52 protein-coding genes, 2 tRNA genes and 1 other RNA gene (2 of these 55 running past the window's edge) are annotated in these 57671 nt (G+C 44.1%); 9 read left to right on the top strand and 46 right to left on the bottom strand.

Going from position 1 to position 57671, the window contains the following annotated elements; all coding sequences use genetic code 11:
• The 4 genes from carA to secA form a co-directional block, all read right to left on the bottom strand.
• Positions 1–203, bottom strand: the beginning of a protein-coding gene (carA, locus tag L4C38_RS05670; protein WP_428796568.1) for a glutamine-hydrolyzing carbamoyl-phosphate synthase small subunit. 937 nt of this gene lie to the left of the window's left edge; the window shows 203 of its 1140 coding nt (coding positions 1–203); its start codon is at positions 201–203; its stop codon lies beyond the left edge, outside the window.
• 526 nt (positions 204–729) lie between these two features.
• Positions 730–1539, bottom strand: coding sequence for a 4-hydroxy-tetrahydrodipicolinate reductase (dapB, locus tag L4C38_RS05675; protein WP_428796569.1), 810 nt, complete (start codon positions 1537–1539; stop codon positions 730–732).
• Positions 1540–1654: 115 nt separating this feature from the next.
• On the bottom strand, positions 1655–2053 hold the full coding sequence (mutT, locus tag L4C38_RS05680) for an 8-oxo-dGTP diphosphatase MutT (protein WP_428796570.1): 399 nt from the start codon (positions 2051–2053) through the stop codon (positions 1655–1657).
• 75 nt (positions 2054–2128) lie between these two features.
• Positions 2129–4867, bottom strand: a complete 2739-nt coding sequence (gene secA, locus L4C38_RS05685; RefSeq protein ID WP_428796571.1) for a preprotein translocase subunit SecA — start codon at positions 4865–4867, stop codon at positions 2129–2131.
• Positions 4868–5186: 319 nt separating this feature from the next.
• On the opposite strand from secA, the gene L4C38_RS05690 reads away from it, so the two are divergent.
• A complete protein-coding gene (locus tag L4C38_RS05690; protein WP_428796572.1) occupies positions 5187–5645 on the top strand; it encodes a DUF721 domain-containing protein in 459 nt (152 codons plus the stop codon).
• Positions 5646–5689: 44 nt separating this feature from the next.
• Here L4C38_RS05690 and lpxC read toward each other — a convergent pair whose 3' ends face one another.
• From lpxC to rsmI, 16 genes are all read right to left on the bottom strand, one after another.
• Complete coding sequence (gene lpxC, locus L4C38_RS05695) at positions 5690–6607, bottom strand: UDP-3-O-acyl-N-acetylglucosamine deacetylase (protein WP_428796573.1); 918 nt, start codon at positions 6605–6607, stop codon at positions 5690–5692.
• 95 nt (positions 6608–6702) lie between these two features.
• Positions 6703–7929 (bottom strand): cell division protein FtsZ, encoded by a 1227-nt coding sequence (ftsZ, locus tag L4C38_RS05700; protein ID WP_428796574.1) that lies wholly within the window; start codon positions 7927–7929, stop codon positions 6703–6705.
• A gap of 30 nt (positions 7930–7959) precedes the next feature.
• Complete coding sequence (gene ftsA, locus L4C38_RS05705; RefSeq protein WP_428796575.1) at positions 7960–9222, bottom strand: cell division protein FtsA; 1263 nt, start codon at positions 9220–9222, stop codon at positions 7960–7962.
• Positions 9206–9997: a cell division protein FtsQ/DivIB gene (locus L4C38_RS05710; protein ID WP_428796576.1), complete on the bottom strand. Its 792-nt coding sequence runs from the start codon at positions 9995–9997 to the stop codon at positions 9206–9208. The genes ftsA and L4C38_RS05710 overlap by 17 nt, the downstream gene beginning before the upstream one ends.
• A gap of 174 nt (positions 9998–10171) precedes the next feature.
• Positions 10172–11629: a UDP-N-acetylmuramate--L-alanine ligase gene (gene murC / locus L4C38_RS05715; RefSeq protein WP_428796577.1), complete on the bottom strand. Its 1458-nt coding sequence runs from the start codon at positions 11627–11629 to the stop codon at positions 10172–10174.
• Positions 11630–11640: 11 nt separating this feature from the next.
• Positions 11641–12702, bottom strand: coding sequence for an undecaprenyldiphospho-muramoylpentapeptide beta-N-acetylglucosaminyltransferase (gene murG, locus L4C38_RS05720; RefSeq protein WP_428796578.1), 1062 nt, complete (start codon positions 12700–12702; stop codon positions 11641–11643).
• On the bottom strand, positions 12695–13882 hold the full coding sequence (ftsW, locus tag L4C38_RS05725; protein ID WP_428796579.1) for a cell division protein FtsW: 1188 nt from the start codon (positions 13880–13882) through the stop codon (positions 12695–12697). The genes murG and ftsW overlap by 8 nt, the downstream gene beginning before the upstream one ends.
• Positions 13883–13919: 37 nt before the next feature.
• On the bottom strand, positions 13920–15236 hold the full coding sequence (murD, locus tag L4C38_RS05730; RefSeq protein ID WP_428796782.1) for a UDP-N-acetylmuramoyl-L-alanine--D-glutamate ligase: 1317 nt from the start codon (positions 15234–15236) through the stop codon (positions 13920–13922).
• Between the two features lie 19 nt (positions 15237–15255).
• Positions 15256–16338, bottom strand: a complete 1083-nt coding sequence (gene mraY / locus L4C38_RS05735) for a phospho-N-acetylmuramoyl-pentapeptide-transferase (RefSeq protein WP_428796580.1) — start codon at positions 16336–16338, stop codon at positions 15256–15258.
• Positions 16335–17693 carry a UDP-N-acetylmuramoyl-tripeptide--D-alanyl-D-alanine ligase gene (murF, locus tag L4C38_RS05740; protein ID WP_428796581.1) on the bottom strand — a complete coding sequence of 453 codons (1359 nt, stop codon included), beginning with the start codon at positions 17691–17693 and terminating at the stop codon, positions 16335–16337. Before murF ends, mraY begins: the two co-directional genes overlap by 4 nt.
• Entirely contained in the window at positions 17690–19171 is a 1482-nt protein-coding gene (gene murE, locus L4C38_RS05745) for a UDP-N-acetylmuramoyl-L-alanyl-D-glutamate--2,6-diaminopimelate ligase (protein ID WP_428796582.1), read from the bottom strand. The genes murF and murE overlap by 4 nt, the downstream gene beginning before the upstream one ends.
• Before the next feature lie 21 nt (positions 19172–19192).
• On the bottom strand, positions 19193–20917 hold the full coding sequence (locus L4C38_RS05750) for a penicillin-binding transpeptidase domain-containing protein (protein ID WP_428796583.1): 1725 nt from the start codon (positions 20915–20917) through the stop codon (positions 19193–19195).
• Entirely contained in the window at positions 20914–21231 is a 318-nt protein-coding gene (gene ftsL / locus L4C38_RS05755) for a cell division protein FtsL (protein WP_428796584.1), read from the bottom strand. The genes L4C38_RS05750 and ftsL overlap by 4 nt, the downstream gene beginning before the upstream one ends.
• Positions 21232–21237: 6 nt before the next feature.
• Positions 21238–22188, bottom strand: coding sequence for a 16S rRNA (cytosine(1402)-N(4))-methyltransferase RsmH (rsmH, locus tag L4C38_RS05760; RefSeq protein WP_428796585.1), 951 nt, complete (start codon positions 22186–22188; stop codon positions 21238–21240).
• A 553-nt stretch (positions 22189–22741) separates the two neighbouring features.
• Positions 22742–23124: RNase P RNA component class A (gene rnpB, locus L4C38_RS05765), an RNA gene on the bottom strand.
• 96 nt (positions 23125–23220) lie between these two features.
• Complete coding sequence (rsmI, locus tag L4C38_RS05770; protein ID WP_428796586.1) at positions 23221–24084, bottom strand: 16S rRNA (cytidine(1402)-2'-O)-methyltransferase; 864 nt, start codon at positions 24082–24084, stop codon at positions 23221–23223.
• A 63-nt stretch (positions 24085–24147) separates the two neighbouring features.
• Between rsmI and L4C38_RS05775 the strand changes: the two genes are divergently transcribed.
• From L4C38_RS05775 to L4C38_RS05790, 4 genes are read left to right on the top strand one after another with little or no spacing between them, the layout of a single operon-like run.
• A complete protein-coding gene (locus tag L4C38_RS05775; protein ID WP_428796587.1) occupies positions 24148–25971 on the top strand; it encodes a penicillin-binding protein activator in 1824 nt (607 codons plus the stop codon).
• Positions 25946–26314 (top strand): YraN family protein, encoded by a 369-nt coding sequence (locus tag L4C38_RS05780; RefSeq protein ID WP_428796588.1) that lies wholly within the window; start codon positions 25946–25948, stop codon positions 26312–26314. Before L4C38_RS05775 ends, L4C38_RS05780 begins: the two co-directional genes overlap by 26 nt.
• Before the next feature lie 3 nt (positions 26315–26317).
• Entirely contained in the window at positions 26318–26908 is a 591-nt protein-coding gene (locus L4C38_RS05785) for a phosphoheptose isomerase (protein ID WP_428796589.1), read from the top strand.
• 4 nt (positions 26909–26912) lie between these two features.
• Positions 26913–27482: a BON domain-containing protein gene (locus tag L4C38_RS05790; protein WP_428796590.1), complete on the top strand. Its 570-nt coding sequence runs from the start codon at positions 26913–26915 to the stop codon at positions 27480–27482.
• 47 nt (positions 27483–27529) lie between these two features.
• Here L4C38_RS05790 and sspB read toward each other — a convergent pair whose 3' ends face one another.
• The 8 genes from sspB to zapE form a co-directional block, all read right to left on the bottom strand.
• On the bottom strand, positions 27530–28015 hold the full coding sequence (sspB, locus tag L4C38_RS05795) for a ClpXP protease specificity-enhancing factor (protein WP_428796591.1): 486 nt from the start codon (positions 28013–28015) through the stop codon (positions 27530–27532).
• A complete protein-coding gene (gene sspA / locus L4C38_RS05800) occupies positions 28015–28650 on the bottom strand; it encodes a stringent starvation protein SspA (protein ID WP_428796592.1) in 636 nt (211 codons plus the stop codon). Before sspA ends, sspB begins: the two co-directional genes overlap by 1 nt.
• A 98-nt stretch (positions 28651–28748) precedes the next feature.
• Positions 28749–29486, bottom strand: coding sequence for a cytochrome c1 (locus L4C38_RS05805; RefSeq protein WP_428796593.1), 738 nt, complete (start codon positions 29484–29486; stop codon positions 28749–28751).
• A complete protein-coding gene (locus tag L4C38_RS05810; RefSeq protein ID WP_428796783.1) occupies positions 29483–30748 on the bottom strand; it encodes a cytochrome b in 1266 nt (421 codons plus the stop codon). Before L4C38_RS05810 ends, L4C38_RS05805 begins: the two co-directional genes overlap by 4 nt.
• Positions 30748–31341 (bottom strand): ubiquinol-cytochrome c reductase iron-sulfur subunit, encoded by a 594-nt coding sequence (gene petA, locus L4C38_RS05815; protein WP_428796594.1) that lies wholly within the window; start codon positions 31339–31341, stop codon positions 30748–30750. Before petA ends, L4C38_RS05810 begins: the two co-directional genes overlap by 1 nt.
• A gap of 326 nt (positions 31342–31667) precedes the next feature.
• Positions 31668–32060, bottom strand: coding sequence for a 30S ribosomal protein S9 (gene rpsI / locus L4C38_RS05820; RefSeq protein ID WP_428796595.1), 393 nt, complete (start codon positions 32058–32060; stop codon positions 31668–31670).
• Between the two features lie 15 nt (positions 32061–32075).
• Positions 32076–32504, bottom strand: coding sequence for a 50S ribosomal protein L13 (gene rplM, locus L4C38_RS05825; RefSeq protein ID WP_428796596.1), 429 nt, complete (start codon positions 32502–32504; stop codon positions 32076–32078).
• Positions 32505–32745: 241 nt separating this feature from the next.
• Entirely contained in the window at positions 32746–33852 is a 1107-nt protein-coding gene (zapE, locus tag L4C38_RS05830; protein ID WP_428796597.1) for a cell division protein ZapE, read from the bottom strand.
• 191 nt (positions 33853–34043) lie between these two features.
• Here zapE and zapG point away from each other — a divergent pair, with 191 nt between their 5' ends.
• The 3 genes from zapG to degS all read left to right on the top strand — a co-directional run bounded on the left by zapG (position 34044) and on the right by degS (position 37200).
• Complete coding sequence (gene zapG / locus L4C38_RS05835) at positions 34044–34487, top strand: Z-ring associated protein ZapG (RefSeq protein WP_428796598.1); 444 nt, start codon at positions 34044–34046, stop codon at positions 34485–34487.
• 169 nt (positions 34488–34656) lie between these two features.
• Complete coding sequence (locus L4C38_RS05840; RefSeq protein WP_428796599.1) at positions 34657–36024, top strand: DegQ family serine endoprotease; 1368 nt, start codon at positions 34657–34659, stop codon at positions 36022–36024.
• Between the two features lie 111 nt (positions 36025–36135).
• Positions 36136–37200: an outer membrane-stress sensor serine endopeptidase DegS gene (gene degS / locus L4C38_RS05845; RefSeq protein ID WP_428796600.1), complete on the top strand. Its 1065-nt coding sequence runs from the start codon at positions 36136–36138 to the stop codon at positions 37198–37200.
• Positions 37201–37275: 75 nt separating this feature from the next.
• Here degS and parC read toward each other — a convergent pair whose 3' ends face one another.
• From parC to nudF, 6 genes are all read right to left on the bottom strand, one after another.
• On the bottom strand, positions 37276–39552 hold the full coding sequence (gene parC, locus L4C38_RS05850; protein ID WP_428796601.1) for a DNA topoisomerase IV subunit A: 2277 nt from the start codon (positions 39550–39552) through the stop codon (positions 37276–37278).
• Positions 39553–39555: 3 nt separating this feature from the next.
• Positions 39556–41436, bottom strand: coding sequence for a DNA topoisomerase IV subunit B (parE, locus tag L4C38_RS05855; RefSeq protein WP_428796602.1), 1881 nt, complete (start codon positions 41434–41436; stop codon positions 39556–39558).
• A gap of 258 nt (positions 41437–41694) precedes the next feature.
• Positions 41695–42276 (bottom strand): esterase YqiA, encoded by a 582-nt coding sequence (gene yqiA / locus L4C38_RS05860; protein WP_428796603.1) that lies wholly within the window; start codon positions 42274–42276, stop codon positions 41695–41697.
• Between the two features lie 66 nt (positions 42277–42342).
• Positions 42343–43164: a 3',5'-cyclic-AMP phosphodiesterase gene (cpdA, locus tag L4C38_RS05865; RefSeq protein WP_428796604.1), complete on the bottom strand. Its 822-nt coding sequence runs from the start codon at positions 43162–43164 to the stop codon at positions 42343–42345.
• 9 nt (positions 43165–43173) lie between these two features.
• Complete coding sequence (locus L4C38_RS05870; protein WP_428796605.1) at positions 43174–43614, bottom strand: DUF1249 family protein; 441 nt, start codon at positions 43612–43614, stop codon at positions 43174–43176.
• Positions 43602–44231, bottom strand: a complete 630-nt coding sequence (nudF, locus tag L4C38_RS05875; protein ID WP_428796606.1) for an ADP-ribose diphosphatase — start codon at positions 44229–44231, stop codon at positions 43602–43604. The genes L4C38_RS05870 and nudF overlap by 13 nt, the downstream gene beginning before the upstream one ends.
• 233 nt (positions 44232–44464) lie before the next feature.
• On the opposite strand from nudF, the gene tolC reads away from it, so the two are divergent.
• Positions 44465–45772 (top strand): outer membrane channel protein TolC, encoded by a 1308-nt coding sequence (gene tolC / locus L4C38_RS05880; RefSeq protein ID WP_428796607.1) that lies wholly within the window; start codon positions 44465–44467, stop codon positions 45770–45772.
• A gap of 64 nt (positions 45773–45836) precedes the next feature.
• On the opposite strand, the gene truB is transcribed toward tolC, so the two are convergent.
• From truB to rlmE, 12 genes are all read right to left on the bottom strand, one after another.
• Positions 45837–46796, bottom strand: a complete 960-nt coding sequence (gene truB / locus L4C38_RS05885) for a tRNA pseudouridine(55) synthase TruB (RefSeq protein ID WP_428796608.1) — start codon at positions 46794–46796, stop codon at positions 45837–45839.
• Positions 46796–47191: a 30S ribosome-binding factor RbfA gene (gene rbfA / locus L4C38_RS05890; protein WP_428796609.1), complete on the bottom strand. Its 396-nt coding sequence runs from the start codon at positions 47189–47191 to the stop codon at positions 46796–46798. Before rbfA ends, truB begins: the two co-directional genes overlap by 1 nt.
• 109 nt (positions 47192–47300) lie before the next feature.
• Positions 47301–49994: a translation initiation factor IF-2 gene (gene infB / locus L4C38_RS05895; RefSeq protein ID WP_428796610.1), complete on the bottom strand. Its 2694-nt coding sequence runs from the start codon at positions 49992–49994 to the stop codon at positions 47301–47303.
• Positions 49995–50014: 20 nt separating this feature from the next.
• Positions 50015–51502 (bottom strand): transcription termination factor NusA, encoded by a 1488-nt coding sequence (gene nusA / locus L4C38_RS05900; protein WP_428796611.1) that lies wholly within the window; start codon positions 51500–51502, stop codon positions 50015–50017.
• A 33-nt stretch (positions 51503–51535) separates the two neighbouring features.
• Positions 51536–51991: a ribosome maturation factor RimP gene (gene rimP / locus L4C38_RS05905; RefSeq protein ID WP_428796612.1), complete on the bottom strand. Its 456-nt coding sequence runs from the start codon at positions 51989–51991 to the stop codon at positions 51536–51538.
• A gap of 209 nt (positions 51992–52200) precedes the next feature.
• A tRNA-Met gene (locus tag L4C38_RS05910) sits at positions 52201–52277 on the bottom strand.
• Between the two features lie 56 nt (positions 52278–52333).
• Positions 52334–52417 (bottom strand) — tRNA-Leu (locus L4C38_RS05915).
• Between the two features lie 10 nt (positions 52418–52427).
• A complete protein-coding gene (gene secG / locus L4C38_RS05920) occupies positions 52428–52766 on the bottom strand; it encodes a preprotein translocase subunit SecG (protein ID WP_428796613.1) in 339 nt (112 codons plus the stop codon).
• 216 nt (positions 52767–52982) lie between these two features.
• Complete coding sequence (glmM, locus tag L4C38_RS05925; RefSeq protein WP_428796614.1) at positions 52983–54323, bottom strand: phosphoglucosamine mutase; 1341 nt, start codon at positions 54321–54323, stop codon at positions 52983–52985.
• A gap of 18 nt (positions 54324–54341) precedes the next feature.
• Positions 54342–55172 (bottom strand): dihydropteroate synthase, encoded by an 831-nt coding sequence (gene folP / locus L4C38_RS05930; RefSeq protein WP_428796784.1) that lies wholly within the window; start codon positions 55170–55172, stop codon positions 54342–54344.
• Positions 55173–55224: 52 nt separating this feature from the next.
• Positions 55225–57204 carry an ATP-dependent zinc metalloprotease FtsH gene (gene ftsH / locus L4C38_RS05935; RefSeq protein WP_428796615.1) on the bottom strand — a complete coding sequence of 660 codons (1980 nt, stop codon included), beginning with the start codon at positions 57202–57204 and terminating at the stop codon, positions 55225–55227.
• Positions 57205–57311: 107 nt separating this feature from the next.
• A protein-coding gene (gene rlmE, locus L4C38_RS05940) for a 23S rRNA (uridine(2552)-2'-O)-methyltransferase RlmE (protein ID WP_428796616.1) crosses the window boundary here: on the bottom strand, positions 57312–57671 show its 3' portion. It continues 270 nt past the right edge of the window; the window shows 360 of its 630 coding nt (coding positions 271–630); its start codon lies beyond the right edge, outside the window; it ends in the stop codon at positions 57312–57314.

Genomic DNA, 57671 nt, shown 5'->3' on the forward strand with positions numbered 1-57671 from the left:
TCGGAATTGGTTCCGGTATTGCCTATATGAGGATAAGTAAGTGTAACTATTTGTTGTGAATAGGAAGGATCAGTAAGGATTTCTTGGTACCCCGTCATCGAGGTATTAAAAACGACTTCACCAACGGAAACTCCATCTGAACCAATGGACACTCCGCGGAACACTGTCCCATCTTCTAGGACTAACAGTGCTAATTTACTCAAGACAACCTCCAGAATAAAAATGCATAAATAATAAATTAATTTGCAACTTTGCCTTCCAAGCCGCAATAAAAATGCGCTTTTTGGTCTTACAGACAAATTGGCATAATTCTAAAGTCGCTTGCGAGAAGTGTCAATATTGATAATAAAATAAAATGCATTTTTTGAAAGATTCACAAGAAAAACAAGCAAAACGCCTAAAATCACAACTTTAAGCCATACTGTAACTGTGATTGAGATGATATATTTTCAAAGGATGAAAAAACACATTGAGAAATGAAGCAAAAAACCAAACAAACTTTAGCAAACGTTACACAGGGGAGATAACTTGATCTTTTAGCACCTACAGGACATAAAACACACCAACCCCGTAAAATAAACAGACAAAATGCGTACTATTTACTAAAAGTGTCCATGCAATCTAATGCTAAATAAACGCCAGATAAAGAAAACGCCAGCCTTGGCTGACGCATAAATATCTAAATTGACTTATTGAGATCGTTAATAAGCTTTATGTGCACTTTGATGATTAAAGTTCGTTCAAACCAAGTACATCTGTCATAGAGTAAAAACCGGGTTGCTTGTTATTTAACCACACAGCAGCTTTAATCGCTCCATTTGCAAAGGTCATACGATCAGTCGCCTTATGGGTTATTTCTACACGCTCACCAATATCGGCAAACATCGCAGTATGCTCACCCACAATATCGCCAGCTCGGATAGTAGCGAAACCAATTTCATCTTTCGTTCGTTCACCTGTAATGCCTTCTCGTGCATATACAGCGACATCACTCAGATTGTTACCCATTGCACCAGCTATTGCTTCTCCCATCCCAATAGCTGTACCTGACGGCGCATCTACTTTATGGCGATGGTGTGCCTCTACAATTTCTATGTCGCTGTAATCACCCATAACTTTCGCAGCTTTCTCTAGCAACTTAAAGACTAAGTTAACACCAACGGAATAGTTCGGAGCCATAACAACAGGAATCTCTTTCGAGATTTCATCAATCAATTCTCGCTCTTGCTCAGTAAAACCAGTCGTACCAATGACGATGCTCTTACCATGTACTCTACACAATTCCAAATTGGTTAGAGTGCTAGCTGGTGCCGTGAAATCAATGATGACATCGAAGCTATCAACTACTTTCGCTAGGTTATCAGTTAGGACAATCTCTAATTTACCTTCACCACACAGCTCACCAATGTCGACACCGACTAAAGATGATTCAGGGCGCTCAGAACCCGCTCCCATTTTAGAGTCAGGGTTAAGCTGAGTTGCCTTAACTAAATTACGGCCCATACGACCGGCTGCTCCTGCGACTGCAATTCTAACCATTGCGAGATTTCTCCATTGTTATGTAGCGAGGTAGGAAGATCCTACTTCGCAAAAACGATCTTCGTAGCTAAACTACCAATAAACGGTTGGACTGGCTAGTGTTTTGAGACATTGGTCATAAAAACTCTTTGATCACACGCTGTAAAATCGACACGTTTGCTTCAGGAAAGGTATAGCTTTGCAGCTGATCAATTGGCACCCACATCCCTTGCTGACCTTCGCGACCATAAGGTTGACCATTAAAGCTTGTCACTAAAATAAAATCGAATTTGAGCGATTTATCTGGATAGTCATATTCTAAGTGCTCAAATGGCATTTGCTCTATTACTTGGATGCCTATTTCCTCATCAAGTTCACGCACCATTGCTTGAGCAATGCTCTCCCCTAACTCAACTTTACCACCAGGAAACTCCCAAAAACCCCCTTTGTGTTTATCATCTGGGCGCTTAGTAATGAAAATCTGTGACTTATCCTGATTAAAAATCACTGCCGCAACAATATGAATTCTTTTCAATCTGCATCCCCGTAAATTTTACTTAAAAAAAGAGCCGCCTAAGCGACTCATTTTGTTTCAAATACCATAGTCGAATTAGTTAATCTGACCGTGGCATTGCTTATATTTCTTACCGCTACCACATGGACATGGCTCATTACGCCCCACTTTACGCTCATCACGTACTACAGGCTGTTGAGTTGCATCGGCTGTATTTGTATTCTCTTCGTCATCAGCTAACTGATTTTCTGCTGTTGCATGTTGCGCTCTAGCATGACGAGCCGCTTCTTCAGCTTGAGCAATGCGCTTAGCTTCCATACGTTCAACTTCTTCTTGTTGCTGAACACGTACACGAGATAGCACGGTAACTACATCCGTTTTTAACGACTCAAGTAAACCTTCGAACAATTCAAACGACTCACGCTTGTACTCTTGTTTCGGGTTCTTTTGAGCATAACCACGTAAGTGAATACCCTGACGAAGGTGATCCATTGCCGCTAGGTGCTCTTTCCAAAGCGTATCCAATGTTTGTAGCATTACCGATTTTTCGAAGTTACGTAGCACTTGCTCGCCAACCACTTCTTCTTTCGCTCTATACACTTCTAGTGCTTGAGTGATAATTTTCTCACGTAATGCTTCTTCGTACAGCTTGTCGTCGGCTTCAAGCCATTCTTTAACTGGCGTATCTAGATCAAAGTCATTCTTCAAGCGATCTTGCAAACCTGCAACATCCCACATTTCTTCGAGCGATTGTGGCGGGATATATTCATCAATAATGGCATTCAATACATCATCACGGTTTTGTTCAATCATCTCACTGATATCTTCAACGCTCATCAGCTCATCGCGCAGTTCGTAGACCACTTTACGTTGATCGTTCGCTACATCATCGTATTCAAGTAGTTGTTTACGAATATCGAAGTTTCGACCTTCCACTTTACGTTGTGCTTTTTCAATTGAGCGCGATAGCATCTTAGATTCAATTGCTTCACCTTCATCCATACCACTTTGAATAAGGCTAGCCATACGATCTGACGTAAATATACGCAGCAGAGCATCTTCCATCGATAAGTAGAAACGAGATGAACCAGCATCACCCTGACGACCAGAACGACCACGTAGCTGATTGTCGATACGACGAGATTCATGACGCTCAGTACCAATAATGTGCAAACCACCTGACTCTAGAACTTGGTCATGAATGATTTTCCATTCAGCTTTGATCTGATCGATTTGTTCTTTAGAAGGGTTGTCCATTTGCTCAACCTTCACTTGCCAGCTACCACCCAATACAATATCGGTACCACGACCAGCCATATTGGTTGCGATAGTCACAGCAGCAGGCATACCAGCCTCAGCAACAATTTCCGCTTCTCTCTCGTGGAATTTCGCGTTCAATACGTTGTGTTTGATATTTGCTTGTTGCAATGCATTAGAAAGCAGTTCAGATTTTTCAATCGACACAGTACCAACTAGAGTTGGCTGACCTTTCGCAACACGCTCTTTGATATCTTCAATAATTGCCGCAAATTTTTCAGGCTCTGTTCGATAAACCATGTCTGGCATATCATCACGAATCATTGGTTTGTTGGTTGGAACTACCACTGTTTCCAAACCGTAAATTGATTGGAATTCGAATGCTTCGGTATCTGCAGTACCAGTCATACCTGACAGTTTTTCATACAATCGGAAGTAATTCTGGAAAGTGATCGATGCCAGAGTTTGGTTCTCGTTCTGGATCTTAACGCCTTCTTTAGCTTCTACTGCTTGATGCAGACCTTCAGACCAACGACGACCCGGCATCGTACGACCAGTGTGCTCGTCAACAATGACCACTTCGCCTTCTTCATTTACGATGTAGTCAACGTTTATCTCAAATAAAACATGAGCACGCAATGCCGCATTAACGTGGTGTAATAGGCTAATATTGGTTGGTGAGTAAAGTGTATCACCCTCTTCCATTAACCCATTTTCAATCATCAGTTCTTCTACAAACTCTTGACCCGTTTCGGTTAAGTAAACCTGTTTAGACTTCTCATCAACCGTGTAGTGACCATCGCCACGGTACTCTTCCGAGTCTTCCTGATCTTGCTTTTGTAAAAGCGGAATAAGAATATTGATGCGAGTATAAAGATCCGAACTGTCTTCAGCTGGGCCTGAAATGATTAACGGTGTACGCGCTTCATCGATAAGAATCGAATCCACTTCATCGACCACAGCAAAGAAGCGATGATGTTGAACACGATCTTCTGGACGAAATGCCATGTTGTCGCGTAAGTAGTCAAAACCAAATTCGTTGTTTGTACCGTAAAGAATGTCCGCTTTATAAGCTTCTTTTTTCTCTTGTGGTGGCATATTTGGCACGTTAACGCCAACAGTCATACCCAGGAATTCAAATAATGGGCGGTTGGTTTCCGCATCACGCTTAGCTAGGTAATCATTCACTGTTACGATGTGAACACCTTTGCCAGGAAGCGCATTCAAATAAGCAGGTAACGTTGCGGTTAAAGTTTTACCTTCACCTGTGCGCATCTCAGCGATTTGACCTGCGTCGAGGACCATACCACCAATAAGCTGCACGTCGAAGTGACGCATACCGTATACGCGCTTAGACGCTTCACGTACCGTCGCAAATGCTTCCGGTAATAATTTATCTAGAGTCTCACCCTGTTCTAAGCGTTGGCGAAACTCGACCGTTTTGGTTTTTAGTTCTTCATCCGATAGAGCTTCAAACGTTGGCTCGTAATTATTGATTTCTTTTACAATCTTTTTCAGGCGACGCAACGTTCTGTCATTGCGACTGCCAATTACCTTTGTCAGCAGCTTAGTTATCATCTTATGTGAATCTCTCTATCATTCGATCGTGCACGATCTCTTAATGCCTTCAGTCTCTTTCAGTTTTAAACTAAGAATACTGTGTGAAATCTTTACACACTGATATTGTGGTGAGAACTGATATTTTCAAGGCGTCAAACAATATTAATAACGGTGTAGTGTAAGGATTTTTACCCAGAACAACTAATCTGTTGATGAATTGTTTGAAGCACTTGTGATTTTTAGCCGTTGAATGGTGTAACTTTATCCACCGAAAAAGCTATTCGTAGTGATTGCGGTTAGCTAAAATGACATTGAACCTAAATCGAAAGGCATCGTAATGCGCGACCATCGCCCCACTTTAAGTAATGACATCATCTCAGATTCTCGCTTAGCGAATCTGCAAAAACACGCGCAAGAGATCATGACGATCAATAGGTTGTTGAAAACGATCTTACCGAGCAATATGGTCAATAATTGCCGGGCGGCAAATTTGCGTGATAATCAGTTGGTACTTGAGGTTGCCAGCGCGGCGATCAAAATGAAGATCAATTATGATCGACTCAATATTCTTAGCCAACTTCGCTCACAAGGTTTTGCTCGTTTGATCGCGATAGAGGTACAAATTAACCCTGAACTTTATCGTACGAGTCCACTAAACGAGAATAAAAAGGTTAAGCCTCGTGAACCTATTTCTGATACTGCGGCTGAATATCTTAAATCCTTGGCTGAAAGTGCATCACCAAAACTTAAAGCTCGATTAGAGCGCTTAGCTAATATGGCTAAAAATAAGACATAAAAAAACCAGGCTAGATGCCTGGTTTTTCCTAATTCTAACTTTGCTTACACTATAACCATGTTTGGATCAGCAAAAGCAACCGGAGACACTTGCTCGTCTTCGAATGTAACCCATTCCCATGCTTCTTGATCAGCTAATACTGAGCGTAGTAATTGGTTGTTTAGACCGTGACCTGATTTAAATGCGCGGAACTCACCGATAATAGGGTGACCACACATGTAAAGGTCGCCAATCGCATCCAATACTTTGTGAGTTACAAACTCATTCTCAAAACGCAAACCTTCTTCATTCAGAATGCGGTAATCATCCAACACAATTGCGTTGTCAAAACTGCCGCCAAGAACTAGGTTTTGCGATTGCAGATACTCAATATCACGCATGAAACCAAAAGTACGAGCACGTGAAATTTCTTTCACAAAACTCTTAGACGAGAAATCAAATACTAAACGTTGCTCATCAGCTTCAATTGCTGGGTGATTAAACTCAATCTCGAAATCCATACGGAAACCGTTAAAAGGTTTAAACTCTGCCCATTTGTCACCATCTTCAAAGCGAACTGGTTTCTTAATACGGATGAAGCGCTTTGCTGCATTTTGCTCTTCAACGCCTGCCTGCTGTAGCAAGAAAACGAACGGGCTAGCGCTGCCATCCATAATAGGAATTTCTGGTGCATCGACTTCAACAATTATGTTGTCGATACCCATGCCAGCCAATGCAGCATTCAAGTGCTCAACTGTTGAGATGCGAATACCTTGATCATTCACAAGTGCAGTACATAGCATTGTGTCACGAACGGATTCTGGGTCTGCCGGAAAATCAACAGGTGGATTCACATCAGTACGACGGTAAATAACACCTGTATTTGTAGCAGCCGGGCGAAGAGTCAAAGTTACTTTACGACCTGAGTGTAGACCTACACCAGTCGTTTTCACTATTTCTTTCAGAGTACGTTGTCTGATCATCTACTTGCCTCAGTAATGGTGCTACAAATCGCGGTCGATGTAATCATCGGTCGCGCATCGTATCATATTTTAGAACCATGTCAATTTTGACGCCTTTAGTCAGCTTGGCGGCGTAGGAAGGCAGGAATGTCTAAATACCCATCTTTCTCTACTTTTGGTGCCGTGCTTTGACCTGAGCCATTGCTTACTGACGTAGATTGAGTCGTCGGTTGCGAAGGCACTGAAGATTTCTCTTGCAATGTCTGTGCCGGTTTCTCTTCTACTTTTACTGCTGCTGGTTGCTGAGTAACTACTTGCGACTGAGGTTGCGCCACTGGTGCAACTTTCGCTTTGCCACCTGCTACTAAAGTAATGTCAGGTTTTTTCTCGTTGCCGATACCTGTTGCTACTACAGTAACGCGAATTTCATCCGCCATGTCTGGATCAAGTGACGTACCAATAACCACAGTTGCGTTATCTGAAGCGAAAGCTTTAACCGTATTACCTACAGTTTCAAACTCATCTAAACGCATATCTAAGCCTGCTGTGATATTGACAAGAACACCACGAGCACCCGCTAGATCGATATCTTCTAGAAGTGGACTTGAGATAGCCATCTCAGCCGCTTCTTCAGCGCGGTCTTCGCCTTTCGCGATACCGCTACCCATCATTGCGTGACCCATTTCTGACATTACAGTTCGAACATCAGCAAAGTCGACGTTAATCATGCCAGGACGAGTAATCAATTCAGCGATACCTTGAACTGCATTCTTTAATACGTCATTCGCGCTAGCAAAAGCTTCAAGCAGCGTAATACCGCGACCGAGTACCTTCAGTAACTTTTCGTTTGGAATAGTAATTAAAGAATCAACATGCTTAGACAGTTCTTCAATACCTTGTTCAGCAAACGCCATACGCTTCTTACCTTCGAAGCTAAATGGTTTTGTTACAACGGCAACCGTTAGGATACCTAACTCTTTTGCTACTTCAGCAATCACTGGCGCAGCACCTGTACCAGTACCACCACCCATACCTGCAGCGATAAACACCATATCGGCGCCACAAATTAAATCTTTAATTCTTTCGCGATCTTCGAGAGCAGCGTCACGTCCCACTTGTGGGTTTGCGCCTGCACCAAGACCTTTAGTCATGTCACCGCCAATTTGGATGACGCTGCTTACACTAGTCTTGCGCAGTGCTTGAGCATCAGTGTTGATGCTGATGAATTCAACACCTTCAATGGACTCGCGTACCATGTGTTCAACGGCGTTACCGCCGCCGCCACCAACTCCAACGACTTTAATTACCGCATCGTCAGACATTTCCATCATCGGTTCAAACATGTGTTAACTCCGTTTTTCCTGCTGCTCAGGTTAAAACTCTTTTTGTATCCAGTTACGCAAGCGATCAAATAACGAACTTACTGGCTGACGCTTTGGCTCGTTATACTCAGTATCTTCGCTTATCTGACTGTCTCTTGCGTAATGAAGTAAACCAACTGCCGTAGAATGATACGGCTCTTTTACGTAATCTGTTAAACCGCTAACCTCTAAAGGTTTGCCTACTCTAACTTGATTGCGGAAAACACGTTCCGCACATTCTACCAAACCTTCAATCCGTGCGGCACCACCAGTTAAAACTACACCAGCGGCTAAATGGTGTTTTATGCCATCCTCACGCAACTTTTCTTGTACGGTATCGATAGTCTGGTTAACTAGTCCCATAAGCTCAGTATATCTTGGCTCAATCACTTCCGACAAAGTTTGTCGTTGTAAACTGCGCGATGGGCGTCCACCGACACTTGGGACGTTAACCGTATCATCTTTACTGACCAACTCACTAAGAGCACAGCCATATTTAACTTTAATTTCTTCAGCATCACTGACTGGTGTACCAAAAGCGAATGCGATATCACTGGTTACCGCATTACCTGCGTATGAGAATACTTCAGTATGTCTCAATGCTCCACCAGTCCAAATAGAGACATCCATCGTACCTGCGCCGATATCCACGACACAAACACCTAACTCTCGTTCATCATCAGTGATCACTGCGTTACTCGAAGCTAAGCCTGAATAAACTAAATGTTCCACTGTTAAGCCACAACGCTCAACAGCCTTAATAATGTTTCTCGCCATATCATTGTGGCAAGAGATCAAGTGCACACTAACAACCATGCGCACTCCTGATAAACCTAGCGGGTTTTTAATCCCTTCTTGGTAATCAATTGTAAATTCTTGCGGAATTACGTGAAGAATGCGTTGTTCATCACCAATTTTGATTGATTTTGCCGTATGAATTGCACGATCCATATCTTCTTGAGAGACTTCTTCGTCAGAAATAGTTCCCATTCCTTTTTCTATACGGCTCGCAATATGGCGTCCAGAAATGGAAATAAATACATTACGAATCTGACATTCCGCCATCAATTCCGCTTGATCTACGGCTCTCTGCACCGATTTCACTACGGATTCAAGATCGTTTACGCCGCCCTTATCCATCCCACGTGATGGACTGGTACCAGCGCCAATAATGTTGATTTGACCATCTGGTAGTATTTCACCCACCAATGCTGATACCGTTGCAGTGCCTATATCAAGACCAACAATAATGTTGTCATCAGCGGTCTTCGTCATCTCTACTCTCTTGTTCTGACTCTTGTCCAGGGAACCAACCTACTGCGGCTCCCGTATCGTATCTGAGGTCAATGTAACTGACTCGTTGGGCGTCACTACCTAGGCTGCTATATAGCGAGATAAAACGATTAATTCGCTCATCAAGTGACTCTTTACCTAACTCTAATCGAATTCCGTTGTCGAGAATTATTTGCCATGCTCGTCGATCATTGAGTACCAACGATGTAATGGTGAGACCTAATGGTTCAAATAACTGGCTAATTTTTTGCCAAGTTTGTAAAACTTCGATGCTGGCACCTTCCGGACCATAGAGCTTAACACGCTCGCCTCTAAGTTTACCCAAATCACCGTTAAATACTTGACCGCTCTCATCTAGCATGGCGTCACCATTCCAGATGGCCTCGGCATGATGCTCAGTTAGAAAAACTTTAACTGTATCTGGCCACTGTTTGCGGATAGAGACATGGGAAACCCATGGAATCTGCTCAATCGTATCCTGCAGCGCATCGACGTCTTGTGACATAAATGTCCCGACATGTTCGAGTGTGGAAAATGCGCGCTGTACATCCAGTGCTGTGACATATTCGAGCTCGCCCTGTAGGACAAGTTTGGACAGTGGAAGTCTTTGATCATCCCACATCCAAGATATGGTAGAAAAGAGAAGAGAGCCAATAAAGACAATCACCAATAAAAAGAACCCACCACCAATTAGGTGACTCTTAATTGCAGGAAAGTCTCGCAAACGACGGTCTTCGCTAAAAGTTGTACTAATCAAAGTCCGTTGCCCTTGTTATATGCTCGCAATTCTAATTTCTATCTCTTCGTATAGGCTAAAGCATTTACTATAACCGTCGGATTATACTGGCGTCGCAAAAAGTATCAAACCTTGAAAGTGAGAAATCCTTTTTTTAAAGCAATAAATGCGCTAAATCTTCAAAAATCACCCTATCTAGCCCTGCATTTTATCGATATTTAACTCTAGAGACTCCAATTGCTTGGCTATTTTGCCTACATCACCAGCGCCTTGGGTTAAAACAAGGTCACCATCTTGCAATATATTTGCCAATACTGCAGGGAGAGTTGCGCTATCTGGAACAAAGATTGGATCTATCTTACCGCGACTGCGAATCGTACGGCACAAAGAACGTCCGTCTGCGCCAGCGATTGGTTTTTCACCCGCAGAATAGACATCCAGCATAATTAGAACATCAACTTGCTCTAGTACATTCGCGAAATCATCATACAAATCACGAGTGCGACTATAACGATGCGGTTGGAAGATCATCACTAAGCGCTTGTCGTCCCAGCCACTTCTTGCCGCCTCGATCGTTACGCCGACTTCTGTTGGGTGGTGACCATAATCATCCACCAGCATCGCTTGTCCATTACCTGTTGCAAATTCACCTAGATGATCAAAACGGCGACCAGTACCTTGTGTACCCAACATCGCACTTAGAATTGCTTCATCTGAAATATCATCTTCTGTCGCCACTGCAATGGCTGCAGATGCATTTAATGCATTGTGGCGACCAGGGATATTCAGCGTGATCTCAAGATTTGCACGATCTTGACGTACAACGGTAAACTTACCTTGTTGACCTGTTTGGTGGTAGTTTTCGATTCGCACATCAGCATCTTCAGAGAATCCATAAGTGATCACCTGACGGCTAATTCGAGGTATGAGCTCACGAACGACTGGATCATCAACGCAGACTATCGCTTGTCCGTAGAATGGCAAATTATGTAAGAAATCAATAAATGTCTGCTTTAGTGTTTCAAAATCACCACCATAGGTATCCATGTGATCCGCTTCGATATTGGTCACAATACTAACCATTGGCTGTAGATGTAGGAATGACGCATCACTCTCATCCGCTTCGGCAATCAAAATACGGCTAGACCCCAAACGAGCATTAGTACCTGCACTCTTAACAAGACCACCATTAACAAACGTTGGGTCAAGACCCGCTTCAGAGTAAATTTGGGTTACCAATGCTGTCGTAGTGGTTTTACCATGCGTACCTGCCACGGCAATGCCATGACGAAAACGCATCAACTCTGCTAGCATTTCTGCGCGGCGAACCACAGGAATACGCACTTCGCGTGCTGCCTTCACTTCTGGGTTTTGCTCATTGATCGCGGTAGAAACAACCACCACACTCGCTTGATCAATATTTTCAGCTCTATGACCGATATAAATTTTGGCACCCTTTTCAGTTAGGCGCTCAGTCACTGCATTTTCAGCAATATCAGAACCGGTGATTTGGTAGCCTTCGTTAAGCAGTACTTCTGCGATGCCACTCATTCCTGCGCCACCGATACCAATAAAGTGAATCGACTTAACGCGGCGCATCTCAGGCACCATAGCTCGAATCTGAGCCAAATCTTGTGTGTGTTTAATGGTCATTGTGTATCTCGTTATTTGGTTAGCGCGATAATCGCATCTGCAACGACACGATCCGCTTCTAACTTAGCCGCACTTCGCGCTTTAATTGCCATCTGTTGTAATTGATTGCGATCCAACGATTGGATCTCGTGAACCAATTTCTCGACAGTTAATTCTGGCTGTTCAATCATTTTAGCCGCCCCGCATTCAACCAAATGGTCGGCGTTTAAGGCTTGCTGTCTATCTTTGTGCATAAAAGGAATGAAGATAGCCCCCACTCCCGCTGCAGAAACTTCAGAAACGGTTAAGGCACCTGAGCGACAAACGAGCAAATCTGCCCACTCATAAGCCGCAGCAACGTCATCAATAAACTCGAATGACTCTGCTTGCGTAACCTGCTTATCTTGATAAGCAGCCGCAACTTCTTGCTGGTTGTTTTTTCCTGCTTGATGGCGAACTTGGTAGTTTTCACCTAACTGGTCCATAACCGCTGGCATGGTTTGGTTAAGGATTCGAGCCCCTTGGCTTCCCCCCATAACCAAAATTCTAATCGGTCCTTCGCGCTGTTCAAATCGCTCTTTCGGCTCTGCAAGCGCGACAACATCTTCACGTACTGGGTTTCCCACGACTTCAGCACTAGGAAACGCTCCTGGAAATGCTTGGAATACTTTTTTGGCTATTTTAGACAACCATTGATTGGTTAAGCCCGCCACGGCATTTTGTTCATGCAAAATAACAGGTATACCCAATAACCAAGCGGCAATACCACCTGGTCCGCTAACATATCCCCCCATGCCAAGTACGGCATCAGGTTGCCAAGCTTTCATATGCGCTCTTGCTTGAAAAATAGCACTGACTATTTTGAATGGGGCTGCAAGTAAACGAGCAATACCCTGCCCACGTAAGCCTTTAACTTTGATAAAATCAATTTCAATACCATGTTTAGGTACCAATTCAGCTTCCATTCGGTCAGCAGTGCCTAACCAACGAATTTCCCACCCCTGCTGCTGTAACTTCTTAGCAACCGCTAGCCCAGGAAAAACATGTCCTCCCGTGCCTCCAGCCATTACCATCAAACGTTTTTTATTATTCATTTTCTGTATTCTTTTCTAATTGTTGCGCCTTAAGACGGCACTCATGATCGATACGCAATAGAATCGACACCGCTACCGACATGACGATCAAACTTGAACCACCATAACTGATCAATGGCAAAGTGAGTCCTTTGGTCGGAACAATACCTGCCGCAGCGCCAACGTTAACCAAGGTTTGGAATGCAAACCAAATACCAATACCAAAAGCGAGATAGCCGCCAAAGAACTCATCACTTTCAAATGCTTTACGTCCAATAAAGATCGCTTTCAGTACTAGGCTAAAAATCAACATTAAGACAAGCACGACGCCAACAAACCCAAGCTCTTCTGCCAATACAGCAAATACAAAGTCGGTATGCGCTTCCGGGAGATAGGCCAGTTTTTGAATCGAGTTGCCTAGCCCTTGACCAAACCAGTCACCACGCCCAAAAGCCATAAGCGATTGAGTAAGCTGATAACCACTACCAAACGGATTTTCCCATGGGTCAAGGAAAGAGATAACGCGCTTCATTCGATAAGGTTCTGCGAGGATCAAGCCAATTACAGCACCAATACCAACCACCACAAGCGCAAGAAACTGTGTTAATTTCGCTCCGGCGATAAACAACATACCAAACAGCGTGACTAGCATTACAATGACAGTACCTAAGTCAGGCTGAAACAATAGTAATACTGCCAAGGTTCCAAAAACCAAAATGGGCTTAAAGAAGCCGCCAAAGAAAGTGGCTCGAACTTCGTCTTGTTTACGGACTAAATAACCCGCCATAAAAATAAACAGCGACAATTTTGCCACTTCTGCGGGCTGAAGGTTAAACAGACCGAGAGGGATCCAACGAGACGCACCATTAACCGATTTGCCCCCGACAAGAACAACGATCAGTAAAAATATTGCCACACCTAACAGTAATGAACTGTACTGGAACCAGCGTTTGGTCGGTATTTGCAAAATTACGGCGGCGGTAGAAAGAGCCAAAATGAGAAAGACGGCATGACGAAACATGAAATGAAACGGTTGTCCCGTCAGGCGATGGCTAATTGGAAACGAGGCAGAGGTAACCATGACTAGACCGGTTAACATCAAACCGAGCGAGATCCACACTAATTGACGATCAAATAGCGCTTGAGGAGTTGGTTGAGAAAACCACTGTTTAAAATTAGCGAAATTATCTCGCAACGGCATCGTTTTGTTTTATCTCTTATAATTAAAGTGCATGAAGTTAAGCAAACTTCTGCGCAAGCTCGGCAAAGGCATCACCACGAGCCATAAAGTTATTAAACTGATCAAAGCTAGCACACGCAGGCGAAAGTAATACCATATCACCGTGATTTAATTGCGGTGCCGCCCATTCGACGATCTCTTGCATGGTATCGAAACGTTTTGCAGAGTGATGCAAAGGCATAAATTGATCGCCATCTGTACCAAAACAGCACAGCTGAACATTCAAACACGCTAACGCTGGGGACAGCTCACTAAAATCAGCCCCTTTACCATCACCACCAGCAAGAAGATATAATTTACCCGTTAGGTTTAAACCTGACAGTGCGGCTAACGTGCTGGCAACATTGGTGGCTTTCGAATCATTCACCCACTTAATACCTTGATTATCCGCAACAACTTGGCAGCGATGTGTCAGACCAAGGTAAGATTTCATTGCTTCAAGCCCGGCTTTTACATTTATGCCAGCTTCAGCGAGTAAAGCTATCACAACCAATGCATTGGCTACATTGTGACGACCAACTAAACTGAGTTGCTCAACAGCCAATATCCTTTCACCATCAAAGGTCAGGTATTCTCTACCTTCAAAGACGGTCACACATGCTTTGGTCGCATGCTCAATCGAAAACTCGACCAATGTCCGGCTTTCATCCGGGTAGGTTTGTTGATCATCCGCATTCACTACGCAAGCTTTTGCGTGTGGGAAAATACGCAACTTCGCTTGGCGATAATCCGCCATGCTTTGATAGCGATCCATATGGTCTTCAGACAGATTCAAAAATGCGGCCGCGACCAAAGGTAAACTTGCGGTTGTTTCAAGCTGAAAGCTCGATAGCTCTAATACGTATAAGTCAGCATCTAATTCAAGCAGATCTAGTGCCGGTACACCAATGTTACCACCGACACCCACATTCAAACCTGCCGCTTGAGCGACAACGCCAGTTAAATCAGTCACGGTACTCTTACCGTTAGAACCTGTGATGGCAATAACCGGCTTATTCACATGCCATGCAAATAGTTCAATGTCACCAACTACTGGGATATTTGCCGCCAGCACCTGCTGAATTTCAGGCGTCGCTAATGCAATCCCCGGATTAGTAACAACGAGATCAGCCTCAAGTAGCCAATCCATTCTCCAACTACCGGCATGACAATCCACACCTTGAGGCAACTGTTCTTGCCCCGGAGGGGTTACTCGGGTATCTATCACCTTGACCTGTAAATTAACCGGTAAACGCAGAAGATGCTTAACGACAGAGAGCCCGGTAATACCGAGCCCTACAACCACAACTTTATCAATACCTTGCCATTGTTGCATGGTCATGGTGAGTATTTCCTTAACGTACTTTTAGCGTCGCAAGACCGATAAGAACTAACACAATAGAAATGATCCAAAAACGTACGATCACGCGAGGTTCAGGCCAACCTTTTAACTCGTAATGGTGATGAATAGGTGCCATGCGGAAGATACGTTGACCACGCAGCTTATATGAACCTACCTGCAGGATAACCGATAGTGTCTCCATTACAAATACCCCACCCATTATCACCAAAACAAACTCTTGGCGAACCAACACAGCAATTGTGCCTAAAGCTCCGCCCAGAGCGAGTGAGCCTACATCGCCCATAAAGACTTGCGCTGGATAAGTGTTAAACCATAAAAAGCCCAAGCCCGCGCCAACAATAGCGGTGCAGACAACCACCAACTCTGATGCGTAAGGCACGTGGGGAATATGTAGGTAACTTGCAAATTGAACGTTGCCTGTAGCCCATGCAATTGCGGCAAAGCCCGCTGCCACCAATACGGTTGGCATGATAGCAAGACCATCTAAACCGTCGGTTAAGTTAACCGCATTACTGGTTCCGACAATAACAAAATAGGTAAGTACGATGTACATCAAACCAAGCTGAGGCATTACATCTTTAAAGAATGGGACCACCAATTGTGTCGCGCTAGTGTCATAACCATGCGCATAAAGTGCAAACGCCACAACCAAAGCAATAACGGACTGCCAAAAGTACTTCCAACGAGCAATCAAGCCATCGGTATTCTTACGTACCACTTTACGATAGTCATCGACAAAACCGACAGTACCATAACCAACGAGGACAAAAATGACCGCCCAAACATAAGGGTTGCTCAAATCAGACCAAAGCAAAACCGTGATGATAATCGCCGCTAGGATCATTACGCCACCCATTGTAGGAGTGCCGCGTTTGCTGAAGTGAGATTCCGGACCTTCGTTACGTACCACTTGACCAATCTGCAACATCTGCAGACGACGGATCATTCGAGGTCCCATCCATAATGAAATCCCCAGAGCCGTTAAAACACTGACGATTGCGCGAAACGACAGATATTCAAACAAACGGAAGAATGAAAAATATGGCTGTAGCAGCTCTGCAAGCCAAATGATCATGAATACATCTCCTTCAATGCAGTTGCGATTTTGCTCATACCAGCGCTGTTAGCGCCTTTTACTAGCAAAGTGTGTGGACCAGAATGATTTGGCAACTGCTGTATAATAAATTCAATCATGCTGTCATGTGAGTCAAAATGTTTACCTTGACACATTTCGCTGATCACTTTCGAGTCTGCGCCATACGTCAGCACTTGCTCAAAATTAAATGGGGCTGCATGTTCACCGACTTGACGGTGAAGTTCAAGACTTTCGTCGCCTAACTCTGCCATATTCCCCAAAATAAGCCAGCGAGTACCGTGAAATTCAGCTAATAAATCCGCTGCCGCTTTCATGGCTGGTACACTTGCGTTGTAGCTATCGTCAATCAGCTTAAGATTATCGCCTAGTTCAACAACTTCCACTCGACCTTTCACTTTTGATAAGTGAGCCAAGCCTGACGCAATCATAGTGAGATCTGCTCCCAGTTCTAGAGCTAGGGCTGTCGCAGCTAGTGCATTGGCAACGTTATGGCGACCGATAATTCCTAATTGAATGTTTTGACTTCCAATCGGGGTATGTAATGTGAAAGACGCTTCACTCTTATCATTCATCGAGATGTTGTCGGCATAGTAATCCGCACTAGTGTTTTGCGTCGAGAAGGTTTTTACTTGCTTATCAGCCAATGCAACTTGCCAATGCTCACCACCATGACTTTCTAGGTTAACAATCGCTACGCCAGCCGGTTTCAAACCTTGGTAGATTTCTCCTTTGGCTTGTTTTACACCATCAATTGAACCAAAGCCTTCCAAATGCGCGGCAGCGACATTGTTGACAAGCGCAACATCGGGCTTAATCAATTCGGAGGTATACGCTATTTCACCAACATGGTTAGCACCGAGTTCAATCACAGCATAATCATCTTCCGATGTAGAACGCAGCAAGGTTAACGGCACACCGATGTCATTGTTAAAATTGCCAACGGTAAACAGCACTTGCCCCTTCTGCGACATAATACTGGCAACCATCTCTTTTACTGTGGTCTTCCCGCAACTACCCGTAATCGCGACGGTTGGCGTTGCGCATTGTTGGTGTACATGCGCGCCTAATAAACCCAAAGCTAACTTACTGTCTTCAACCAGTAATTGGGGAATGGCTACATCAAGATGGCGAGACACAAGTAACGCGGAAGCACCAGCCTCTATGGCTTGATGAGCGAAGTCGTGAGCATCAAAGCGCTCCCCTACTAGCGCGACAAAAAGTGCACCCGACTCTATATTGCGCGTATCAGTAGAAACTTGATTAATTTCACAATCTTGCCCTATAAGTTCTGCGTTAAGCACGCGAGCTAATTGGCTTAATATTACTGAAATCATGGAACTAGTCCTAATAATTGCTGAGCAGATTCTCGATCCGAATAATGGATCGTTTCATTGGCTAGAACTTGATAGTCCTCATGCCCTTTACCAGCCAGTAAGATAATATCGTGTGAGTCAGCATTTTGGATAGCGTATTGCAGCGCTTTAAAACGGTCATGCTCTACTATTGCGCTCTGCGCTATATGCATACCAGCTAACATATCTTTGACGATTTCAGTCGAATCTTCACTGCGAGGGTTATCATCAGACAAAATGACATGATCAGCCAAGCGTTCACCAATTTCAGCCATCATTGGGCGCTTACCTTTGTCACGATCACCACCACAACCAAAAATAGCCCATAGTTTGCCTTGGCAATGAACACGTAAAGCTTGCAGTGCTTTTTCCAATGCATCGGGAGTATGTGCGTAATCCACCACAACTTTAGCCTTGCCTTGGTTAGCAAACAATTCCATCCGACCTAATACTGGTACTAACATTGGCGCGGTATCAATCAGTTGTTGCTTACTGATGCCTAATGCTAATAATGTCGTTAGAGCGAGCATCACATTGGAAGCGTTAAACTCGCCAATCAACGAGACCTTCAGTTGACCAGCACCGAACATGCCATCGAATTCAATATCAAAGCCTTGCTCTGAGTAGCTAACGTGTTTTGCCCATACTGACTTTTGAGTACTTTGCTCATGGAGCGATACTGCAATTGCATTTTCGAGCTTGCTTGCCCAACGATCTCCAACAGCATCATCTACATTGATGATCGCTTGCTGGCAAACATGCTGGTTAAACAGAGTGAGCTTTGCTTCTGCGTACGCTTCCATGGTGCCATGATAGTCGAGATGATCACGGCTCAAGTTAGTAAATACACCCGCGCTAAAAGGCAGTGCTTTAACACGCCCTTGCACTAAACCATGAGAGGAGACTTCCAGTGCAGTATATTGAGCGCCTTGATCAGCTAGTTCGGCAATAGTGCGTTGAACATCAACAGCATTACCTGTGGTATTGGCTGCAGGCTGGAGATCATTTAAAAATCCGTTACCTGTCGTCCCCATTACCGCTGAACGGCAATCTACCAATTCAAGCCATTGAGCTATCAACTGAGTAATGGTGGTTTTACCATTGGTGCCCGTTACGCCAATCAATTGATTATTGTGTTGTCCGTACAGTCGACCAGCAAGCTCTGAAAGTAGCTCAGTAAGGCCCGCAATATAGATGATGTTGATTTCACCTTGCAGCTCAATCAGACCATGCGGTTTATTTTGGCATGCTTGCGCAATTACTGCATTCGCACCTTTATTGATAGCCGATTCGATAAATTGGCGACCATCAACGGCATGCCCTGCTACCGCAACAAAGGTCACACCTTTAGCGACTTTACGACTGTCGAGTTCCAACTGTTTAACCACAACGTTCGCGGCTGGTAGTTCCACTTCTAGCCAAGGTGCTAGTAGCATTTTCATTGTGAGGCTTAACGACATTTAGAGGGTCTCACTCTGTTCTTACTTAAATTTATTTTCATCTGGTGCGATATTGAGAATTTGCAATGTCCCTTTCATTATCTCAGAGAAGACAGGACCTGCGACCGAACCACCATAGTAATTGTCACCTTGAGGTTCATTGACGATCACGACCAATGCAACCCGAGGATCACTGGCTGGTGCGACACCAGCTGTATAAGCAAAGTACTCATCACCATAACCACCCGCTATCGCTTTTCTTGAGGTTCCCGTTTTTGCGGCAACTCGATAGCCCGGCACTGCCGCTTTCGTAGCAGTACCGCCGGGTTGTGTTACGGTTTCTAGCATGGTTAAAACCATGCGCGCATGTTTCTCATCAATCACCTGACGAGATAGATCCTGCTGGTTACTTTCGATGATATGCACTGGTTGGTATTCACCATAATTACCCAAGGTTGCATAGGCATGAGCCAACTGTAACGGGGTAATAGTCAAGCCATAACCAAATGATAATGTGGCTATCTCAAATTGTGACCAACGGCGGCGATTGGGGAAAATACCATCGGTTTCTCCGACAAGATTCAAACCTGAACGTTGACCAAATCCAACCGAGCTATACATACCAAGCAAAGCTTCAAGCGGCATTTTTAACGCCAGTTTCGCCACACCGATGTTACTCGATTTTTTCAAAATAGTGGTTAAGTCCGCTTTGCCAACCTTAGATACGTCTCGTACCCGGCTACCACCAACTTGCATAATGCCATTGCCAGTATCAATAACCGTACTCTCATCCGCTACACCATTTTCTAGCGCGGCGAGTACAACAAAAGGTTTAATCGTTGAGCCCGGTTCAAACGCATCGGTAATCACGCGGTTACGCATTTTAGCGGATTGTAGATCAGCACGATTATTAGGGTTGTATGATGGCGCATTGACCATCGCCAGTACCGCTCCCGTTTTGACATCCAACACCACAGCGGAGCCAGAGGTGGCACGAAAATCGGCCACAGCTTGTTTCACGGCACGATAAGCGATAGCTTGAAGACGCTGATCGATGGTTAAAGTTAAAGGTTTACCCTCTTCACGCTCTTCTAATGCGATATTCTCGACCACTCGACCATAACGGTCTTTGCGGATAATACGCTTACCAGCCTCGCCCGTTAGCCACTTGTCATAGCTACTCTCAACACCTTCAAGACCATGCCCATCAATTCCGGTAACGCCAACTAAGTGTGCACTAACTTCACCAGCTGGGTAGTAGCGGCGTGACTCAGGTTTAAGACCAACGCCGGCCAGCTTCAACTCACGAATATAATTCGCCATTGCAGCGCTCACTTGTCGCTGCAAATAAATAAAACGACGAGATTTATTCTGCGTGATTTTGTCCAGCATCTCTTGACGATCTAAGCCAAGTACATCAGCCAATGCATGCCAACGGTCTATATCCCCTAAGCCTTCTTCTTTGAAGATAGTGACCGGATCAGCCCAAACGGCTTCAACTGGCACACTCACAGCAAGTGGCTCACCATTACGATCAGAAATAATGCCTCGAGCCGAGTAAAGAGTCTTAGCTCGAATAGATCGCATATCGCCTTGCTTGATGAGATTATCTGGCTCGATGATTTGGATATAGCCAATGCGTGCAACTAGCGCTGAAAAGATAATAAATACAAAGAAAATAATGAGATAGAATCGCCAACGAATCAATTGGGGCGGTTCGATTGTGGAGGTTTTGGCTACAGGTTTCGCTTTTTTTTCGGTACTCATGGTAAATCAATCACCACTTCTTTATCAGAATCAGGACGCTTCATTTCCAACTCTTGTCTCGCGACAGCCTGCACTCGGCTATGTTCAGCCAATGCGGTTTCTTCCAACAAAAGGTTACGCCACTCATCGTCAAGACGTTCTCGTTCAACCAAAGCTTGATCTTTCTCTGTGATCGCAGTGCGGGTATGGTGGGTAGTAAAAACCACAGCCATGGCACTTGCAAAAATCAACAATAAAACCCCTAAAGGAACACGTCCTACGGTTATCAAGTCGAATCCAATCATCTTTGCAAGGTTGGGTGTGGTTTTCTTCATAGCGTATTATAGTTTTTCTGCAATTCGCAATACTGAGCTGCGTGAACGAGTGTTCAGCTCAACTTCGTGCTCGCTTGGTTTAATTGCTTTACTAGCCGGTTTTAAGTTGGGGCTGCCCATCGCCTTAATCTGAGCTTCAGTCAATGGGATACCATGTGGCACCTCTGGACCTCTGCTTTCTTTACGAATAAAACGCTTCACCATGCGATCTTCCAATGAGTGGAAGCTAATCACTGATAATCGACCTTGGGGAGCAAGAATACTTGCCGCTCCTTTAAGTGCAATATCAATCTCTTCAAGTTCACTGTTGATGTAAATTCGAAATGCTTGGAAAGATCGCGTTGCTGGGTGCTTTTTCTCTTTAAAGCTTTTTGGTGCCGCGTCAGAGATCAGTTTTGCTAACTGACCAGTGCGAGTCAAAGGTTCGTTTTCTTCGTTCTCACGGTAAGCAACGATCGCCTTGGCGATACGGCGTGCGTGTTTGTCTTCACCAAACTCACGAATAACCCACGTAATATCATCTAGATCGGCTTCCAGTAACCATTGGGATACCGATACGCCAGAAGTTGGGTCCATACGCATATCTAGCGGACCATCTTTCATAAAGCTAAAGCCGCGTTCAGCATCATCAAGTTGAGGCGATGAAACACCAAGGTCAAATAAGACACCATCCACTTGACCGACTAAATCGTACTGCTCTGCGTAAGTAGCAATACCCGAAAATGGACCATGAACGATAGTAAATCGAGGATCATCGATTTTCTTTGCTTCTTCAATCGCTTGAGGATCGCGGTCAATACTAAAAAGACGACCATTCTCACCCAACTTTGATAAGATTGTGCGGCTGTGACCACCACGACCAAATGTGCCATCGATGTAGGTACCATCCGGCTTGATCGCCAATCCATCGATTGATTCATTTAGTAATACAGATATGTGTTTAAATGCTTCTGTCATAGTTATCTCATCTAGCTAGCGTATTGATACGCGCTCACTCTCAGTGTACTTATTTCACCACACAGCGCCACCTTCAGAGGGCGGCATCACGTGATATTGCGCCAAGTTTATTGCTTACGAAATAATTTTCGTCAATAAAAAGCAAAAAACCCATTATAACGAAAGCGTCACAATGGGTCTCGAAAAGGTGTTGTAGCACAATAGACCAGCTTTCAGCTCGTTTATTTATAACAGAAGAAAAAGCGACAAGCATCGAATTCAGACGCTTACTTCAACGCTATGACCTAGCCACCACCATCCAAGCGGCAAGGAGGTTACCATACCTATCATAGGTGGGTAAATGTTCCCTTTTATTAATATCCAACAATGGTTAAAGGTGTGGCAACTAAGGAACGAAAAAAGCCACTCACAACAGGCAGTAAAATATAACCTTTGCATAAAAATCATAGAACCGTTGAATCAACGCAATACAGAACTGCTCAGAAACGATATAAATATTTCGAGACTGGATCACAAAGGCCTCGCATAAATGCGAGGCCTTGTGAATCCAAAGGATTGGAGCCGACACATAAGCCGGGTTCTGTCTCCGCTTGCGCGGCGGTAGCCATTCGTCTAGGCCAGCAATCGCTCACTGGCTCGAGCAACCTACCCGCCTCCTTACGCGAGCAACGCAATGTGGAGGCCTATTTGGTCTTGCTCCGGGTGGAGTTTACCCTGCAACGAACTGTTGCCAGTCGTCCGGTGCGCTCTTACCGCACCCTTTCACCCTTACCTGATCCCTTACGGGCCATCGGCGGTCTTCTCTCTGCTGCACTTGTCGTAGGCTTGCGCCCCCCAGGCGTTACCTGGCACCCTGCTCTATGGAGCCCGGACTTTCCTCCCCTTTGTCAGTCTCCCGAAGGACATCAACAAAGCAGCGGCTACCCAGTCAGCTCCGGAGCGGATTGTATAGAGTTCTCCTAACAGTGTCTAGGAAGATCACACAATCCGCTGCAATTCACTTTTAACCGCTCAATTAGCCAGCATGTGAGGTTAGCTTAAGTTCTCTAATCCCCACTTATAAAGTGCATTTTTTTTCAAATTGTAGATTTCGGCGGTTAGCGCGGCGGCTTTTTTCAACGGCAGTTCTTTAGTCAAGATAGCGAGACTGCGCGTAGCTTCATCAGGTAATGAATCGTCGGCAACTTCGCGGTTACCGTGGACCAGCAGTACCATTTCGCCACGCTGTTGGTTGTCATCCGATTTAACCCACTCAACCAACTGACCTAACGGTAAACCTTGAAAGGTTTCAAATGTCTTAGTCAACTCACGCGCTAGCACCACTTCACGATCAGGACCAAGAATATCGAGCATGTCGTCCAATGAGTCTAAAATACGATGAGGTGACTCATAAAAGATACAAGTACGCTCTACTTTAGCAATTTCTAACAACTTATCTTTTCTTGCTTTGCTCTTTGGTGGTAAAAAGCCCTCAAAGCTAAAACGATCTGATGGCAAACCCGCCGCGCTTAATGCCGTAATAACCGCACAAGCACCTGGCAGCGGAACAACTTTGACTCCAGCTTGACGACACTGAGAAACTAAATGGTAACCTGGGTCACTTATAAGTGGTGTACCCGCATCTGATACCAATGCGATAGATTGACCCGACAATAATTTTTCAACTAGAACTTGCGCTTTTTGCTGTTCATTATGATCATGCAATGGAAAGGTTTTAGTCGGAATAGCAAAGTGAGCTAAAAGCCTGCCGGTATGACGTGTATCTTCCGCAGCAATAAGATCGACACTTTTTAGGACTTCAATTGCACGCAATGTAATATCACCTAAATTGCCAATTGGCGTTGGTACAATATAGAGAGTTGGGATCTGTGCAGGTAAGGTTTTGTTATCTGTCATTTGTTTAGCATCACTTCAACGATTAATATAGACATAATCTTATACGGAATTAACGAAGAACTCATGGCCATGAATAACCACAAGCGACTAAGTGTACCACGCTTACTGACTCCTGTAGCCCTCGCGGTCGTTTTAGCAGCGTGTTCATCTACTTCATCGACATCAACATCTGCCGATATCACACGCGATCCTACGAAATCTATCACTAACTATCTAATGCGAGCAGACAGCAGCGAAGGTAGTTTACAAAGTGATTGGTTAATCATGGCGTTAAAAGCCGCCGTTGAAGCTAACGATGTGAACCAAGCAGAGCGACTAATTGCTCGCCTTTCACGTCAGCAACTAACTGACATGCAGCAAGCTGAATGGCAATTAGCTCGTGGGAATTTATTGTATAATAATGAACAACTTGACCAAGCTCGCGAATTGCTGAATTTCCGCCCTACGTGGCGTTTAGCCAACGAACAATGGAAAGAGTACCACCAACTGCGTGCTGATATTTTTGCTAAGCAGCAAGATTATTTTTCCGCAGCACGTGAGCTATCTCAACTGTCTGAATTTGAAAATAAATCACAACAAACCTATTTAGCACAAAGTATTTGGGAGAACTTATCTCAATACTCTGAAGCAGAAATAACTCAGTTTGCAACAGCACCAAATGAGGCTGAATTGGATGGCTGGTTGCAACTTGCTATATACCAAGCAACCTTAGTCAACAACATTCCACAATTGAAGAACACCTTGGAACAATGGCTAGCGGAAAATCCTTCCCACCCAGCGGCGCTCTACACTCCACAATCAATCCAAGATATCTTGGCACTTGAAGTAACCAAACCAGTAAATACCGCATTATTACTACCATTGTCGGGGAAATTTGCCAAACAAGCACAATTGATTCGTGATGGTTTCATTTTGCAGATGATGAATGACCGCGAGCGAGATCCCAATGCAACATTGACGGTTATCGACACCAATATCACTAATGCCGATAGCTTGCAGCAGACGTTCATCGAGAAAAATATCGACTTTGTTGTCGGCCCACTTATCAAAGATAACATCGTTAGCCTACAACAAGCGCAAACCTATACTGGTACTCCTTTACCTATGCTCGCGCTTAATATTCCAGATGAGATCCAACAAGGAACTAACATCTGTTACCTAGCTCTTTCACCAGAACAAGAGGTCGCTCAAGCAGCCAAGCACTTATTTAAGCAAGGTTACCGCTATCCGTTGATATTGGCTCCTCAAGGTAAGCTTGGGCAACGTGTTGCGGAAGCGTTTGAGCAAGAGTGGAAGAAATACAGTTCGAATAAGGTTGCAGTAAACCTATTTACTGATAAACGCCAACTCCAACGCAACATCAACTCGGCATTTGGCTTGCAAGATAGCCAGCAGCACATCGCTCAGATGGAATCACTGCTGAGTATCCCGTTGGAGAGTCAACCACGTAGTCGTCGCGACGTCGATGCGGTATACATTGTCGCAGGTAGCAGTGAACTAACGCTAATCAAGCCATTTATTGAAGTCGCAATCAATCCGGATACCAATCCACCAAAGCTGTTTTCTAACTCGCGTAGCAATAGTGGTCGTCATCAGTACGAAGATTTGACTGGCGTAATGTATAGTGATATCCCACTACTCATTGCACCAAACTCAGCAATTGAAGCGCAAATGAACCAAATGTGGCCAAAAGGCTCTAATGCAGAGAAACGCTTACAGGCTCTCGGCATGGATGCATACTTACTAATGGAGCAATTACCACAAATGAAAATTATTCATGGTGCAACTGTCTCTGGTAATACCGGTGTATTGAGCATTGATGAACATTGTGTCGTACAACGTGAGATCAGTTGGGCTGAGCATGGCATTGCTGAGCAAACTGAGTAAAGGATTTTATTTTGAGTCCGAAGCGGAAAAACATCTTACTGCTTGCGGACTCAAACTTATTGGGCGAAACTTTCGCACCAAAAGTGGCGAAATCGACCTGATCATGCGTGATAAAGAAACCATTATCTTTGTCGAGGTTCGTTACCGTAAAAATACACAATATGGACATGCAGCAGAAACGATTACGTTCAAAAAACAACAACGTATCATAAAATCAGCCAACATTTGGTTATTGAAGCAAGGCTTGTCTATTTACTCAACCGATATTCGTTTCGATGTCGTCGCTGTCCACAAAAATGGCGCACAAATTGAATGGATAAAAAACGCAATTACGCAAGGATAACTGATGCTCGATAGCATTAAAGAGAGCTTTACTGAAAGCATTCAAATCCAAATCGCTGCAGCTGAAGCTTTACCTGACGCGATAACACATGCAGCACAAGCAATGGTTTCTAGCTTACTTAATGGCAATAAAATCCTATGTTGCGGTAACGGTGGTTCCCTCTCCAATGCTCAGCAGTATGTTTCTTGCTTACTTAACCGCTTTGAAACTGAACGCCCAAGTTTACCAGCAATGGCCTTGACCTCTGATAACACCACACTAACGGCAGTCGCTAACGATTATCACTACGAACAAATTTTTTCTAAACAAGTTCGAGCATTTGGTCAACCAGGTGATATTTTACTGGCGATTTCAACCAGCGGTAACAGCAAAAATGTAATCAAAGCAATGGAAGCTGCGGTAACACGTGATATGACTATTATCGCTTTGACTGGTAAAGACGGTGGCGAGATGGCTGGGTTACTTGGTGAGCATGATGTAGAAATTCGTATTCCATCTCACAGAACGGCAAGAATACATGAGGTGCACATGGTGACGTTGCACTGCTTATGTGATTTGATAGATCAGGTTCTGTTCCCAGCTCACGAAGAGTAATCACATGAAATTTGTAAAAGCCCTATTTGTTAGCTTGATTCTGCTCTCTAGTACCGGATGTGCTGGCTTGTTCGTAGCAGGCGCAGCGACGACGGTAAACATAGTTACCGATACACGAACAACCAAAGAAATTTGGAATGATAGTAATATTGAGTTTGAGGTTGCCGGTCTCACTAACAAAGCTCCCTATAAGAGCAACGTACGCATCACTGCCAGCTCTTATAAAGGTATTGTCGTTCTGGTGGGGCAGTCGAGTACTGAAGAGCTGCTAAGTGAATTTGAGCAGCAGGCGCGCAAGGTCTCTGGAGTTACACAAATTCATAACCAAGTTCGCATCAAGCAGCCATTATCACTGGGCGAAATCAGCCACGATAGCTGGATCACCACTAAAGTAAAATCGGCATTAATCACAGATAATGATCTCAGTGCGATCAAAATTAAAGTGATTACCGAAGATGGCGAAGTATTCCTATTGGGTTATGTATCACGCCAGCATGCGGATCAAGCAGCACAAATCACACGCAATATTTCAGGTGTGAAGCAAGTGATCAAAGCATTCCAATACGGTGATTAGCATTTTTATCACAGGAACAAAAAAGCAGCGTAGATACGCTGCTTTTTTTATTTAACCACTCTTAGGCTTGGGCGACCTTTAGGTCTTGGAGGTTCATCATCAGAGAATGATGTCTCCTCAACGACCTCTTCAGCCAGAGATAAGCCTGCGCTTTCCTCAACCTCTTCGATGAAGCCATCATCTGACTCATCTGAGATCTCCATGTAAGCTTCTTCTGAATCGAACATGGTACCCGCACCATTCTCACGCGCATAAATCGCTTGTACGGCGTAAATAGGTACGATAACGGTATGAGGTCGACCGCTAAAACGAGCACTAAAACTAATCTCGTCATCACCCAATTTAAGATTGCCTACCGCACGTGGAGCAACATTAAGAATAATTTGACCATCTTGGACAAACTCTTCTGGCACTCGCACCCCCGGTAACGTTGCAGCGACAACTAGATGAGGGGTTAAATCATTATCCACCAGCCAATCATAAAATGCGCGCAGCAGATATGGTCGGCGTGGTGTCATATTTGATATATCCATTAGCGCATTAAACGCATTTCGCGTTCTGCTTCCGTCAGAGATGCAAGAAATGAATCACGCTCAAATACACGGTTCATGTAAATTTTAAGCTCTTTTGAGCCAGGGCCCACAAGATCAATGCCTAGTTGCGGTAAGCGCCACAATAGCGGAGCTAGGTAACAATCAATTAGGCTAAATTCTTCGCTCATGAAGTATTCAAACTCAGCAAACACAGGACCAAGAGTAAGTAGGTCATTACGCAATTTGTTACGTGCCGCTTCTGACTCTTCAGCAGTACCGTTAACCACTTTTTCTGCTAGTGAATACCAGTTCTTTTCGATACGGTAAATCATTAGGCGAGTGTTACCACGAGCTACTGGGTAAACTGGCATTAGCGGTGGATGAGGGAATCGTTCGTCTAGGTACTCCATAATGATTTTTGAATCATACAGAGCAAGCTCACGGTCAACGAGAGTTGGAACAGTTTTGTACGGGTTTAACTCAATCAATTCCGCAGGCAAATTCGCTTCATCAACTAGCTCAACCTCAACGCTTACGCCCTTTTCAGCGAGCACGATTCGTACCTGATGGCTATACATATCAGATGCACTTGAAAATAGAGTCATCACGGAACGTTTATTGGCAGCTACAGCCATGGAGCCCTCCAGCACACTTACAGAAATAAAAAACAATGGAGGCGTAGCCTCCATTGTAAACAGTTGAATATATTAATTAGCATGCCATGATAGCATAATTAATGTACATCACGCCAATACTCTTTCTTTAGCAGCACAACTACGATAGTGAATATGACCAAGAAGCCCATTACCCACCAACCTAAGCTATGACGCTCAAGCTTCACGGGGTCTCCTGAATACTCTAAAAAATTAACCAAATCAAGTACGGCTTGATCGTATTCTTCAGAGTTTAGCTCTCCAGAGCCATCGGTTTCTATCCCAACAACCACTTGTTTTTCATTACCATCGACAACGTGAGTTTCAATGATTGGGGTTGGAACCCCCTGTAGTTCTTCAAGAACATGCGGCATACCCACACTTGGGAAAACAACATTATTCACACCAAAAGGTCGCGCTGGATCTTCATAGAAAGAACGTAAATATGTATATAGCCAATCAGAACCACGAACACGAGCGACGAGCGTCAAATCAGGAGCTGGACCACCAAACCATTTTGCTGCGGATTTGTCTGGAATTGCATTCTCCATCAAATCGCCAGCTTTCGCATTTGGGTCAAAGATCAAACTCTCTGTCATCAGCTCCACTGGAATACCAATATCACGCGCGACACGCTCATAACGCTGGTATTGCGCTGAGTGACAACCGAAACAATAATTCATGAATAATTTAGCACCGTTTTGCAGTGATGCTTGATCGCTCAAATCATTATTAGCTTTATCTAAAGGAACATTTGCGCCTGCCGCCATCGCCAAAGATGGCAACATTGCAAATAAAATCAATATCCACTTTTTCATTTAAATGTCACCCTCTGCGGTAATGGTTTCGTCGCTTCATTTTTACTGTAGAAAAACAGCAATACGAAGAACATGAAGTAACCTAAGCTCGTTATCTGAGCTAACAGCGTATATAAAGGCGTCGCAGGAAGCGCACCTAAAATACCTAGCGCAATAAAGCAAATGGTGAATTGAATGATGTTAAACAAGTGGAACTTACTACGGTAGCGGTAAGAACGCACTTTACAACGATCTAGCCACGGCAGAACAAACAGAACGGCAATAGATGCACCCATTGCGATAACACCCAGTAACTTATCTGGCACTGCGCGTAAGATGGCGTAAAACGGAGTAAAATACCAAACAGGGGCAATATGCTCCGGTGTTTTCAATGAATTCGCCGCTTCAAAGTTAGGTGGCTCAAGGAAGTAACCGCCCATCTCTGGATTAAAGAACAACACATAACAAAATAGGAATAAGAAACCAGCAACACCCACTAAGTCTTTCACCGTTCCATATGGATGGAATGGAATAGAGTCAATGACATCATAATTCTTGGTGTAATAATCGTGGAACTTGAATTGAGTTTGGTAGTCGTCACCCATAGTGCCTTTAGGCAATTTGGTTTCAATACCATCAGGGTTGTTCGACCCCACTTCATGCAACGCCAAAACGTGCAGAACAATAAGTAGAAGCAATACGATTGGTAGCGCAATGACATGCAGAGCAAAGAAACGGTTTAGCGTTGCACCCGAAATAACGTAGTCACCACGGATCCATAATGTCAGATCATCACCGATGAAAGGAATCGCCCCAAAGAGGGAAATGATTACCTGCGCACCCCAATAGGACATTTGTCCCCAAGGCAGTAGATAACCCATGAAAGCTTCTGCCATCAACACGAGGAAAATCAACATACCAAATACCCAAAGCAACTCACGAGGCTTTTGGTAAGAGCCGTAGATTAAACCACGAAACATGTGCAGATAAATAACAACAAAAAATGCCGACGCGCCAGTTGAGTGCATATAGCGCAGCAACCAACCATATTCCACATCACGCATTATATATTCAACAGAGGCAAATGCACCTTCACCTGAAGGTACGTAATTCATCGTTAACCAAATACCAGTTAGAATTTGGTTAACTAACGCAAGCATCGCTAATGAGCCGAACAAATACCAAAAGTTAAAGTTCTTTGGCATCGGATACTCTGAAAGGTGCTTTTTGTACGCATTCATTACAGGTAAGCGTTTTTCTACCCAATCAAGTAAAGCTTGCATCATGCCTCCCCTTCTTCATCAACACCGATAATGATCTTGGCGTCACTCAAGTACATATGTTTAGGCACAACCAAGTTGTATGGCGCGGGGACACCTTGGAAAACGCGTCCCGCCATGTCGAATTTAGAACCGTGACACGGGCAGAAGAACCCAGATTTAACTCCTTGAACTTGTTCAGTAAAACTGTCAGGCAAATAAGTTGGTGAACAGCCAAGGTGAGTACAGATGCCAACGGCAACAAAGTACTCAGGTTTAATCGAACGGTAGGCATTCTGTGCATAAGCAGGTTGTTGCTCTACACCAGAAGCAGGATCACTAAGTTGCCCATCGAGTTCTTTCAATGTATCAACTACTGCTTGTGCACGACGGACAACCCATACAGGCTTACCCCGCCACTCCACACGCACCATTTGCCCCTCTTCCAGCTTGCTGATATCAACTTCAACAGGGGCACCTGCTGCTTTCGCTTTTTCACTTGGGTTCCAAGATTTAATAAAAGGCACGGCAACCGCAGCAGCTCCTAATCCACCAACAACAGCTGTTGTTGCGGTTAGAAAGCGTCTGCGACCGTTATTTAAAGGCGCATTGCTCATCCAAACATTCTCCCATTTGCTCCTTAATGGATTATTGTTATTCCTTACCAAAGAGCATGGCTAACAAATCGAGTTTTTTTGTATTTATTTGATGGCAAATGATAATTAAAACCCTACTTTTTAACAAGGTAAAGCTACTTATTTGCAACATTTATGGATACAAACGCTAAAGTCGTCACAAAAGCAGAACAAGGTAAAGAAAGGGAGAGTTTTTAGTTGAGGCTGAAGAGAGGATTTTTTATACGCTAGAAAACAAAAAGCCTGGCATAACGCCAGGCTTTGAAGCCACATTCCAGTAAAACTGGAAGCGAATCTTTGTAAAAAGATTAACGCTTAGAGAACTGTGGTTTGCGACGTGCTTTACGTAGACCAACTTTCTTACGTTCAACGCAACGAGCGTCACGAGTAACGTAACCAGCTGCACGTAGAGCAGGACGGAAAGACTCATCGTATTCCATTAGAGCGCGAGTGATACCGTGACGGATAGCACCAGCTTGACCAGAAATACCGCCACCTTTAACAGTAACGTATAAGTCTAGTTTCTCAGTTAGTTCAACTAGCTCAAGAGGTTGTTTAACAACCATACGAGAAGTTGGACGACCGAAGTATTCATCAAGGCTACGCTTGTTGATTACGATGTTGCCGCTGCCTGGTTTGATGAAAACTCGTGCAGCTGAGCTTTTGCGACGGCCAGTGCCGTAGTATTGATTCTCTGCCATTTTCGAAATCCCCGATTAGATGTCTAGTACTTGTGGTTGTTGAGCAACATGGTTGTGCTCAGCACCAGCGTAAACTTTAAGCTTACGGTACATAGCACGGCCTAGAGGACCACGTGGCAACATACCTTTAACAGCAAGTTCAAGAACCATCTCTGGTTTCTTAACAATCAGCTTTTCAAAAGTGATTGATTTAAGACCACCAGGGAACTCAGAGTGACGGTAATACACTTTACCTTTAGCTTTGTTACCAGTTACAGTAACTTTCTCAGCATTGATAACGATGATGTAATCACCAGTGTCAACGTGAGGAGTGTATTCAGCTTTGTGTTTGCCACGTAGGCGAGATGCAATTTCACTTGCTAGACGACCAAGAGTTTTACCCTCTGCGTCTACAACATACCAGTCGCGTTTTACAGTTTCTGGTTTAGCAACGAATGTTTTCATGCTAATAATAACCCGTTAATTTAAATTTAAACTTAAAGGAGCAAATATGCTCCCACTGTCTAAGAGCCCAGTCATCACCCCTTCGAGTGGGTGGCACTCTCGACCAAAATTTCGAATAGACTTCGATATTAGGTCTGCAGTAACGGTGGGTCGCAGGATTATAGAGAAGTGAGCTGAAAAAATCATCCCTTTTTTTAATAAAGAACCCATTTTTTAAATGGGTTGGCTAATTAATTCCCTTCTACGCCAAATGCTCCAGTGCTAAGTAGTTATGGCTTTGCATCTCAGTTAAGCGTGATATACAACGTTTAAATTCAAATTCAAGCTGACCATTAGTATAAAGCGCCTCAACCTCAACCTCAGATGAAATAATTAACTTCACATTTCGCTCATAGAACTCATCAACCAACGCTATAAAGCGACGCGCGGCATCATCTATCGTTCGATGCATTTGAATCACATCAGATAATAAAACCGTATGGTAGATGCGAGACAATTCAATGTAGTCATTCTGGCTACGAGCAGTTTGGCAGAGTTGTTCAAAAGTAACATGTAGTACCCCATCAGAGGCTTGTTCTACTTCTACCTGGCGATGATTGATTTCAATCTGCTTTTGTACTGGTTTGCCCTCCCCGACCAACTGCTGGTAGTAACGCTGCATATTGTCTCGCGCAACTTGATCAAGTGGGTAATGGTAGATTTCCGCCTGTTCTAATGTACGCAACCTATAATCAACACCACTATCTACGTTCAATATCAGACAATTTTTTTCGATTAGCTCAATTGCTGGCAAAAATCGCGCTCGCTGCAAGCCATTACGATAGAGATCATGTGGGGGGATATTCGAGGTTGCGACCAATATAACGCCGCGCTGAAATAAGGCTTGGAATAAAGTACCTAAAATCATCGCGTCAGTGATATCTGAAACAAAAAATTCATCAAAGCAGATAATCTCCGCTTCACTTTTAAATTTGTCTGCCACCGCATTTAACGGATCGCTTTCATCCCCCAGAGCATTAAGCTCATCATGGACACGCAACATAAAGCGGTGAAAGTGAACACGCATTTTCTTATCGGTAGGGAGTGCATCGAAAAAGGTATCCATTAGATAGGTTTTTCCGCGCCCAACACCGCCCCAAAAGTAGAGTCCTTTTGGCGCCTGCGACTGCGCTTCCTTTTTACCAAACCAACTTTTCCACCTCGGTTGTTGATCTTCACGAGATGTTTCTAGATAAGAATTAAATTGATGATATAAATTATCAAGGGCTTCAACAGCTTGTAACTGAGCGTTATCTTGTTGAAAGCCATGCAGCTCAACATCTGACTTGTATCGTTGTAGTGGTGTCATAGCTAGACCTTAGAATCACAGCAATGCATAGATACCCAACAACTCTGCTTTATAATTATTTTTACGCAGTTTCACTGGATAGGGTCACACGCATTTTTCTTTATTGGTTTAATGTCTCATAGTACCATGTCACTTGAGCATGTGTAACCACCCGGTAAACGACATGTAAAATAAAATAATAAGGAGCGATTATGCCTTGGATTTACGCCTTTGTAGGTCTGCTTGCTGGCGCAGTGATTGGATTCATTATTTCTCGCCTTACAGCACCCAATTACAAAAAACAGAAAAACCTCTACAAAGATTTAGAAACAGCAAAGTTTCAACTTGAGCAACAAAAGCAAGAGTTAACTGATCACTTTGCACAAAGTGCTGAAATGCTCGATTCTCTGGGAAAAGAGTATACCAAGCTGTATCAACACATGACTAAAACTTCTGCTGAGTTGTTACCTAACATGCCAGAACAAGACAATCCATTCGCACAGAAAGTGACGGAGCATAACACCTCACAAATCGAAGGGGATTCTCTCGAAGATGCACCAAAAGATTACGCATCGGGTGCAACTGGTTTACTGCGTGAGGAGAAAAAAGAGTACCTTGATTCTCCAGACGACCTTTCAGACAAGAAGGCGTCGTAAAAAAGAATAAATATTGTTCCTTATGAACTAAGTTTATTTTTTCGAGTCATATCTCCCATAAGTAACCATTGTTCTACTATTTTTAAAGCAAATCGTAGAACAGTGCTGAGTTAACCGACGCGCGATGTCGGTTAACTCTAATAGGTTCTCACTTTATAGGAGTTATTCGATGAAAAAACCTTTGCTTGCTTTAACCGCTTTGTCTCTAAGCTTAAGTTCAATCATCACCCCCCTGCCAGCAATCGCTGCACTGCCTGTTTCTATTGACGGAGAACAATTACCTAGCCTTGCCCCAATGCTGGAAAAAGTCACCCCTGCGGTTGTCAGCATTGATGTAGAAGGCACGCAGATTTCACGTCAGCGTATCCCTGAACAATTCCGCTTCTTCTTTGGTCCAGATTTCCCTGCAGAGCAACTACAAGAACGTCCATTTAGAGGGCTTGGGTCTGGTGTCATTGTAGATGCAGACAAAGGGCATATCGTCACCAATTTCCACGTAATCAAGGGCGCCGAAAAAATTCGAGTCAAGCTGCACGATGGACGAGAATATGACGCAGAGCTCATCGGTGGTGATGAAATGTCAGACATCGCGCTACTGAAATTGGAAGAAGCTAAAAAACTAACTCAGATCACCTTAGCGGATTCAGACAAACTACGGATCGGCGACTTCACCGTTGCCATTGGCAACCCCTTTGGTTTAGGGCAAACCGTTACCTCAGGTATTGTTTCAGCACTCGGGCGAAGTGGTCTCAATATAGAAAACTTTGAGAATTTCATCCAAACTGATGCAGCAATCAACAGCGGCAACTCGGGTGGTGCCTTAGTTAACCTTAATGGTGAACTGATTGGTATCAATACCGCTATTCTCGGTCCGAATGGCGGTAACGTCGGTATCGGTTTTGCGATTCCAGCCAATATGATGAAAAACCTGACAGAGCAGATTATTGAATTTGGTGAAGTTAAACGAGGAATGTTGGGTGTCCAAGGTGGTGAAGTCACCTCTGAGCTCGCTGAAGCACTTGGTTATGAATCAAGTAAAGGCGCATTCATTAGCCAAGTAATGCCAGATAGTGCTGCTGAGAAATCAGGGCTACTAGCTGGCGATATCATTACTTCTGTTAATGGTAAAGCCATCAATTCCTTCCATGAATTACGCGCTAAAATAGCCACGCTAGGCGCAGGTAAGGAAGTCGAGTTAGGTGTCTTACGCGATGGTAAAAAGAAGACCTTTGATGTCGTCCTAGGTGAACAAACAAATGTAAAAACTACCGCAGACAAACTGCACGACGGGTTAGCCGGAGCTGAACTCACCAATACGAATGCCAATGCCAAAGTTCAAGGTGTTAAGGTCGCATCAATTAAGAAAGGATCAGCGGCGGAAAGCTATCAACTGCAAAAAGATGACATCATTATCGGCGTAAACCGCCAGCAAGTGAAAAATTTGGCCGAGTTTAGATCCATCGTAGAGAACTATTCGGGCGTTCTTGCACTGAACATCCAACGCGGTGACCGAACTATCTATTTAGTCGTTCGCTAATTCTATTAAAACGCGATATTGATTAAAAAGGACAGTGTAGATATTCGCTGTCCTCTTTATATAATGCTATCCTTCTGATTTTACTCTATCTATGAATTGTTTGAGGAAGGTATGCTCAATTTCATTTTGCGCTCAGTGGCGCTAGGCTTAGCAACGGCCGCATTGCTTTTAGTAGCGATCCCATCACTGCGCTCAAACCTACTTCCAGAAAACATAACCACGCCAAATAACGATATTGCCTCTCTACAAGTTTCTTTTAATGTCGCTGTACGTAAAGCTGCACCTGCTGTTGTGAACATTTATAGCCGCAAGTACACTGAAAATGATCGTTCTAAACTACTCACTCAAGGTTTAGGGTCCGGCGTTATTGTTAGTGAAAAAGGTTACATCATTACCAACTACCACGTGGTTGCTCAAGCAGACCAAATCATCGTGGCGTTACAAGATGGCCGTGTCGCAGCCGCTCAACTGGTTGGTAAAGATCGCAGAACCGATATCGCTATTTTACAAGTAGAAGGGGAAAACTTCCCCGTTATCCCACTCAATCCAGATTACAAAGCCGAAGTAGGTGATGTCGTACTCGCGATCGGCAACCCTTATAACTTAGGTCAAACCACCACTTTCGGTATTATTTCCGCTACTGGTCGCTCTGCAATTAGTGCCGATGGTCGACAAGCTTTTATTCAAACCGATGCCGCGATAAATGAAGGTAACTCAGGCGGTGCTCTGGTTAATACTCAAGGTGAGCTAGTTGGCATTAATACTGCCTCTTTCCAACAAGCAACCGATTTGGAAACCTATGGCATCTCCTTTGCTATCCCCTATTCTCTTGCTGACTTAATCATGGAAAAAATCATTGCCGATGGTCGTGTCATTCGAGGTTACATTGGCGTGGATGGGCAAGACATTACTTCTATCACGGCTCGGCTGTTGGGAAATGAGCACCTTGGTGGCATTGTTGTGCTAGGTGTTGATCCTAATGGTCCTGCTGCAAAATCCGGTTTCCAAGTGCAAGATATCATTCTTAAAATTGATGGGCAGAAGATTAACGGTCGAAATAGCGTGATGGAAATTGTCACTGAATTACGTCCCGGCACCACGGTTGATGTATTAGTACTACGCAAGGGAGAAGAACTCTCGCTTCCAGTTACAATTACTGAAGATACTCGAAAGTAAGATAACAACACGAACAACCTGACTTGTTTCAAACAAAAAAATCCCAGCGACATAGCTGGGATTTTTTTAATTTAGTTACTCAATAACGTCTTCACTCGGTTCATCGACCGCGTCAATTTCAATTCGAGTAACTCGCTGAAGACCTCTCGGCAACAACGCCCCTCGACGTCCACGCTCACCGCGGAAGTTCTCTAAGTCAGAAGGTTTCAAACCTAGCTTTCGCTTACCCGCATATAGTGTTACAGAGCAATTTCTTGGAATCGACATCAAATGAGAGACGACTTCCTCACGCTCTTTAGCTTTAGCTGCTGGGATGTTAATGATCTTATTGCCTTTACCTTTACCAAGTTGCGGAAGTTCTTTCATTGGGAACAACAACATACGACCTTGATTGGTAATAGCTAAAATCTCATCGCTATCCAAATCACGGATTGTTTGCGGCGTGATCACCTCTGCGTTTTGTGGTAAAGAAACCAGCGCTTTACCACTGCGGTTCTTCGACAATAGTTCGCTACCTTTACACACAAAGCCATAACCAGCGTCAGAACCAATTAGCCATAACTGCTCGTCTTCACCCATGACAACTTGACGAATAGATGTACCCGCAGCGACGTTTAAGCGACCGGTGATGGGTTCACCTTGGCTACGTGCCGATGGCAGCGAGTGAGATTCCAAAGAATAACTACGACCATCACTGCCCAAGAATACCGCTTGTTGATTGCTCTTACCTCGTGCGTGAGCAAGGTACTGATCACCCGATTTATAGCTTAAACTTTCAGCGTCTACCTCATGACCTTTCGCATGACGAATCCAACCTTTCTCAGATAGCACTACTGTGATTGGCTCACTCGGCACTAAATCACGCTCGGTTAAAGCTTTCGCTTCTGCGCGCTCAATTAATGGTGACCGACGATCATCGCCATACTTTTCTGCATCAGCTTGAATCTCTTTCTTCATCAGAGTATTAAGACGACGCTCAGAACCGAGGAGTGTTTCTAGCTTCTCACGCTCTTTTTCCAACTCATCTTGCTCACCGCGAATTTTCATTTCTTCCAATTTCGCAAGGTGACGAAGTTTTGTGTCTAAGATTGCATCGGCTTGGATATCGGTAATACCAAAGCGAGCTATCAATACCGCTTTCGGATCATCTTCAGTACGAATAATCTCAATCACTTCATCCAAGTTAAGGTAAGCCACGAGCAAACCTTCTAAGATGTGTAAGCGAGCAAGCACTTTATCCAAACGATACTGTAGACGGCGAGTAACCGTTGAACGACGGAACTCTATCCATTCAGACAGAATCTGCACTAAACCTTTAACTTGTGGTCGATTATTCAAACCAATCATATTCAAGTTAACACGGAAGCTCTTTTCAAGGTCAGTTGAAGCAAACAAATGGTTCATCAACTGATCACAATCAATACGATTTGAACGCGGTACAATCACGATGCGCGTCGGATTTTCATGATCCGACTCATCACGAAGATCATCCACCATAGGTAGCTTTTTAGCGCGCATTTGATTGGCGATCTGCTCTAGCAGTTTCGCTCCTGACACTTGGTGCGGCAAGGCGGTAATCACTAAATCACTGCCTTCTTTGTGCCACACTGCACGCATTTTTATGCTGCCACGACCAGTACGGTAAATCTTCTCAATTTCCGCCGGTGGTGAAGTAATTTCAGCTTCTGTCGGGTAATCTGGTCCTTTAACAAATTGCATCACATCCGATAATTCAGCTTTCGGATTGTCGATCATATGGATCGTTGCTTCTGCAACTTCTCGTACATTGTGAGGCGGGATATCCGTCGCCATACCAACAGCAATGCCGGTGATACCATTTAGCAGGATATGCGGTAAACGTGCTGGCAACATTTGTGGCTCTTTCATTGTGCCATCAAAGTTCGGTTGCCAATCCACTGTACCTTGTCCAAGTTCGCCCAGTAATACTTCAGCAAATTTAGATAATTTTGCTTCGGTATAACGCATTGCTGCGAACGATTTGGGATCGTCTGGCGCCCCCCAGTTACCTTGTCCATCTACCAATGGATAGCGATAAGAGAATGGCTGAGCCATCAGTACCATCGCTTCATAACATGCTGAGTCACCGTGTGGGTGATACTTACCCAACACATCACCAACAGTACGTGCTGATTTTTTATATTTTGCCGATGCCGAAAGACCAAGCTCAGACATAGCAAAAATGATACGACGCTGAACCGGTTTTAAGCCATCGCCAATATATGGCAAGGCGCGATCCATGATTACGTACATCGAATAATTTAGATAAGCATCTTCAGTGAACTTGCGCATTGGCAACTGTTCAACGCCATCATATGTAATTTCTGTAGACATCCGTTAAACCTCTGCCATATCGCCGTTGCTTTGTAACCATGCTCGACGATCGTCTGAACGTTTCTTGCCCAACAACATATCCATCATTTCCATGGTAGCTTCGTTGTCATCAATCGTTAACTGAACCAAGCGACGGGTATTTGGATCCATCGTCGTTTCGCGTAGCTGAAGCGGGTTCATTTCACCCAGACCTTTGAATCGCTGTACATTGATTTTGGCTTTTTTCTTCGATAGACGCTCTAAAACACCCTCTTTTTCATCATCATCAAGGGCATAAAATACTTCTTTACCACAGTCAATACGATATAGAGGAGGCATTGCAACATAAATATGCCCTGCTTCCACAAGCGTACGGAAATGACGAGTAAACAGAGCACAGAGCAAAGTTGCGATGTGAAGACCGTCCGAATCCGCATCGGCAAGGATACAGATTTTACCGTAACGTAAACCTTCAAGATCGTCACTGTCGGGGTCAATACCCAACGCAACTGAAATATCGTGAACTTCTTGTGAGGCTAATACTTGATCTGCTGGCACTTCCCACGTATTTAAGATCTTACCGCGCAATGGCATAACCGCTTGGAATTCGCGATCACGAGCCTGTTTAGCTGAGCCTCCTGCCGAGTCCCCTTCGACAAAGAAGATTTCGGTACGGTTCAAATCTTGAACAGAGCAGTCAGTTAGCTTACCTGGCAGTGCAGGACCCGAGGCGACCTTCTTACGCACAACCTTTTTACTCGCACGCATTCGGCGATGAGCATTCGCAATACAGACTTCTGCTAGCTGTTCAGCAAGTTGTGGTTTTTCGTTCAACCATAGGCTGAATACATCTTTCACCACACCTGAAACAAACGCAGCGGTTTGACGCGAAGAAAGACGCTCTTTAGTTTGACCTGCAAATTGAGGATCTTGCATCTTCACCGAAAGAACGTAAGAGCAACGGTCAAAGACATCATCACCCGTTAGCTTCACACCACGAGGCAGTAAATTGCGGAATTCACAGAATTCACGCATGGCATCTAACAGACCTTGGCGCAGCCCATTAACATGAGTACCGCCTTGAGCTGTCGGGATCAAGTTAACGTAGCTCTCGGTGATCATATCACCACCTTCAGGCTGCCAAATAACCGCCCAGTTTGCCGCTTCAGTCTCAGCTGTAAATTCGCCGGTGAATGGCACTTCTGGTAAAACAGGATAGCCTTTAACCCCTTCAGCTAAGTAATCAGTTAAGCCATCCTCATAAAACCAACGGTGCTCATTATCATTCACTTTATCGGTAAAGATAATTTCCAATCCCGGACACAGAACTGCTTTAGCGCGGAGGTTATTAATCAAACGCGTGACAGAAAAGTTCGGGAAATCGAAGTAGCTAGTATCCGGCCAAAAGTGAACGCTGGTGCCTTTATTGCGTCGACCACACGTTCCCGTGACCGTCAGCTCTTCAACCTTATTGCCATGCTCAAAGGCCATTTCATAAATTTGACCGTCGCGGCGTACCGTGACTTCCACACGTTTTGATAGTGCGTTTACTACCGAGATACCAACACCGTGCAAGCCACCCGAAAATTGGTAGTTTTTATTGGAAAACTTACCACCTGCGTGCAGCTTACAAAAAATCAGTTCCACGCCTGAGATTTTCTCTTCAGGGTGGATGTCCACAGGCATGCCTCGACCATCATCAATAACTTCGAGTGATTGATCGGCATGAAGAATAACTTGTACCTTAGAGGCATGTCCGGCTAGCGCTTCATCGACGCTGTTATCGATGACTTCTTGACCCAAATGGTTTGGACGCACTGTGTCCGTATACATCCCTGGTCGGCGACGTACTGGTTCCAAGCCATTAAGAACCTCAATGGCTCCAGCATTATATTGTTCAGTCATAATACGGAAATTCGTTATAGAAATTGAATTGGTTACTTTGTAGGGCGCTTAATATGCGTGAATGCTTTTGATAATAAAATCACTCAATCGCTGATTATCTCAGCGTCTTACAACTACAATAGTACAGGGTCAACATAGTCTGGAAGAGACTTGTTTATGTCAAGCGAGATAAGTAAGTAACAAGTAAATTTATGACTCTTCCCCCAATGAACGGCAATTTTTTGAGCAACTCACATTAAGGAAAAATCACTTTTCGAGCTATAGGGATAAAAACTCGATAATCTGTTTAGGATAGCGTTCAAAATCAATAAAACTATGATCTCCACCTTCTTCAATGGTCTGTTTTGCTAGTGCAAACTTTGCCACAGCTTGGCGGTAATCCAATATTTCATCTTCAGTTTGTTGTAATAGCCAAAAATCAGCCGGATTGACTAAATATGGCGTGTCCAACGACCTTAACTCATCGACATGATGTGCTTCTAGTGTATAGCGTTCATGAGTATAAAGGTTTTCTTGCTCGCCTAGATAGTCAAGTAACAGCTCATATGGCTTAACCGCAGGATTAACCAGCACTGCTTTAAATCCAAATTTGCCATTGAGCCACATCGACATATAGCCGCCAAGAGAGCTTCCTACCAAACCAATGTGGTAGTCATCTTGATATTGATGTACGAGCTCAAGTAGTAGCTCTGAAGCCTGCTGAGGGAAGCAAGGCAATTGTGGCACCACGACTTTAATATCTGGTCGATGTTGTGCACAGTATTCTTTCATTACATTGGCTTTATGTGACAACGGAGAGCTATTAAATCCATGAATATACAACAATAAAGAAGGTTTCATATATTTACTCTGTGGCTATCGCCAAAGGAATTGCAGTTATAATGACAGCGTTTTATTGCAACAGTATCAATAACCGCTGGAGTCGAAATTAGGCGCAAAGACACCATCTTCTAGACGCTTTACACGAGTTTCAAAGCTACCATCATCATGAAGCTCTAACTCACGCCAACCAGGTGAGCAAGTATCTAACGCAAAATCATCGCTATTTGGCTTAAACTGAACACAGGTTGATGGCGTTGCTATTACCGTCGCTCCGCTACGAATTTTTTGCATATCTTGATGAACATGCCCACAAAGAATAGCGCGCACATTTAAATGCTGCTCAATGATTTGCCAGAACTGTTGCGAGTCTTTTAGAGTATGCTGATCAAGCCACGCACTACCTACAAGTAATGGATGATGGTGTAACAACACCAATGCATAACGCTCTGGATATTCACGCAATTTGCTGTCTAGTAGATCCAGTTGCTGTGGGCTCAAACGCCCATGAGGCACACCTTCAACTTGTGAATCGAGTAATATCATCTGCCAATTATCACCTAGAAGCACATGCTCTGCCTGAACAATTTGTTCAGAAGGAAGAACCGAATGCATGCTTGGTTTATAATCATGATTTCCCGGCAACCAGTAGCATGGTTGCTCCAAAGACTCTATTCCTTGCGCAAACCGTTGATAAGAAACATCGCTATGATCTTGCGAAATATCACCTGTGGCTAAAATAGCTTCATACTGGAAGCTTTCCTGCATAACAGCATCGACAACGGCTCTAAAGCTATCGTTGGTACAAACGCTGAGCAGGCTTCCGTCTTCCGCTTCAAACAGATGAGTATCGGTAATTTGCAGTAATTTTATCGTGTCTTTCACTGTTGTGCTTGACGTCACTTTCAAAATTTAAACCTAGATATTTAAGGGTATTCGGCTAATTCCTTGTCTTAAACAAAACGACAGCCAATCACCTAGGAAACGATTCAATTGTGCTTTTTCGTCTTTTTGAACCATTTTGTCATTCGGGTAATCGTATCGAGCCTTTACCCTGCTTAAATATTCGCTGCTACACACTTCAGCCACTCGGGCATCGTGATAAAGCCTGACAGACATTTTCGGCAATGGAAATATAGGAACGTCATCACTTTGACAAATATCAACCAAAGTTGTGTACTTTGTGACTTCACCCACCTGTATTTGATACGACATACTAGCAGCTTGATAACGACGTATGTCGCCGACGCTCGGTTGCTTAGGCAACAGCGCATTCAGTTTGGCGTAATTTGTCTCATAAACCCGCATCAACTCTGCCAAGTCTACATGATACGGCTTTGTAACTGCTATTTTTCCCATTCTACTCGTAAACGCTGATAGTTAAGCTGCAACCATTGCAGTGCAATGATTGATGCTCCATTTTCAAAACGCCCATCTAGCACCCACTGATAAGCTTGATCACGTGTCACAACATGGACTCGAATATCTTCACCTTCATAGTCTAAACCATGAATGCCGTACGCTGTTGATGCATCAACTTCACCAACATACACATCTAATCTTTCAGAACAACCGCCAGAAGATGGATAATAAGAGGTAACCTTGGCTAAGCGCTCGACTTCAATGCCCGCTTCCTCTGTTGCCTCTCTACGAGCCACATCTTCTGCCACTTCCCCCGCATCGATAATGCCTGCAACAATCTCTAATTGCCAAGGTTGTTTATGCTCTAATGCCCCAACTCGAATCTGTTCAACTAAAACGACTTGATCGGTCTCTGGGTCATAAGGCAAGAGTGCAGCAGCATGGCCTCGGTCAAACATCTCACGTTCGATAACTTGACTCCATCCTCCTGCAAACAATCTATGCTTAAAGCGATATTTCACCATTTTGAAATACCCTTGAAATAGAGTCTCTTTTGAGATTATTTCGACATCATCCGTGCTAAATAAGGATGAATGATTATTTGACTGTTGCATTTCGCACCTCGGTCAGTGAACCTTATAGTTTACGCAGAGAGTTTGAGTTGTTCCATCGACAAAGCTCAACTTTTTGTATAAATCTTCTAATTTTTTTTAAATTTATCACATTTTTATTGCACGACTGGACAACTAAGTGTAAAAGATTGCAAAGTTTAGAGTGAATTAGCATCAATTTAAGTTAAACTCTTGAACAACAAGACTCATATTTTTATTTCGCAGGAATCCAACCCATGAAAAAACTGCTTCCACTAATTATCAGTGCGGCACTAGGTAGCCTTAGTACTTCCGCTTGGGCTGATACTCTGACCGACATCTACAACCAAGCAAAAGATAATGACCCTAAGCTATTAAGCGCTGCGGCATCTCGTGATCAAGCTTTTGAAGCGATCAACTCATCTCGTGCATCACTACTACCGCAGATTGCGCTTAGTGCTGGTTATGATGTTAATCGCGGTGAGCGAAATAGCCAAGATAATGATAGCGATGGCTGGAATGCAGGTATCAACTTTACTCAAGAGCTTTACAATCGTTCTAGCTGGATCACTCTAGATACAGCTGAAAAAGGTGCAAGACAAGCCGATGCCGCATACGCTGCTGTACAACAAGCACTTATCCTGCGAGTTTCCCAAGCTTACTTTGATGTTCTTCGTGCACAAGATAACTTAGAATTTGTTCAAGCAGAAAAGGCTGCCGTTGGTCGCCAATTAGAACAAACGAAGCAACGTTTTGAAGTGGGTCTATCGGCAATTACCGATGTACATGACGCGCAAGCACAATACGATGCAGTATTAGCTGATGAAGTTTTAGCAGAGAATAGCCTAGTAAATAGCTATGAAGGTCTGCGCGAGATCACAGGTCAAGCACACGCAAACTTAGATGTTCTTGATACCAAACGTTTCTCTGCAAGCAAAACTGCAGCAACGATTGATTCGTTACTTTCTGAAGCTCAACAAAAGAACTTAAGTCTTCTTTCTGCGCGTATCACACAAGATATCGCTAAAGACAATATCTCTAATGCGAGCTCTGGTCACCTACCAACGCTAAATCTCAAGGGTGGTTATAACCTAACAGATATCGATGGTGATCAAGGTGATAACGAAAGTGATGATATTAGTCTAGGTCTGCAATTAGATGTACCGTTATACACTGGTGGTTCGGTGACTTCTGCAACCAAACAAGCAGAGTTCGGTTACGTGGCTGCGAGTCAAGATTTAGAAGAAACCTACCGCGGTGTAGTTAAAGATGTTCGCGCATTTAATAACAACATCAGTGCTTCTATCGGCGCACTGCGCGCGTATGAGCAAACTGTTGTCTCGGCACAATCAGCGCTTGAAGCAACGGAAGCTGGTTTTGATGTTGGTACTCGTACAATCGTTGACGTACTAGACTCAACTCGTCGCTTGTATGATGCAAACAAAAACCTATCTAACGCTCGTTACGATTACATCATAAGCGTACTACAACTTCGCCAAGCGGTTGGTACACTTAACGAACAAGATGTTTTGGATATCAATGCGGGTCTTAAGCCTGCCAAATAATCTATATCGATATAAAAAAACCTGCTCAGTGAGCAGGTTTTTTTTTCGCGGTTTGAAAATCTAATTAAGCATTAGATAATTCTTCTTGCTCACGGAACACGACCAAGCGTTTAGGAGCCACTCGACCATTGTCGTCGATGTGTGCAACGCCAATAAACAGCTTCTCTTCTCCGCTAGTCATACGTACCGTACCTTGTGCAGGTGCACCAGCGACCTGAACAGGCATACCGTGTTGAACTAAATCTGTCAATTCAGCATTCATGTTCACTTCTGGTAGATCTTCTACTGCACTATCCATTGGCATTAACAGTGAATCAAGCAATTCACGAGGGGCAATATCTTCACTGTGAGCCTGTTCAAGCAATTCATTCAATTGCTCTAGCGTCACCATTTTTTCGTACGGGTATTTTGCAACTGCCGTACGACGAAGCATTGTCACGTGGGCACCACAACCTAGCATTTCACCAAGATCGTCAACGATAGTGCGGATGTATGTACCTTTAGAACAATGCACCTCCATCTCCACTTCATCGCCTTCAAAACGATGTAGGACAATGTCGTAAACAGTAATCTTACGTGATTCACGCGGCACTTCAATGCCAGCTCGCGCATATTCATACAAAGGCTTACCTTGGTACTTAAGCGCAGAGAACATTGATGGAACTTGATCTGACACACCGCGGAATTGCTCAATACAAGATTGAAGCTTATCAAGTTCGACAGCAACCGGACGAGTTTCGACCACTTCACCATCAGAATCTGACGTGTTGGTACGCTCACCCAGCTTAGCGACAACTCGGTAGCGCTTATCAGAGTCGAGTAGAAACTGAGAGAACTTGGTCGCTTCACCTAGACAAATTGGCAGCATGCCAGTTGCCAAAGGATCCAGAGCGCCAGTATGACCCGCTTTTTCCGCAAAATAGATGCGCTTTACTTTTTGCAGCGCATCGTTGGACGAAATACCGGTTGGTTTATCCAGTAGGATGACACCATCAATTGGACGACCTTTGCGACGGCGAGCCATTACTCTTCGTCCTCACGACCAGAGTCTTTCTGCTTTTGCTTATCTTGGCCAACAACTTCGCTTACCAAGTTAGACATGCGCATACCTTCTACTAGAGTATTATCGTAGTAAAAACGGATCTCAGGTGTTAGGCGAAGGCGAATACGCTTACCTAACATCATGCGAATGTGGTATTCGTGCTCGCGCAGTGCTGCTAGGCACGACTCAGGTGTTTGCTCACCTACACACAAGAAAGTAACGAATACTTTGGTGTATGCCAAATCACGTGACACTTCTACATCTGAGATGGTAACCATACCCAAACGAGAGTCACGCACTTCGCGCTGTAGGATCATTGCCAGTTCTTTTTGCAGCTGCTGAGACACACGCTGCGTTCGGCTAAATTCTTTTGCCATAATATTTCTCTTAAATAGAAAGAATGGGGGGATGGTTATCCCAGCCCCCCATGGTGTATTCAACAACCAATTACTAATTGCCTATCAAGACGTTAGTAATTTTAGTCTATTAATCTAGTGTACGTTTGATTTCGATGATTTCGAATACTTCGATTTGGTCGCCTGCGCGAACATCGTTGTAGTTCTTAACGCCGACACCACACTCGTAACCATTTTTAACTTCTTGAACGTCATCTTTAAAGCGACGTAGTGACTCAAGTTCACCTTCGTAGATAACAACATTTTCACGTAGTACGCGGATTGGGTTGTTACGCTTAATTAGACCTTCAGTAACCATACAACCAGCGATTGCGCCTAGTTTTGGTGACTTAAATACGTCACGAACTTCAGCAAGACCAATGATTTCTTGACGGAATTCAGGAGCAAGCATACCGCTCATCGCTTGCTTAACTTCGTCAATTAGTTGGTAAATGATTGAGTAGTAACGTAGATCAACGCTTGCTGATTCAATTGCGCGGCGTGCAGATGTATCAGCACGTACGTTGAAACCAAGGATGATTGCGTTAGAAGCTTCTGCAAGTACTGCATCAGTCTCAGTGATACCACCAACACCAGAACCAACGATTTTAACTTTCACTTCGTCAGTTGATAGTTTCAGTAGAGAGTCAGCAATTGCTTCAACAGAACCTTGAACGTCCGCCTTCAGTACTACGTTCAACTCAGCTACTTCACCAGCAGTCATGTTCGCGAACATGTTCTCTAGTTTCGATTTTTGTTGACGAGCAAGTTTCACATCACGGAACTTACCAGCGCGGTAGTTTGCAACTTCACGAGCTTTACGCTCATCACGTACTACAGTCGCTTCGTCACCTGATGACGGCACACCTGAAAGACCTAGGATCTCTACAGGAATAGACGGACCAGCTTGAGTAATTTCTTTACCTAGCTCATCACGCATTGCACGCACACGACCGTACTCTTGACCACAAAGAACGATGTCGCCTTTGTTTAGAGTACCAGACTGAACAAGAACAGTAGCAACTGGACCGCGACCTTTATCTAGGCGTGATTCAACAACAACACCTGATGCCATGCCTTCAGCAACAGCAGTAAGCTCAAGAACTTCAGACTGAAGAAGGATTGCTTCTAGAAGACCATCAACGTTGGTACCTTCTTTTGCAGAGATGTGAACAAACATGTTCTCACCGCCCCATTCCTCAGGAATAACGTCGTATTGAGCTAGCTCATTCTTAACGTTGTCTGGGTTTGCGCCTTCTTTATCGATCTTGTTCACTGCAATGATCAGTGGAACACCTGCTGCTTTCGCATGCTGGATTGCTTCTACTGTTTGTGGCATTACGCCATCGTCTGCAGCAACAACAAGAACAACGATGTCAGTCGCTTGAGCACCACGAGCACGCATTGCAGTAAACGCTGCGTGTCCAGGAGTATCAAGGAAGGTGATCATGCCGTTTTCAGTTTCAACGTGGTATGCACCGATGTGCTGCGTGATACCGCCCGCTTCGCCTGATGCAACGTGAGTACGACGAATGTAATCAAGCGTAGATGTTTTACCGTGGTCAACGTGACCCATGATAGTTACAACTGGTGCACGTGACACTGCTTCTGCGCTGTTGTCACGATCGCTCAATACTGCTTCTTCAAGTTCATTCTCTTTACGAAGAATAACTTTGTGACCCATTTCTTCTGCTACTAGTGCAGCAGTTTCTTGGTCAATGACTTGGTTGATAGTCGCCATAGCGCCCATCTTCATCATCACTTTGATAACTTCTGTCGATTTAACAGCCATTTTGTTCGCCAATTCAGATAGTACGATTGTTTCACCAATCACAACATCTGATTTCGCTACTGCTGCTGTTTTGTCAAACGCTTGCTGCATTGAGCTAGGTTTTGACATTCGACCGCGACCACGACCACCGCGGGCATTACGACCACCGCGTTCTTGTGAGTCGCTCTTAGCAGACAATTTTTTCTGCTTACGACGACGGGTAGTACCAGCGCCTTCTTCTTTAAGATCGGCAGCATCTTCTGCTTCACGAGCATAAGTTGAAGTGGTTAGGTGGTAGTCAGCGTTCTCTAATTCTTTCTTTTTCTTTTCTTCTTCAGTCCAACGCTCGCTGTTTTCTTCAACAAGCTTTGCAGCTTCAATAACAAGCTTTGCAGCTTCTTCTTCTGCTTTACGTTGAGCTTCTTCTTCCTGACGACGTTTTAGTTCATCAGCTTCTTTTTTAGCTTGCGTATTTACATCCGCATTTTTTGCATTCATGTCTTTCTTAGCCTTATCAGCTTGTACGCGTTGGGCCTTCTCATCAGCGTCGCGTTTTGCATCCGCTTCTCGCTTCGCTTTTTCTTCGGCCTCACGTTGTGCTTTCTCTGCAGCTTCGCGTTGTGCTAGTTCCTCAGCCTCACGCTTCGCTAGCTCTTCCGCTTCTTTCTTCGCTGCTTCTTCAGCTTCAAGATTCGCTTGATCTTCAATAGAGCTGCGTTTTACGTAAGTGCGCTTTTTACGCACTTCTACTTGAACATCTTTACTCTTACCACCGCCCGCGTTAACACTTAAAGTGCTGCGCGTTTTACGTTGCAATGTTAAACGAGTAGGCGTTGATTCGCCAGATGCATCGCCGTGTTCCTTTTTAAGATGACCTAGAAGCTGTTGCTTCTCGTCTTCTGAAATCGCATCGCTTCCTGACTTGTTAATTCCAGCATCAGCAAGTTGTTCAATCAAGCGGTCAACTGGCGTACCAATCTCTTCACCCAGAGTTTTTACTGTAAGTTGTGTCATTCCGCTTCCTCCTTGCTGAGTTATTCTTCGTCTCCGAACCAACAGATGTTACGTGCAGCCATGATAAGCTCGCCTGCGCGTTCGTCTGTTAATCCTTCGATGCCTTCTAGGTCATCAATACCCTGGTCTGCTAAGTCTTCTAGTGTTGCAACACCTTTAGCAGCCAGTTTAAATGCCAATTCACGCTCTAGACCTTCAAGGGCTAGTAGATCATCTGCAGGTTCCAAACCATCAAATGTCTCTTCTTGTGCTAGAGCAAGCGTAGTTAGTGCTTCTTTAGCTCGGTTGCGCAATTCTTCGATGATCTCTTCATCTAAGTCACCGATTTCTTGAAGTTCGCTTACAGGTACATAAGCAATTTCTTCTAGAGTAGAGAATCCTTCTTCAATCAAAAGTTGAGCGAAGTCTTCTTCAATATCTAGGTACTTCATGAAGTTTTCAAGTGATGCTTGAGATTCTTCAGCATGTTTCTTCTGTAGATCTTCAACCGTCATAACATTCAGTTCCCAACCAGTTAGTTGAGATGCTAAACGTACGTTTTGACCGTTACGACCAATCGCTTGCGCTAGATTATCAGCTTCAACAGCGATATCTATTGAGTGTGCATCTTCATCAACGATGATAGAAGCAACATCTGCAGGAGCCATTGCGTTAATAACGAATTGCGCTGGGTTATCGTCCCAAAGAACGATATCGATACGCTCACCGCCGAGTTCACCTGACACAGCTTGTACACGTGCACCACGCATACCAACACACGCACCGACAGGGTCGATACGACGATCGTTAGTTTTCACTGCAATTTTTGCACGAGAACCTGGATCGCGAGCTGCACCTTTCATTTCGATGATTTCTTCAGCGATTTCAGGAACTTCTACACGAAAAAGCTCAGCTAGCATTTCTGGCTTAGAACGCGTAACAAACAGTTGGAAACCACGTGCATCTGGAGCTACTTTGTAAAGTAGACCACGAACACGATCGCCTGGGCGGAAGTTTTCACGTGGAAGTTGGTCATCGCGTAAGATTACCGCTTCAGCGTTATTACCCAAATCTAGAACGATAGTTTCACGGTTAACTTTCTTAACTACACCCGTGACTAGTTCACCTTCGTTGTCGATGAACTGTTCAACAATTTGAGCGCGTTCAGCTTCGCGTACCTTTTGTACGATAACTTGCTTTGCTGTTTGAGTGGTAATACGGTCAAACGTTACTGACTCGATTTCATCTTCGATGTAATCGCCAAGTTGCACTTCTTCGTCATCATAGTTCGCAGCGTCAAAAGAAATTTCTTTTGTCGGAAATTCAACTTCTTCTACGACTAACCAGCGACGGTAAGTAATAAATTCGCCCGTTTTACGGTCGATAGCAACGCGAACGTCAATTTCGATGTCGCGTTTTTTCTTAGTAGAGGTAGCAAGAGCGATTTCTAGTGCTTCGAAAATACGCTCACGAGGTACACCTTTTTCGTTAGATACTGCCTCTGCTACCGCTAAAATTTCTTTACTCATTTAAATAGCCTCTAAGCTTTAATTTTTAGGGACCTAAAATTTAGGGATCAGGTTGGCTTTGGAAATGTTGCTTAACGCAAACTGCTCTTCGTTACCCTCAACGGTAACAGAGATGGTTTCACCATCAATAGAATGGATAATACCTTTCCATTTACGACGATTACCTACAGCCATCTTCAAAACGATGTTCACCTCATGACCAATAAATTGCTCGTAGTGCGCAGCTTTAAACAGTGGTCTTTCTAAACCTGGAGAAGAAACCTCAAGGTTGTATGCCACTGAAATAGGATCCTCTACATCGAGTACGGCACTTACTTGACGGCTAACTTCTGCACAAGCATCAACATAAATACCATCTTCATGATCAATGTAGATACGTAGTGTTGAGTGCTCACCTGCACGTATAAATTCTAATCCTACTAACTCGTAGCCTAATGCTCCAACTGGAGCGTCAAGCATTTCAGTAAGTTGTCTTTCTAAACCAGTCATTTGAACCACTCCAGAAACAAAAAAAGGGCATATAGCCCAATTTAAATTCCAAGCAAGATCTAAACATTTCGTTAAAAATATTTAGATAATAAAAAACCCCGAAAAAGTCGGGGTTTTTTATTGCTGGACCCTGATGCGTTAAACAGTAGCTGTTTAACTCGCAAAACGAAAGCAAAGCGTTTTGCGCAAACTTGACCTATCCAGAGGATTGGTTGCGGGGGCCGGATTTGAACCGACGACCTTCGGGTTATGAGCCCGACGAGCTACCAAGCTGCTCCACCCCGCGTCCGACTTGCTGAGCATTATACGCTCAATAAGAGGTTTTACAAGTTTGTAAATCAATGGTGCCGAGAGAGGGACTCGAACCCTCACACCATAGGCACTAGCACCTCATGCTAGCGTGTCTACCAATTTCACCATCTCGGCATCTAATTGCTTATTGCGGGATTTCTTCGCTCAAAGGAGCTGGAACATCACTCGCTACATCATCAGCAACTTGCTCGATAACTTGACTTTGAGTCGGGTCAACCCACTGAGATTCAGTTTTATGAGTCGACATGTTACCTAGCACTAAGCTGATGACAAAAAATGCTGTTGCAAAAACTGCAGTCATTCGGGTTAAAAAATTACCTGAGCCGCTTGCGCCAAACACTGTGTTTGATGCGCCTGCACCGAATGAGGCTCCCATATCTGCGCCTTTACCTTGTTGAATCAACACGAGGCCAATTACACCAACCGCTGCCAACAGGTAAATCACAAGTAGAACTGAAAACATGTTGTCCACCTATGTTCCAAATTGTTAGGCCAGCGCAGTTCGAAATTAAATTTCGGAACGAGGCTAGCGACCTCCTTCATGAAGGCGGAGCAATACTAGCGAAAGCGACCAACGCTGACAAGAGAAAATTGACAAAAAAGCACAACTTGAGATTCAAACGGTTAAAAAAAGGGCAATATAGGATATCACCCTTTATTTCTAGTTAAGCTAGCTATTTTAAAAGCTAGCTTTTACCGCGTCAGCAATTTTCAGTGCCGAACTTTGCACTAAATCTGCATCTTCACCCTCGACCATGACTCGAATCAATGGTTCTGTGCCAGATTTACGTAGTAATACTCGACCTTTATCCCCCAAAGTCGCTTCAACTTGGGCAACTGAATCTTTTACCGCTTTCGCATCTAATGGGTTTGAGTCGCCACTAAAACGTACATTTTCTAATACCTGCGGGTACAGTGTCATGCCTTGAGAAAGCTCATTTAGTGATAATTCACTACCGATAACTGATGCTAAAACTTGCAGTGCTGCAACGATCGCATCACCTGTAGTGACTTTGTCGAGAAGGATAACGTGCCCGGAATTCTCAGCACCAATCTTCCATCCCTTCTCTATCAGTTTTTCCATTACATAACGGTCACCGACTGCGGCACGTAAAAATGGAATACCCAACTGCTTTAGACCGTTTTCCATACCTAGGTTAGTCATCAGGGTGCCTACAACACCACCTTTTAACTCACCTCGACGCAATGCATCACGCGCAATGATATAAGCAATTTGATCACCATCGACTTTGTTGCCTAGGTGGTCAACCATAATAATACGGTCGCCATCACCATCAAAAGCTAAACCTAAGTCTGCGCCTTCGGCAACGACGCGCTGTTGTAGTGCACGAACATCTGTTGCGCCTACCTCATCGTTGATATTGATGCCATTCGGCTCTATACCGATAGCTATCACTTCAGCGCCCAACTCCGAGTAGACAGCTGGTGCGATGTGATAAGTGGCACCATGTGCGCAATCAACAACAATTTTTAGACCAGCCAAGCTCAAATCAGATGGAAATGTGCTTTTACAAAATTCAATATAACGACCTGCTGCATCCGTTAAACGGCTCGCTTTACCCAGCAATGCTGACTCAACACATTCAATGTCTTTATCTAATTCGGCTTCAATCGCCAATTCGATTTCATCCGGTAACTTCATTCCTTCTGAAGAAAAGAATTTAATACCGTTGTCGTAATATGGGTTGTGTGATGCAGAAATAACGATGCCTGCTTCAGCACGAAATGTTTGTGTTAGGTAAGCAACTGCCGGTGTTGGCATCGGTCCCGTGAATGTAGCCTGCAAACCCGCTGCGGCTAAACCTGCTTCGAGTGCCGATTCCAACATATAGCCCGAAATGCGTGTATCTTTACCGATAATCACTTTTTTCGTGCCTTGCTTTGCAAGCACTCGACCAGCAGCCCAACCAAGCTTTAATACGAAATCAGGAGTAATAGGGTACTGTCCAACTTTGCCACGAACTCCGTCGGTACCAAAATAGCGTCTTTTGTCAGACATGAGATTTCCTTTATTTTCTTATTGATTGTCCAAAGTGGTGATCACCACTTTAATTGCATCAAGCGTTTGTTCAAAATCGTGCACTCGGATAATCTGAGCGCCTTTCATTGCGGCTATGGTAGCGCAACCAACACTGGCTGCAACACATTCTGCTGGTGCTTTATCCAATAATTTAAACAACATTGATTTACGTGACATTCCTGCAAGGACAGGCAACCCAAATTGATGGAAAGCGTCAAAGTTAGCCAGCATATGATAATTGTGATCTAACGTTTTACCAAAACCGAAACCAGGATCTAGAATGATCTGCTCTCGATTAATTCCCGCGGCTTCACAAACGGATATCCGCTCTTGTAAGAACTCAGCGACGTCTTTGATTAAATCACCATAATGAGGATTGCTTTGCATCGTACGGGGCTTACCTTGCATGTGCATTAAGCAAATGGGTAACCCCGCCTCTGCCGCAACCTCTAGTGCCCCAGGTTCGCGCAGAGAACGAACATCATTGATTATATCCGCCCCGGCCTGAATAGCTTGACGCATCACTTCAGCTTTACTGGTATCAATGGAAATCCATACACTATGTTTTTGGCGAATCGCTTTGATGACTGGAACGACACGTGCCAACTCTTCTTCTAGAGTCACCTCTGGTGCGCCTGGTCTTGTTGATTCACCACCAATATCAATGATAGAAACACCAGCGGCTATCATCTTTTCTGCCTGATGGACGGCATTTTCAAGGGAATTAAATCGACCACCATCAGAAAATGAATCGGGGGTTACATTAAGAATGCCCATCACTTTTGGCTTAGAAAGGTCGAGTATTTTGTTGTTGGCTTTAATTTTCATCATAAATAGAAAAACCCCGAGTTGCCCCGGGGTTTATTGTTTAAACACTCAATTATTCAGAGTCTTTTTTCTCTGTCGCTTCAGTAGAAGAGCTTTCTTGGGAAGTCGGTTGTTCAGCTGTTTCAGCTGACTCTTCTGGCTTCTCATTCACTTCAGGTTCTGCTTGAGATTTATTTTGAGGCTTATCTTCAGGCTTGTTGCTTGGGCTATCACCCCAGCCTGCTGGTTCGCGAATCTCAGCTCTGCGTTCCATTAGATCATCAATCTGACCTGCATCAATAGTTTCGTATTTCACTAACGCATCCTTCATCGAATGCATAAGATCCATATTCTTTTCTAGTATTTTACGTGCACGGTCATAGTTACGGTCGATAATGATACGAACTTCTTCATCTATCAACTTAGCCGTATCATCAGACACATGTTTAGTCTGTGTTACGCTGCGACCTAAGAACACTTCACCTTCATCTTCTGCGTACAATAGTGGGCCGAGTTTTTCAGAAAAACCCCATTGCGTCACCATCTTACGCGCGATATCAGTTGCACGTTCAATATCGTTTGATGCACCGGTTGATACATTGTCTGGACCGTAGATAATTTCTTCAGCCAAACGTCCACCATACAAACTTGAAATCATAGACTCTAAATGCTGACGAGTCATACTCACACGATCTTGCTCTGGCAGGTACATAGTCACACCCAACGCACGACCACGTGGGATAATAGAAACTTTATACACGGGATCATGCTCAGGCACTAAACGACCAACAATGGCGTGGCCCGCTTCGTGATACGCAGTCGACTCTTTGGTTTCTTCAGAAAGAACCATTGAGCGGCGCTCTGCACCCATCATGATTTTATCTTTAGCCAGTTCAAACTCAACCATAGAAACATTACGCTTATTACCGCGCGCTGCAAACAACGCAGCTTCGTTTACTAAGTTGGCAAGATCTGCACCAGAAAAGCCAGGTGTACCGCGAGCAATTAGCGACGGCTCTACACCATCACCTAGCGGTACTTTACGCATGTGAACTTTAAGAATCTGCTCACGTCCACGAACATCAGGCAAACCAACCACAACTTGACGGTCAAAACGACCCGGACGAAGTAGTGCAGGGTCCAGTACATCCGGACGGTTGGTTGCTGCAATAACGATAATACCTTCGTTACCTTCAAAACCATCCATCTCAACCAGCATTTGGTTTAGTGTTTGCTCACGTTCATCGTGACCACCACCAACACCAGCACCACGCTGACGACCAACAGCATCGATTTCATCAATAAAGATGATACAAGGAGCTGCTTTTTTGGCTTGTTCGAACATGTCACGCACACGAGATGCACCGACACCAACGAACATTTCTACGAAATCAGAACCAGAGATAGTAAAAAACGGTACCTTTGCTTCACCTGCAATTGCTTTCGCAAGGAGCGTTTTACCGGTACCCGGAGGACCGACCAACAAAATACCGGTTGGGATTTTACCACCCAATTTTTGGAATCGGCTTGGGTCACGTAAGTAATCCACCAGCTCTTTCACGTCTTCTTTTGCTTCGTCACAACCAGCAACATCAGAAAACAATGTTTTGATTTGCTCTTCGCTCATCATACGAGCTTTGCTCTTACCGAAGGACATTGCGCCTTTGCCGCCGCCGCCCTGCATTTGACGCATGAAGAAAATCCATACACCAATCAGTAAGATCATTGGGAACCAAGAGATGAAAATAGTACCTAGTAGGCTTTGCTCTTCTGGTGGAGTGCCTTGTACTTTCACATTTTGATTGATTAGGTCATCAAGAAGTTTTTGGTCGTAAACCGGCATGTAGGTAACATTTTTAGTACCGCCGCCACGACGAACAAAAGAAATCTCGCCATCTTTAAAGGTTGCTTCCTGAATCTGGCCTTGGCCAACTTCCTGTACGAACGTAGTGTAATCAACCGCTTTGCCGTTGTTTTCACTAGGCCCGAAGCTCTGGAAAACCGACATCAACACTACAGCGATAACAAGCCACAGAATTAAATTTTTTGCCATGTCACTCAAGGTGTAAGCCTCGCGATAACTAATTGTAATTAAAGGTAGGGTACTACAGTTCTTAGACTGTAGCTATAGTGTTAACGACTGCTTAGATAAGCAAATAGTTAACCTTTGTAACCAGTGGCTACAATAAAGACTTCTCGGGAGCGTGCTCTCGATGAATCTGGTTTTCTAATCTTAACAACTTTAAACATTTCACGAATTTCTTTCACGTACTGATCAAATCCTTCTCCCTGAAAGACTTTCACGACAAAGCTACCATTTGTGGCTAGAACTTGTCGACACATATCCAACGCTAACTCAACTAAATACATAGCTCTTGGTTGATCGACTGAACTATTGCCCGCAATGTTTGGCGCCATATCTGACATCACTACATCCACCATTGCTGGTTGGATTCTTTCAAGAAGTGCTTCTAGCACTGCTTCATCACGAAAGTCGCCCTGTAAAAAACTCACACCCGC

The sequence above is a fragment of the Vibrio kasasachensis genome (assembly GCF_050337565.1).
Taxonomy (GTDB): Bacteria; Pseudomonadota; Gammaproteobacteria; order Enterobacterales; family Vibrionaceae; genus Vibrio; species Vibrio kasasachensis.

Bases quoted from the DNA above. Each gene is read 5' to 3' on its own strand.
- murE (WP_428796582.1), bottom strand. From the start codon at position 19,171: ATGTCGTTAAGCCTCACAATGAAAATGCTACTAGCACCTTGGCTAGAA.
- sspA (WP_428796592.1), bottom strand. From the start codon at position 28,650: ATGGCTGTAGCTGCCAATAAACGTTCCGTGATGACTCTATTTTCAAGT.
- sspB (WP_428796591.1), bottom strand. From the start codon at position 28,015: ATGGATATATCAAATATGACACCACGCCGACCATATCTGCTGCGCGCA.
- lpxC (WP_428796573.1), bottom strand. From the start codon at position 6,607: ATGATCAGACAACGTACTCTGAAAGAAATAGTGAAAACGACTGGTGTA.
- L4C38_RS05840 (WP_428796599.1), top strand. From the start codon at position 34,657: ATGAAAAAACCTTTGCTTGCTTTAACCGCTTTGTCTCTAAGCTTAAGT.
- murC (WP_428796577.1), bottom strand. From the start codon at position 11,629: ATGACCATTAAACACACACAAGATTTGGCTCAGATTCGAGCTATGGTG.
- parE (WP_428796602.1), bottom strand. From the start codon at position 41,436: ATGACTGAACAATATAATGCTGGAGCCATTGAGGTTCTTAATGGCTTG.
- zapE (WP_428796597.1), bottom strand. From the start codon at position 33,852: ATGACACCACTACAACGATACAAGTCAGATGTTGAGCTGCATGGCTTT.
- nudF (WP_428796606.1), bottom strand. From the start codon at position 44,231: ATGCAACAGTCAAATAATCATTCATCCTTATTTAGCACGGATGATGTC.
- truB (WP_428796608.1), bottom strand. From the start codon at position 46,796: ATGGCTCGCCGTCGCAAAGGTCGTCCAATTGATGGTGTCATCCTACTG.
- L4C38_RS05750 (WP_428796583.1), bottom strand. From the start codon at position 20,917: ATGAGTACCGAAAAAAAAGCGAAACCTGTAGCCAAAACCTCCACAATC.
- L4C38_RS05805 (WP_428796593.1), bottom strand. From the start codon at position 29,486: ATGAAAAAGTGGATATTGATTTTATTTGCAATGTTGCCATCTTTGGCG.
- secA (WP_428796571.1), bottom strand. From the start codon at position 4,867: ATGATAACTAAGCTGCTGACAAAGGTAATTGGCAGTCGCAATGACAGA.
- tolC (WP_428796607.1), top strand. From the start codon at position 44,465: ATGAAAAAACTGCTTCCACTAATTATCAGTGCGGCACTAGGTAGCCTT.
- parC (WP_428796601.1), bottom strand. From the start codon at position 39,552: ATGTCTACAGAAATTACATATGATGGCGTTGAACAGTTGCCAATGCGC.
- L4C38_RS05690 (WP_428796572.1), top strand. From the start codon at position 5,187: ATGCGCGACCATCGCCCCACTTTAAGTAATGACATCATCTCAGATTCT.
- rimP (WP_428796612.1), bottom strand. From the start codon at position 51,991: ATGACTGGTTTAGAAAGACAACTTACTGAAATGCTTGACGCTCCAGTT.
- ftsH (WP_428796615.1), bottom strand. From the start codon at position 57,204: ATGGCAAAAAATTTAATTCTGTGGCTTGTTATCGCTGTAGTGTTGATG.
- yqiA (WP_428796603.1), bottom strand. From the start codon at position 42,276: ATGAAACCTTCTTTATTGTTGTATATTCATGGATTTAATAGCTCTCCG.
- L4C38_RS05810 (WP_428796783.1), bottom strand. From the start codon at position 30,748: ATGCAAGCTTTACTTGATTGGGTAGAAAAACGCTTACCTGTAATGAAT.
- rplM (WP_428796596.1), bottom strand. From the start codon at position 32,504: ATGAAAACATTCGTTGCTAAACCAGAAACTGTAAAACGCGACTGGTAT.
- ftsZ (WP_428796574.1), bottom strand. From the start codon at position 7,929: ATGTTTGAACCGATGATGGAAATGTCTGACGATGCGGTAATTAAAGTC.
- murG (WP_428796578.1), bottom strand. From the start codon at position 12,702: ATGAATAATAAAAAACGTTTGATGGTAATGGCTGGAGGCACGGGAGGA.
- glmM (WP_428796614.1), bottom strand. From the start codon at position 54,323: ATGTCTGACAAAAGACGCTATTTTGGTACCGACGGAGTTCGTGGCAAA.
- murD (WP_428796782.1), bottom strand. From the start codon at position 15,236: ATGCAACAATGGCAAGGTATTGATAAAGTTGTGGTTGTAGGGCTCGGT.
- ftsW (WP_428796579.1), bottom strand. From the start codon at position 13,882: ATGCCGTTGCGAGATAATTTCGCTAATTTTAAACAGTGGTTTTCTCAA.
- infB (WP_428796610.1), bottom strand. From the start codon at position 49,994: ATGACACAACTTACAGTAAAAACTCTGGGTGAAGAGATTGGTACGCCA.
- dapB (WP_428796569.1), bottom strand. From the start codon at position 1,539: ATGGTTAGAATTGCAGTCGCAGGAGCAGCCGGTCGTATGGGCCGTAAT.
- L4C38_RS05775 (WP_428796587.1), top strand. From the start codon at position 24,148: ATGGCCATGAATAACCACAAGCGACTAAGTGTACCACGCTTACTGACT.
- petA (WP_428796594.1), bottom strand. From the start codon at position 31,341: ATGAGCAATGCGCCTTTAAATAACGGTCGCAGACGCTTTCTAACCGCA.
- nusA (WP_428796611.1), bottom strand. From the start codon at position 51,502: ATGAGTAAAGAAATTTTAGCGGTAGCAGAGGCAGTATCTAACGAAAAA.
- L4C38_RS05790 (WP_428796590.1), top strand. From the start codon at position 26,913: ATGAAATTTGTAAAAGCCCTATTTGTTAGCTTGATTCTGCTCTCTAGT.
- zapG (WP_428796598.1), top strand. From the start codon at position 34,044: ATGCCTTGGATTTACGCCTTTGTAGGTCTGCTTGCTGGCGCAGTGATT.
- rbfA (WP_428796609.1), bottom strand. From the start codon at position 47,191: ATGGCAAAAGAATTTAGCCGAACGCAGCGTGTGTCTCAGCAGCTGCAA.
- secG (WP_428796613.1), bottom strand. From the start codon at position 52,766: ATGTTTTCAGTTCTACTTGTGATTTACCTGTTGGCAGCGGTTGGTGTA.
- murF (WP_428796581.1), bottom strand. From the start codon at position 17,693: ATGATTTCAGTAATATTAAGCCAATTAGCTCGCGTGCTTAACGCAGAA.
- L4C38_RS05870 (WP_428796605.1), bottom strand. From the start codon at position 43,614: ATGGGAAAAATAGCAGTTACAAAGCCGTATCATGTAGACTTGGCAGAG.
- L4C38_RS05785 (WP_428796589.1), top strand. From the start codon at position 26,318: ATGCTCGATAGCATTAAAGAGAGCTTTACTGAAAGCATTCAAATCCAA.
- folP (WP_428796784.1), bottom strand. From the start codon at position 55,172: ATGAAAATTAAAGCCAACAACAAAATACTCGACCTTTCTAAGCCAAAA.
- rsmH (WP_428796585.1), bottom strand. From the start codon at position 22,188: ATGACAGAAGCATTTAAACACATATCTGTATTACTAAATGAATCAATC.
- mraY (WP_428796580.1), bottom strand. From the start codon at position 16,338: ATGATCATTTGGCTTGCAGAGCTGCTACAGCCATATTTTTCATTCTTC.
- degS (WP_428796600.1), top strand. From the start codon at position 36,136: ATGCTCAATTTCATTTTGCGCTCAGTGGCGCTAGGCTTAGCAACGGCC.
- ftsL (WP_428796584.1), bottom strand. From the start codon at position 21,231: ATGAAGAAAACCACACCCAACCTTGCAAAGATGATTGGATTCGACTTG.
- L4C38_RS05780 (WP_428796588.1), top strand. From the start codon at position 25,946: ATGGCATTGCTGAGCAAACTGAGTAAAGGATTTTATTTTGAGTCCGAA.
- rpsI (WP_428796595.1), bottom strand. From the start codon at position 32,060: ATGGCAGAGAATCAATACTACGGCACTGGCCGTCGCAAAAGCTCAGCT.
- ftsA (WP_428796575.1), bottom strand. From the start codon at position 9,222: ATGACGAAGACCGCTGATGACAACATTATTGTTGGTCTTGATATAGGC.
- rsmI (WP_428796586.1), bottom strand. From the start codon at position 24,084: ATGACAGATAACAAAACCTTACCTGCACAGATCCCAACTCTCTATATT.